At 72.8% G+C, this 57,671-nt stretch carries 46 protein-coding genes, 1 pseudogene and 1 riboswitch (1 of these 48 running past the window's edge); of the genes and pseudogenes, 29 read left to right on the top strand and 18 right to left on the bottom strand.

Annotation, left to right across the window (positions count from 1 at the left end; genetic code table 11):
- Nucleotides 1-266, top strand: the final stretch of a protein-coding gene (locus AC07D6_RS12250; RefSeq protein ID WP_479043631.1) for an SAM-dependent methyltransferase. The gene continues 499 nt to the left of window position 1, outside the view; the window shows 266 of its 765 coding nt (coding positions 500-765); its start codon lies off the left edge, out of view; the stop codon is at nt 264-266.
- 69 nt (nt 267-335) lie between these two features.
- Here the strand turns inward: AC07D6_RS12250 and AC07D6_RS12245 are convergent, their stop codons facing one another.
- On the bottom strand, nt 336-1,889 hold the full coding sequence (locus tag AC07D6_RS12245; protein WP_479043629.1) for a M1 family metallopeptidase: 1,554 nt from the start codon (nt 1,887-1,889) through the stop codon (nt 336-338).
- Between the two features lie 201 nt (nt 1,890-2,090).
- Here AC07D6_RS12245 and AC07D6_RS12240 point away from each other — a divergent pair, with 201 nt between their 5' ends.
- The 3 genes from AC07D6_RS12240 to AC07D6_RS12230 all read left to right on the top strand — a co-directional run bounded on the left by AC07D6_RS12240 (nt 2,091) and on the right by AC07D6_RS12230 (nt 7,466).
- Nucleotides 2,091-4,115 (top strand): Xaa-Pro dipeptidyl-peptidase, encoded by a 2,025-nt coding sequence (locus AC07D6_RS12240; RefSeq protein ID WP_479043627.1) that lies wholly within the window; start codon nt 2,091-2,093, stop codon nt 4,113-4,115.
- Nucleotides 4,112-5,404 (top strand): M14 family metallopeptidase, encoded by a 1,293-nt coding sequence (locus AC07D6_RS12235; protein ID WP_479043625.1) that lies wholly within the window; start codon nt 4,112-4,114, stop codon nt 5,402-5,404. Before AC07D6_RS12240 ends, AC07D6_RS12235 begins: the two co-directional genes overlap by 4 nt.
- 424 nt (nt 5,405-5,828) lie before the next feature.
- Nucleotides 5,829-7,466, top strand: coding sequence for an ABC-F family ATP-binding cassette domain-containing protein (locus AC07D6_RS12230; protein ID WP_479043622.1), 1,638 nt, complete (start codon nt 5,829-5,831; stop codon nt 7,464-7,466).
- Nucleotides 7,467-7,502: 36 nt separating this feature from the next.
- Here AC07D6_RS12230 and AC07D6_RS12225 read toward each other — a convergent pair whose 3' ends face one another.
- The 7 genes and pseudogenes from AC07D6_RS12225 to AC07D6_RS12195 all read right to left on the bottom strand — a co-directional run bounded on the left by AC07D6_RS12225 (nt 7,503) and on the right by AC07D6_RS12195 (nt 14,633).
- Nucleotides 7,503-7,703 (bottom strand): hypothetical protein, encoded by a 201-nt coding sequence (locus AC07D6_RS12225; RefSeq protein ID WP_479043620.1) that lies wholly within the window; start codon nt 7,701-7,703, stop codon nt 7,503-7,505.
- 155 nt (nt 7,704-7,858) lie between these two features.
- Nucleotides 7,859-10,237, bottom strand: a complete 2,379-nt coding sequence (locus tag AC07D6_RS12220; RefSeq protein WP_479043618.1) for a Tex family protein — start codon at nt 10,235-10,237, stop codon at nt 7,859-7,861.
- Nucleotides 10,238-10,374: 137 nt separating this feature from the next.
- Complete coding sequence (locus AC07D6_RS12215; RefSeq protein ID WP_315881159.1) at nt 10,375-11,244, bottom strand: SCO6745 family protein; 870 nt, start codon at nt 11,242-11,244, stop codon at nt 10,375-10,377.
- A gap of 44 nt (nt 11,245-11,288) precedes the next feature.
- Nucleotides 11,289-12,032 (bottom strand): enoyl-CoA hydratase/isomerase family protein, encoded by a 744-nt coding sequence (locus AC07D6_RS12210; RefSeq protein WP_479043615.1) that lies wholly within the window; start codon nt 12,030-12,032, stop codon nt 11,289-11,291.
- A 201-nt stretch (nt 12,033-12,233) separates the two neighbouring features.
- A complete protein-coding gene (idi, locus tag AC07D6_RS12205; protein WP_315881157.1) occupies nt 12,234-12,827 on the bottom strand; it encodes an isopentenyl-diphosphate Delta-isomerase in 594 nt (197 codons plus the stop codon).
- Between the two features lie 114 nt (nt 12,828-12,941).
- A pseudogene (locus tag AC07D6_RS12200) lies at nt 12,942-13,448 on the bottom strand (GNAT family N-acetyltransferase); the annotation flags it as partial.
- 243 nt (nt 13,449-13,691) lie between these two features.
- Nucleotides 13,692-14,633, bottom strand: a complete 942-nt coding sequence (locus AC07D6_RS12195; RefSeq protein WP_479043612.1) for a cation diffusion facilitator family transporter — start codon at nt 14,631-14,633, stop codon at nt 13,692-13,694.
- A 379-nt stretch (nt 14,634-15,012) separates the two neighbouring features.
- Between AC07D6_RS12195 and AC07D6_RS12190 the strand changes: the two genes are divergently transcribed.
- The 17 genes from AC07D6_RS12190 to AC07D6_RS12110 all read left to right on the top strand — a co-directional run bounded on the left by AC07D6_RS12190 (nt 15,013) and on the right by AC07D6_RS12110 (nt 32,878).
- Nucleotides 15,013-16,812 (top strand): DUF5941 domain-containing protein, encoded by a 1,800-nt coding sequence (locus AC07D6_RS12190; RefSeq protein WP_315881167.1) that lies wholly within the window; start codon nt 15,013-15,015, stop codon nt 16,810-16,812.
- Nucleotides 16,809-17,546: a phosphocholine cytidylyltransferase family protein gene (locus AC07D6_RS12185; protein WP_315881155.1), complete on the top strand. Its 738-nt coding sequence runs from the start codon at nt 16,809-16,811 to the stop codon at nt 17,544-17,546. Before AC07D6_RS12190 ends, AC07D6_RS12185 begins: the two co-directional genes overlap by 4 nt.
- A complete protein-coding gene (locus tag AC07D6_RS12180) occupies nt 17,534-18,595 on the top strand; it encodes an iron-containing alcohol dehydrogenase family protein (protein WP_315881154.1) in 1,062 nt (353 codons plus the stop codon). The genes AC07D6_RS12185 and AC07D6_RS12180 overlap by 13 nt, the downstream gene beginning before the upstream one ends.
- The gene (locus AC07D6_RS12175; protein ID WP_479043609.1) at nt 18,573-19,352 is read left to right on the top strand and encodes a CDP-alcohol phosphatidyltransferase family protein; all 780 of its coding nucleotides are present in this window, start codon (nt 18,573-18,575) and stop codon (nt 19,350-19,352) included. Before AC07D6_RS12180 ends, AC07D6_RS12175 begins: the two co-directional genes overlap by 23 nt.
- A 4-nt stretch (nt 19,353-19,356) precedes the next feature.
- Complete coding sequence (locus AC07D6_RS12170) at nt 19,357-20,229, top strand: glycosyltransferase family 2 protein (protein ID WP_479043607.1); 873 nt, start codon at nt 19,357-19,359, stop codon at nt 20,227-20,229.
- A gap of 108 nt (nt 20,230-20,337) precedes the next feature.
- On the top strand, nt 20,338-21,267 hold the full coding sequence (locus AC07D6_RS12165) for an ABC transporter permease (protein ID WP_479043604.1): 930 nt from the start codon (nt 20,338-20,340) through the stop codon (nt 21,265-21,267).
- A complete protein-coding gene (locus AC07D6_RS12160; RefSeq protein ID WP_315881150.1) occupies nt 21,260-22,060 on the top strand; it encodes an ABC transporter ATP-binding protein in 801 nt (266 codons plus the stop codon). The genes AC07D6_RS12165 and AC07D6_RS12160 overlap by 8 nt, the downstream gene beginning before the upstream one ends.
- A gap of 308 nt (nt 22,061-22,368) precedes the next feature.
- Nucleotides 22,369-23,289: a squalene synthase HpnC gene (gene hpnC, locus AC07D6_RS12155; RefSeq protein WP_315881149.1), complete on the top strand. Its 921-nt coding sequence runs from the start codon at nt 22,369-22,371 to the stop codon at nt 23,287-23,289.
- Nucleotides 23,286-24,236 (top strand): presqualene diphosphate synthase HpnD, encoded by a 951-nt coding sequence (gene hpnD, locus AC07D6_RS12150; protein ID WP_479043601.1) that lies wholly within the window; start codon nt 23,286-23,288, stop codon nt 24,234-24,236. Before hpnC ends, hpnD begins: the two co-directional genes overlap by 4 nt.
- Nucleotides 24,237-24,291: 55 nt before the next feature.
- A complete protein-coding gene (hpnE, locus tag AC07D6_RS12145) occupies nt 24,292-25,665 on the top strand; it encodes a hydroxysqualene dehydroxylase HpnE (protein WP_315881147.1) in 1,374 nt (457 codons plus the stop codon).
- Entirely contained in the window at nt 25,662-26,762 is a 1,101-nt protein-coding gene (locus tag AC07D6_RS12140) for a polyprenyl synthetase family protein (protein ID WP_315881146.1), read from the top strand. Before hpnE ends, AC07D6_RS12140 begins: the two co-directional genes overlap by 4 nt.
- A gap of 164 nt (nt 26,763-26,926) precedes the next feature.
- Nucleotides 26,927-28,921, top strand: coding sequence for a squalene--hopene cyclase (gene shc / locus AC07D6_RS12135; protein WP_315881145.1), 1,995 nt, complete (start codon nt 26,927-26,929; stop codon nt 28,919-28,921).
- Nucleotides 28,922-29,608, top strand: coding sequence for a phosphorylase family protein (locus AC07D6_RS12130; RefSeq protein WP_315881144.1), 687 nt, complete (start codon nt 28,922-28,924; stop codon nt 29,606-29,608). It begins immediately after the preceding gene.
- 7 nt (nt 29,609-29,615) lie between these two features.
- A complete protein-coding gene (gene hpnH / locus AC07D6_RS12125; protein ID WP_315881143.1) occupies nt 29,616-30,638 on the top strand; it encodes an adenosyl-hopene transferase HpnH in 1,023 nt (340 codons plus the stop codon).
- Between the two features lie 10 nt (nt 30,639-30,648).
- Nucleotides 30,649-32,034, top strand: coding sequence for an aspartate aminotransferase family protein (locus AC07D6_RS12120; RefSeq protein WP_315881142.1), 1,386 nt, complete (start codon nt 30,649-30,651; stop codon nt 32,032-32,034).
- A gap of 58 nt (nt 32,035-32,092) precedes the next feature.
- The gene (locus AC07D6_RS12115) at nt 32,093-32,704 is read left to right on the top strand and encodes an XRE family transcriptional regulator (RefSeq protein WP_315881141.1); all 612 of its coding nucleotides are present in this window, start codon (nt 32,093-32,095) and stop codon (nt 32,702-32,704) included.
- Nucleotides 32,705-32,722: 18 nt separating this feature from the next.
- Nucleotides 32,723-32,878 (top strand): DUF6126 family protein, encoded by a 156-nt coding sequence (locus tag AC07D6_RS12110; RefSeq protein ID WP_391654380.1) that lies wholly within the window; start codon nt 32,723-32,725, stop codon nt 32,876-32,878.
- A gap of 20 nt (nt 32,879-32,898) precedes the next feature.
- Here AC07D6_RS12110 and AC07D6_RS12105 read toward each other — a convergent pair whose 3' ends face one another.
- Entirely contained in the window at nt 32,899-33,711 is an 813-nt protein-coding gene (locus tag AC07D6_RS12105) for a tyrosine-protein phosphatase (RefSeq protein WP_315881140.1), read from the bottom strand.
- A gap of 584 nt (nt 33,712-34,295) precedes the next feature.
- A riboswitch (cyclic di-AMP (ydaO/yuaA leader) is annotated at nt 34,296-34,451 on the top strand.
- A 4-nt stretch (nt 34,452-34,455) separates the two neighbouring features.
- Here AC07D6_RS12105 and AC07D6_RS12100 point away from each other — a divergent pair.
- Both AC07D6_RS12100 and AC07D6_RS12095 read left to right on the top strand, forming a co-directional pair.
- Complete coding sequence (locus tag AC07D6_RS12100; RefSeq protein WP_479043593.1) at nt 34,456-35,439, top strand: M23 family metallopeptidase; 984 nt, start codon at nt 34,456-34,458, stop codon at nt 35,437-35,439.
- A 161-nt stretch (nt 35,440-35,600) separates the two neighbouring features.
- A complete protein-coding gene (locus AC07D6_RS12095; protein ID WP_315881165.1) occupies nt 35,601-36,377 on the top strand; it encodes an SGNH/GDSL hydrolase family protein in 777 nt (258 codons plus the stop codon).
- Nucleotides 36,378-36,628: 251 nt separating this feature from the next.
- Here AC07D6_RS12095 and AC07D6_RS12090 read toward each other — a convergent pair whose 3' ends face one another.
- The gene (locus AC07D6_RS12090; RefSeq protein ID WP_479043590.1) at nt 36,629-37,237 is read right to left on the bottom strand and encodes a TetR/AcrR family transcriptional regulator; all 609 of its coding nucleotides are present in this window, start codon (nt 37,235-37,237) and stop codon (nt 36,629-36,631) included.
- Nucleotides 37,238-37,356: 119 nt separating this feature from the next.
- Between AC07D6_RS12090 and AC07D6_RS12085 the strand changes: the two genes are divergently transcribed.
- On the top strand, nt 37,357-38,547 hold the full coding sequence (locus AC07D6_RS12085; RefSeq protein ID WP_479043587.1) for an MBL fold metallo-hydrolase: 1,191 nt from the start codon (nt 37,357-37,359) through the stop codon (nt 38,545-38,547).
- A gap of 341 nt (nt 38,548-38,888) precedes the next feature.
- Here AC07D6_RS12085 and AC07D6_RS12080 read toward each other — a convergent pair whose 3' ends face one another.
- From AC07D6_RS12080 to AC07D6_RS12050, 7 genes are all read right to left on the bottom strand, one after another.
- The gene (locus tag AC07D6_RS12080) at nt 38,889-39,299 is read right to left on the bottom strand and encodes a M48 family metalloprotease (RefSeq protein WP_479043584.1); all 411 of its coding nucleotides are present in this window, start codon (nt 39,297-39,299) and stop codon (nt 38,889-38,891) included.
- Nucleotides 39,278-39,688, bottom strand: a complete 411-nt coding sequence (locus tag AC07D6_RS12075; protein WP_479043582.1) for a hypothetical protein — start codon at nt 39,686-39,688, stop codon at nt 39,278-39,280. The genes AC07D6_RS12080 and AC07D6_RS12075 overlap by 22 nt, the downstream gene beginning before the upstream one ends.
- A gap of 666 nt (nt 39,689-40,354) precedes the next feature.
- On the bottom strand, nt 40,355-40,711 hold the full coding sequence (locus AC07D6_RS12070) for a hypothetical protein (protein ID WP_479044052.1): 357 nt from the start codon (nt 40,709-40,711) through the stop codon (nt 40,355-40,357).
- The gene (locus AC07D6_RS12065; protein ID WP_479043579.1) at nt 40,629-41,048 is read right to left on the bottom strand and encodes a polymorphic toxin type 30 domain-containing protein; all 420 of its coding nucleotides are present in this window, start codon (nt 41,046-41,048) and stop codon (nt 40,629-40,631) included. Before AC07D6_RS12065 ends, AC07D6_RS12070 begins: the two co-directional genes overlap by 83 nt.
- A gap of 178 nt (nt 41,049-41,226) precedes the next feature.
- On the bottom strand, nt 41,227-41,604 hold the full coding sequence (locus tag AC07D6_RS12060; protein ID WP_479043576.1) for a hypothetical protein: 378 nt from the start codon (nt 41,602-41,604) through the stop codon (nt 41,227-41,229).
- A 34-nt stretch (nt 41,605-41,638) separates the two neighbouring features.
- Nucleotides 41,639-48,082 carry an RHS repeat-associated core domain-containing protein gene (locus AC07D6_RS12055; RefSeq protein WP_479043575.1) on the bottom strand — a complete coding sequence of 2,148 codons (6,444 nt, stop codon included), beginning with the start codon at nt 48,080-48,082 and terminating at the stop codon, nt 41,639-41,641.
- A gap of 592 nt (nt 48,083-48,674) precedes the next feature.
- Nucleotides 48,675-52,283 (bottom strand): LamG-like jellyroll fold domain-containing protein, encoded by a 3,609-nt coding sequence (locus AC07D6_RS12050; protein WP_479043574.1) that lies wholly within the window; start codon nt 52,281-52,283, stop codon nt 48,675-48,677.
- Nucleotides 52,284-53,287: 1,004 nt separating this feature from the next.
- On the opposite strand from AC07D6_RS12050, the gene AC07D6_RS12045 reads away from it, so the two are divergent.
- From AC07D6_RS12045 to AC07D6_RS12025, 5 genes are read left to right on the top strand one after another with little or no spacing between them, the layout of a single operon-like run.
- Nucleotides 53,288-55,210: a sensor histidine kinase gene (locus AC07D6_RS12045; RefSeq protein WP_479043572.1), complete on the top strand. Its 1,923-nt coding sequence runs from the start codon at nt 53,288-53,290 to the stop codon at nt 55,208-55,210.
- 7 nt (nt 55,211-55,217) lie between these two features.
- Nucleotides 55,218-55,652 (top strand): roadblock/LC7 domain-containing protein, encoded by a 435-nt coding sequence (locus AC07D6_RS12040; protein WP_315879654.1) that lies wholly within the window; start codon nt 55,218-55,220, stop codon nt 55,650-55,652.
- A 3-nt stretch (nt 55,653-55,655) separates the two neighbouring features.
- Nucleotides 55,656-56,027, top strand: coding sequence for a DUF742 domain-containing protein (locus tag AC07D6_RS12035; protein ID WP_315879655.1), 372 nt, complete (start codon nt 55,656-55,658; stop codon nt 56,025-56,027).
- Nucleotides 56,005-56,631 carry a GTP-binding protein gene (locus AC07D6_RS12030; RefSeq protein WP_315879656.1) on the top strand — a complete coding sequence of 209 codons (627 nt, stop codon included), beginning with the start codon at nt 56,005-56,007 and terminating at the stop codon, nt 56,629-56,631. The genes AC07D6_RS12035 and AC07D6_RS12030 overlap by 23 nt, the downstream gene beginning before the upstream one ends.
- On the top strand, nt 56,628-57,203 hold the full coding sequence (locus AC07D6_RS12025; protein WP_315879657.1) for a GAF domain-containing protein: 576 nt from the start codon (nt 56,628-56,630) through the stop codon (nt 57,201-57,203). Before AC07D6_RS12030 ends, AC07D6_RS12025 begins: the two co-directional genes overlap by 4 nt.
- Nucleotides 57,204-57,290: 87 nt before the next feature.
- Here the strand turns inward: AC07D6_RS12025 and AC07D6_RS12020 are convergent.
- The coding region (locus AC07D6_RS12020) for an acyl-CoA dehydrogenase family protein (protein WP_479043570.1) at nt 57,291-57,671 on the bottom strand (381 nt) is incomplete at its 5' end.

Below are 57,671 nucleotides of genomic sequence, written 5' to 3'. Positions count from 1 at the left end.
CCCACATCAAGGAAGTGGTCGGCTGGGAAGCGATCGCCTGGCACACGGCGGAGTGGTGGCGCTTCCAGTGGGAAATCACCGAGTTGGTGAAGGTCACGTCCGCGCGACTGCAGCAAGATGCTTGGCAGGACTGGCTGCTCTGGGCCCGGGCAGGCGCTGAACACCGCCCCGACGGCCAGAGCGCGAACCAACCCGTCATCGACATGCTCACCACAGACCACGGAGAGTTCCTCTCCTTCGCTCTGGTAACCGCACATAAGAACTGAGCAGACGCCGTGCCAGTAGACGTTCTGTCTCTCCGATCGTGATCGGAGAGACAGAACCCAACGAGCTCGTTAGTCGTGCGCGTGGCCGTGGTGCTCGCCGTGGCCGGCGCGGTCTGCGTGGTCGTGGCCGCCGTGGTCGTGGACCGTGTTCGTCGCGGCGATCTTGGACCAGGACTTCGGCGGGGCCGCCGGGGCCGCCGCCGTACGGGCCGCCGTGGCCGCGGGGGCCGCCGGGACCTCCGGCTTCGACGGCTGGTACAGCCAGGTGTCGAACAGTCCGCCCAGCCGCTTGCCGGAGATCCGCTCCGCGTACGCGACGAAGTCCGCCACCTCCGCGTTGCCGTGCGCCCGCTCCGTCGGCCAGCCCTTCAGGACGCGGAAGAAGTCCTCGTCGCCCAGTTCGTTGCGCAGGGCCTGGAGCGCCAGCGCGCCCCGGTCGTAGACGGCGATGTGGAACTGGTTCTCCGGGCCGGGGTCACCCGGCTTGACCGTCCAGAACGGGTCGTCGTCCGGGTGCGAGGCGTACACCCAGTCCGCCAGCTCCTGCGCCGTGCCCTCGCCCTCGCGCTCGGACCACAGCCACTGGCTGTACCGGGCGAAGCCCTCGTTGATCCAGATGTCCTTCCAGCCCTTCACGGACACGCTGTCGCCGTACCACTGGTGGGCCAGCTCGTGGACGACGACCGACACGTTGGAGCCGTTCGCGAACTGGCGCGGGCTGTAGAACGGCCGCGTCTGCGTCTCCAGCGCGTACCCGCTGCGCACGTTCGGCACGTACCCGCCGAGCGCGTTGAACGGGTAGGGCCCGAAGACCTCCTCCAGCCACTCCGCGACCTCGACGGTCCGCTCGATGCTCGCGCGCGCCGCGCCGGCGTTCGCCCCGAGGTCCTTGCTGTAGGCGTTGAGGACGGGCAGTCCGCTCGCGGTCGTGTCGGTGGTGAGGTCGAACTTCCCGACCGCCAGCGTCGCCAGGTACGTCGCCTGCGGCTTGTCGGACCGCCAGTTGTAGCGGGTCCAGCCCAGCCGGGAGCTCTGCGACTGCAGCACGCCGTTGCTGATGGCCTGCGTGCCGTCCGGGACGGCGACGGAGACGTCGAAGGTCGCCTTGTCGAGCGGGTGGTCGTTGGACGGGAACCACCACGCGGCGGACTCCGGCTGCTGCGCGGCGACCCCGCCGTCCGGGGTGCGGTGCCACGCCGTCCACCCGCCGATCTCCACCTCGGACGGCTTGCCCGCGTACCGCACGACGACCGAAACCGGTCGGCCCTTCGGCAGCGGCACCGCCGGCGTGATCTCCAGTTCCTGGGCGCCCGACGCCCTGGAAGCGGCCTTCCGACCGTTCACCCGCACCTCCAGCGCCTTCAGGCCGAGGTCCAGGTTGAAGCGGGACAGGTTCTGCGTGGGGGTGGCGAGGATCGTCGCCGTCCCCTCCAGCAGGTCCGTCGACGGCTGGTACTTCAGCCGCAGGTCGTAGTGGGCGACGTCGTATCCGCCGTTGCCGCTGACCGGGTAGTAGGGGTCGCCGATGCCCGGTGCGCCCGGCACGAAGTCGGCGGCCGATGCCGGGATCGCCAGCAGCAGGGAGGCCGCGATCGCGCCCGGGACGATCAGTCTGCGGTGCACGTGTCTCTCTCCAAGTCGTCGGGAAGTGCGATGGTCTGAACGCTATTCAGCGCGGGCGCCGCTGTCGTGTCCACGGCACACACCGTCACACGATCGCCATCCGGCCGACATGGACCCCCCGGGCCCGTCCCGTCCCCTCTGCCGCTCTTGTCCCGCAAACGCCCTCTTCTGCGCGGCAGTCGACGGCAGTACCGTCCGCCCATGCCGATACGCACGCGGAGAACCCCCTCCCACGCTCCCGGCTCCGCCCGGGCGGGCGTGGCCCCCCTGCCGAGCAGGACCCTGGTGGTGGCGGCCGCGGCCGCCCTGATGTCCGTCCTCGTCCCGGCGGGCGGCGCCCAGGGCGCCCAGGGCCCCCGCCCCGACACGTCCCGGCCGGTCTACGCGTACGAGAACGCGATCCGCGAGTCCGTCTGGGTGGACACCGGCCTCGACGGCGACGGCGACGGCCGGACCGACCGGGTGGCCGCCGACGTCATCCGGCCCCGCGAGGCCGAGCGGCACGGCCGCAAGGTCCCCGTCATCATGGACGCCAGCCCGTACTACTCCTGTTGCGGACGCGGCAACGAGAGCCAGAAGAAGACCTACGACGCGAACGGCGACCCCGTCGGGTTCCCCCTCTTCTACGACAACTACTTCGTGCCCCGCGGCTACGCCTTCGTCGCCGTCGACCTGGCCGGAACCAACCGCTCCGACGGCTGCGTCGACGTCGGCGGCCCCTCCGACGTCCTGTCCGCGAAGGCCGTCGTCGACTGGCTGAACGGCCGCGCCCCCGCCTACACCACCCGCACCGGCACCACCCGCGCCCGCGCGCACTGGTCGACCGGCGCCACCGGCATGATCGGCAAGAGCTGGGACGGCACGGTCGCCAACGGCGTCGCAGCGACCGGCGTGGAGGGCCTGAAGACGATCGTGCCGATCGGCGCGATCTCCTCCTGGTACGACTACTACTTCAGCCAGGGCGCCCCCCTCTACGGCACCGGCCCCGACCGGCTGTCCCACCACGTCGGCAGCCCGGACGCCCGCGCCCGCTGCCAGGCCGTGCAGCGCCGCCTCGTCGAGGGCGCCCCGCGCTCCGGCGACCTGACCCCGCTGTGGGACGCGCGCGACTACGTGCCCGACGCCTCCCGCGTACGGGCCAGCGTCCTCGCCGTCCACGGCCTGCAGGACCTCAACGTGCGCACCGGCCACCTCGGCCGCTGGTGGCGGGCGCTCGCCGCGCACGGCGTCGAACGGAAGATCTGGCTCTCCCGGACGGGTCACGTCGACCCGTTCGACTTCCGCCGCGCCGCGTGGGTCCGCACCCTGCACCGCTGGTTCGACCACTATCTCCTCGGATACGACAACGGCGTCGAACGGGAACCCATGGCCGACATCGAACGCGCTCCCGACCGGTGGACCACCGACCGCACCTGGCCCCCGGCCGGCACCGCGACGACCACCCTGCGCCCCGCCCCCGGCCCCGCCCCCGGCGTCGGCGCGCTCGGGCTGCTGCCGGCCCCCGCGGGCGCCACCGAGACGTTCACCGACGACCCGTCACTCGGCGAACTCGACTGGGCCGCGCGGATCGACGCCCCGACAGGGGCCAAGGCCGGGTTCGCCACCCGTCCGCTCAGCCGCGACCTGCGGCTGGCCGGCTCCGCCACCGTGACCGTCACCGCCACCCCGACCACCGACAGCGCCCATCTGACGGCGGTCCTCGTCGACCTGGGCCCCGCCGTCATCCGCGACTACGCGGCACCCGGCGAAGGCATCACCACCCTCGACGAACGCACCTGCTGGGGCGCGAGCACCCCCGGTGACAGCGCCTGCTTCAAGGAGACCGGGGCCAAGACGGCGGACGTCGGCTTCGCCGTCGTCAGCCGGGGCTGGGCCGACCTCGGCACCTGGGCCGACCCGCGCCGGGGCCGCCCGCTCACCCCCGGCGAGCCGCACACGATCACCCTCGACCTGCACGCCACCGACCACGTCGTCCCGGCCGGGCACCGGCTCGCCCTGATCGTCGCGGGCACCGACGAGGACCTCGTCGAGGCCCCGCCCTCCACCCCGACGCTCACCCTCGACCTGGCCCGCACCCACGCCCGCGTCCCGGTCGTCGGCGGCCCCCTGGCGTACGCCCTGGCCACCTTCCCGCGCCCGCGGGCCGACGCGCGTGCCCCCCTCGCCGCAGGAGACGCCCCGCGTCCGCCGCGCGCCCAGCCGCCGACCCCCGGAGCCGCCCGATGAGCCTTCGCCTCCGAGCCCTGGCCGCCCTCGCCGCCTGCGCCACCGCCCTGACCCTGCCCGTCGCCCCGGCGCAGGCCGCCCCGGCCGGCCCGCAGCCGCCCCGGACCGGCTTCGAGACCAGTGGCGGCGCCCGCTGGACCGGCCTCGACGAGGAGCGGCGCTTCCTCGCCGCCGTCGACCGGGGCAGCGACCGGACGGCCACGACCACCCTCGGCTCCACCCGCCAGGGCCGCCCCCTCCACCTCGTCCGCGTCGGCGAGGGCTCCGCCGGGTCCACCACCACCGTCCTCCTCGTGTGCGGCCAGCACGGTGACGAGCCGTCGGGCCGCGAGGCGTGCCTCACCACCCTCCGCGACCTGGCCTACGCACGGGACGCGCGGACCCTCCGGTTCCTCGCGCGCACCACCGTCCTCGTCATCCCCACCGCCAACCCGGACGGCCGGGCCGCGCACACCCGCCACAACGCCGACGACGTCGACGTCAACCGCGACCACATCGCCCTGCGCACGGCGGAGGCCCGCGCCGTGGCCCGCGTCCTGCGCGACCACCGCCCCCACGTCGTCCTCGACCTGCACGAGTACAGCGGCACACCGCCGTACTACGTGAAGGACCTCCTCGCGCTGTGGCCCCGCAACCTCAACACCCACCCCGGCGTCCACCGCGAGGCGCGCACCCTCTCCGAGGCGTACGTCCGCCCCGCCGCCGAACGCGCGGGCTTCACCAGCGGCCTCTACGGCATCTGGACCGACCCCGTCACCGGCGAACCGGTCCGCCAGGTCGCCGGGGACGGGCAGGAGCGCATCCTGCGCAACACCACCGGCGTCAAGCACGCGGTCGGCCTCCTCGTCGAGACCCGCGAGGAACCGCTCACCGCCGCGGACCGCGACGACCCCGCCCGGAACAACCGGCGCCGCGTGGACACCCAACTCGCGGCTCTCGACGGGGCGTTCGCCCACGTCACCGAAGGGCGCGCGCGGATCGCGGCGGCCACCGCGGCGGCCCGGACCGCCGGATACGCCGACCGGGGCCCCGTCCTGCTGGGCGGCGCCGACAACGACCCCGCCGAACCCGCCGAAATCCTCCACGACCCGCCCTGCGGCTACCGCCTGGACCCCGCCCAGTACGCCGAGTGGGGCGACGAGCTGGCCCTGCACGGCGTCCGCGCCGTCCGGGACGGCTCCGGCGCCTTCGTCCCGCTGCGCCAGTCCCTGCGCGCCCTGGTCCCCCTCCTCCTCGACGCCCGCGCCGCCCACCCCCTCACCGCCGGGGAGCCCGTACGGCGCTGCTGAACGCCCCGCGCCCCCGGCGCGCACGACCCGTCCCGGGGTCCCGCGGGGAGGTCCACCGGCACGCCCGGCCGCCCCGGAACCCTCCGGCCGGCGCGCCCCCACCGCCCGGCCGGAGCGCCGCCGCCCCGGTCGGAGCCGGTCCCGCCGCCCGCGCCCGTCCGCCCGCCGCGCCGCGCCGCCGATGCGAAGACAGCCCGCAGACGCGAAGGCGACCCGCGCCTCCCCGCCCCGCCCCCGCCCGGCACGGCGAACGCCCCACGGGCGGGGCCCGGGCCGGTCCCCGGACGCGTCGAGGAGCGGATCCGACCGCGGTCCGCCGCGGCGGGCGGCGCCGTACCCGCGAACCACCGGGCCCCACCGGCGCCGGCGCGACCGGCGGGCGGAGGCGGGGGCGCCGCCGGGCTGCCCTAGGATCGGTCCCCTGATGACCGCAACCCTCGTCGCCAAGAACCTCGCCGCCGGACACGCCGAGCGCTCCCTCTTCTCCGGCCTCGACCTCGTCGTCGCCCCCGGCGACGTCGTCGGCCTCGTCGGAGTCAACGGCGCCGGCAAGTCGACCCTGCTCCGCGTCCTCGCCGGCCTGGACGCCGCCGAGGAGGGCGAGGTCCACCTGTCGCCGCGCACCGCCGCCGTCGGCCACCTCCCGCAGGAGCCCGAGCGGCGGCCCGGCGAGACCGTACGGGACTTCCTCGCCCGCCGCACGGGCGTCGCCGGGGCGCAGGCGGCGATGGACGCGGCGACGCAGGGGCTCGTCGACGGGACGCCCGGCGCCGACGACGCGTACGCCACCGCCCTGGAGCGCTGGCTCGCCCTGGGCGGCGCCGACCTCGACGACCGGGCCGGGGAGACCACCGCGTCGCTCGGGCTCACCGTCGGCCTCGACCAGCCGATGACCGCCCTCTCCGGCGGTCAGGCGGCCCGCGCCGGACTCGCCTCGCTGCTCCTCTCCCGCTACGACGTGTTCCTCCTCGACGAGCCGACCAACGACCTCGACCTGGACGGACTGGAGCGGCTGGAGACCTTCGTGCGGGGCCTGCGCGCCGGGACCGTCGTCATCAGCCACGACCGCGAGTTCCTCGCCCGCACCGTCACCAAGGTCCTCGAACTCGACCTCGCCCAGCACCGGACGACCCTGTACGGCGGCGGCTACGACGCGTACCTGGAGGAGCGCGAGCGGGCCCGCCGGCACCTGCGCGAGGACTACGAGGAGTACGCCGACAAGAAGGCCGCCCTGGAGGGCCGCGCCCAGATGCAGCGCTCCTGGATGGACAAGGGCGTCAAGAACGCCCGCCGCAAGGCCGGCGACAACGACAAGATCGGCCGCAAGTTCCGCAGCGAGGCCAGCGAGAAGCAGGCCGCCAAGGCGCGCCAGACCCAGCGGATGATCGAGCGGCTGGAGAGCGTCGAGGAGCCCCGCAAGGAGTGGGAGCTGCGCATGGAGATCGCCGCCGCGCCCCGCTCGGGCGCCGTCGTGGCGTCGCTGCGCGACGCCGAGGTCCGGCGCGGCGGCTTCGCCTTCGGCCCCGTGACCCTCCAGGTCGACTGGGCCGACCGGATCGCCGTCACCGGCGCCAACGGCGCGGGGAAGTCCACCCTCCTCGCCGCGCTCCTCGGCCGCCTCCCGCTGGACGCCGGCCACGCGGCGCTGGGCTCCGGCGTCGTCGTCGGCGAGGTCGACCAGGCGCGGCGGCTGTTCCACGGCGAGGAGACGCTGCTGGACGCCTTCTGCGCGGCCGTCCCCGACACCGAGCCGGCGGACGTGCGCACCCTGCTCGCCAAGTTCGGCCTCAAGGCCGCCCACGTCCTGCGTCCCGCGACGACGCTCTCACCGGGCGAGCGGACCCGCGCCGCCCTCGCCCTCCTCCAGGGCCGCGGAGTGAACCTCCTCGTCCTGGACGAGCCGACCAACCACCTGGACCTGCCGGCGATCGAGCAGTTGGAGTCCGCCCTCGACGCGTACACCGGGACGCTGCTCCTCGTCACCCACGACCGGCGCATGCTCGACACGGTCCGCGTGACCCGTCGCATCGAGGTCGCGGACGGCGCGGTCACGGAGGTCTGACCGGGACCGCCCCCGCGCGGGCGGTCCCCGCCGGGGCTAGGGGCGGTCCTCCGGCTCCTCGTACGCGTCGAACGTGCTGTACGCCTCGTCGTCGGGCGCGGCACCGCGGACGTGCTCCTCCTCCGGGGCGTTCCCGGCCCGCTCGGCCCGGTCGTCGCGCTCCTGTCCGCCGGCCGCGCGCCGTGCCTCCTCGTGGCGCCTGCGGACCTCTTCGGGCTTGTCTCCGATCTGGTTCACGGCCCTCTCCGTCTCCGTCGTCGGCTCCGTCGTCGGACGGTCTGGTGACCCGGCCAGCCTCACACGGCCCGCCCGCGCCCGCACGTCGGCGCCGGAACGCGCCCGGGGCGGGCGGGGAGACCCCCCGCCCGCCCCGGCGCGGCTCCGGGCCGGACTCAGCGGCGGCCCCGGCCCCCGCCGGAGCCGCCGTCCAGCAGCCCCGCCTTGCGCAGGGCGTCCGCCATCGCGCCGTTGGCGGCCGGCGGCGCCTGCCGGTCGCCGCCGCGGCCGCCGCGCCGGTCCTGGCCGCCCCCGCCCTGGCGCTGCTGCGGCGGACGGGCACCGCGCTCGCGGCGCTGCCGGCCCTCGGCGGGCCGGCCGGCCGCCGCCTCGTCGTCCAGGCGCAGCGTCAGCGAGATCCGCTTGCGCGGCACGTCGACGTCGAGCACCTTCACCTTCACCACGTCACCCGGCTTCACCACCTCGCGCGGGTCCTTCACGAAGTTCCGCGACATGGCGGACACGTGCACCAGGCCGTCCTGGTGGACGCCGACGTCCACGAACGCGCCGAACGCCGCCACGTTGGTGACGACGCCTTCCAGCACCATCCCGGCCGCCAGGTCGCCGATCTTCTCGACGCCCTCCTTGAAGGTGGCCGTGCGGAACGCCGGACGCGGGTCGCGGCCCGGCTTCTCCAGCTCCCGCAGGATGTCCGTGACGGTCGGCAGGCCGAACTTCTCGTCGACGAAGTCCTCCGGGCGCAGCGACCGCAGCACCCCCGTGTCGCCGATCAGCGCCGCGACCTCGCCGCCCGTCGCCTTCACCATCCGCCGCACCACCGGGTACGCCTCCGGGTGCACCGCCGACGCGTCGAGCGGGTCGTCGCCGCCGCGGATCCGCAGGAAGCCGGCGCACTGCTCGTACGCCTTCGGGCCGAGGCGCGGCACGTCCTTCAGCGCCTTCCGCGACCGGAAGGGCCCGTTGGCGTCCCGGTGGGCCACGATGTTCTCGGCCAGCCCGGCGCCGATGCCCGACACGCGCGAAAGGAGCGGCGCGGAGGCCGTGTTGACGTCGACGCCGACCCCGTTCACACAGTCCTCGACGACCGCGTCCAGCGACCGGGACAGCTTCACCTCGGACAGGTCGTGCTGGTATTGGCCGACCCCGATCGACTTCGGGTCGATCTTCACCAGCTCCGCGAGCGGGTCCTGGAGCCGCCGCGCGATCGACACCGCGCCGCGCAGCGACACGTCGAGCCCGGGCAGCTCCTGCGAGGCGAACGCCGACGCCGAGTACACCGAGGCGCCCGCCTCCGACACCATCACCTTCGTCAGCCCCAGCTCGGGATGGCGGGCGATGAGGTCCGCGGCGAGCTTGTCCGTCTCGCGCGACGCCGTGCCGTTGCCGACGGCGACGAGCTCCACGGCGTGCTCCTTCGCCAGCCGCGCCAGCGTCGCCAGCGACGCGTCCCACTTGTTCTGCGGCACGTGCGGGTGGATCGTGTCCGTCGCGACGACCTTGCCGGTCGCGTCGACGACGGCGACCTTGACGCCCGTACGGTAGCCGGGGTCGAGGCCCAGGGTCGCCCGCGTCCCGGCGGGCGCGGCCAGCAGCAGGTCCCGCAGGTTCGCGGCGAACACCCGGACGGCCTCGTCCTCGGCCGCCGTGCGCAGCCGCAGCCGCAGGTCGATGCCGAGGTGCACCAGGATGCGGGTGCGCCACGCCCAGCGGACCGTGTCCGCCAGCCACTTGTCGGCCGGCCGGCCCCGGTCGGCGATCCCGAACCGCCGGGCGATCGTCCCCTCGTACGTGGACGGGCCCTCGACCGGCTCCTCCGGCTCCAGGACCAGCTCCAGCACGTCCTCCTTCTCGCCGCGCAGCATCGCCAGCACGCGGTGCGAGGGCAACCGGGTGAACGGCTCCGCGAAGTCGAAGTAGTCGGCGAACTTGGCGCCGGCCTCCTCCTTGCCCTCGCGGACCTTCGCCACCAGCCGGCCGCGCGTCCACATCCGTTCGCGCAACTCGCCGATCAGGTCCGCGTCCTCCGAGAACCGCTCGGTGAGGATCGCCCGCGCGCCCTCCAGCGCGGCCGCCGGGTCGGCGACGCCCCTGTCCGCGTCGACGAACGGGGCCGCCGCCGCCAGCGGCTCCACCGACGGGTCCGCGAGCAGCCCGTCCGCCAGCGGTTCGAGCCCGGCCTCCCGGGCGATCTGCGCCTTGGTGCGCCGCTTCGGCTTGAACGGCAGGTAGATGTCCTCCAGGCGGGCCTTCGTGTCGGCCTCCCGGATGCGCGCCTCCAGCTCCTCGGTCAGCTTGCCCTGCTCGCGCACGGAGTCGAGGATCGCGGCGCGCCGGTCCTCCAGCTCCCGCAGGTAGCGCAGCCGCTCCTCCAGGGTGCGCAGCTGCGCGTCGTCGAGCATCCCGGTCGCTTCCTTGCGGTAGCGCGCGATGAACGGCACGGTCGAGCCGCCGTCCAGCAGCTCCACGGCCGCTTTGACCTGCCGCTCCCGTACGCCGAGCTCCTCGGCGATCCTGCCTTCGATGGACGTCGTCACGGTGTGTCCCGACCCGCCTTCTCGTGCTTCCAGGTTGCGCTCGCATTCTGCCTGTCCGGGGCCGGATGTGTCGCATGCGCGGCACGCCGGCCCGCGGGGCGCGCCCGGCCGGTGCCGGGCACGCCCCGCGGGCCCGGTCAGTTCCGCCCGGTGAGGTGGGGCGGGAACGCGCCGGCCGCGACCGCCGTCGCGAGGAAGCCCTTGGCCAGCTCGGTGAGCCGTTCGACACCGGCCGCGCCGAGGTGGGCGTACGGCGCCGCGTCCAGCCGGTCCGTGTGGTCCTCCACCTCCTCGCGCAGCGCGGCGCCCGCCTCGGTGAGCGCGCCCTCCCCGTCCATCAGCCCGCGCCCGCGCAGGCGCTCCACGGCGGCGTCCCAGTCGGACTGCTGCCAGCCGCGGGAGGCGAGCACCCAGCGCGGCGCGATGCCCGTGCCGGTCGCGGTGTGGCTGACGACGGCCTCCAACGGGTCGAGCCCGGCGCTCAGCAGGGCGGCCAGGTGGGCGTCCCCGCGGTGCTCGCGCAGCAGCGTCGCCGCGTGCCAGTACGCCAGGTGCGGGGCGTCCGGCACGGGCAGGTCGGCGTGGGCGGCGTACAGCGGCCGGGCGTGCCGGGTGCACGCCTCCGTGGCGCGCAGGGCCAGCTCGGCGGCCTCCGCCATCCCGGCCGAGTCGGCGGCGTCGCCGAGCAGCCGCCGTACGGTCCGGTCGGCCGCGCGCAGCCGCGCCGCGAGCACGTCCGCCGGGGACGCGGCGTCCCACACGGCGGGCAGGTACCGGGCGATGAGGGCGTGGTTGAAGTTGTAGAAGGTGCCGGCGACCACCCCGGGGCCCACCGCGCCCATCGCGGCGGCGCGCCCCGCGAAGTAGGCGGCGTGCGGGTCGGTGACGCCGACCCCGGCGAGCTCCTCGCCGAACTCGGGGGAGAAGTAGACGGTCGAGTGGAAGAGGTTGACCGGGTGGTGGCAGCGGCGCACGGCCCGCGGCGGGAGAGTCGTCGGTGTCGTCATGCCCCACACGTTACCGACTGGTCGGTACGGTTCGAAGGGGTCGGTCAGCCCCGGTACGCGAAACGCGGCCGCCGCCGCTCCAGGAACGCGGCGACGCCCTCGGCCCGGTCACCGCTCGCGCGCGCCTCCTCCTCCCAGTGCGCGTCCCGGTCGGTCAGCCCGGCGGCGAACTCCTTCGCGGCGGCCTGCGTCAGCGGCGACCGCGACAGCAGCACCCGGACGAACGCGTCGACCCGCGCGTCCAGCTCCCCGGCCGGCAGCACCTCGTCGACCAGGCCCGTGCGCAGCGCCCGCTCGTCGTCGATCAGCTCCGCGGAGAACAGCAGGTACTTCGCGGTGGCCGGCCCGACGAGGGAGACCAGCCGCCGGGTGGACGAGGAGGGGTAGACGATGCCCAGGCGCGCCGGCGTCACCCCGAACCGGGCACCCGCCTCCGCGAACCGCAGGTCGCAGGCGGCGGCGAGCTGGCAGCCGCCGCCCACGCAGTAGCCGCGCACGGCGGCGAGCGTCGGCCGGGGGAAGGCGGCCAGGGCCTCCTCGGCGCGGACGGCCAGCGACTGCTGGCGGTCGTCCGGCTCGTGCAGCGTCGAGATGTCGGCCCCGGCGCAGAACGTGTCGCCCTCGCCCGTCAGCACCAGCGCCCGTACGTCCCGGTCGGCGGCGAGCTCCTCCAGCAGCTCCGGCAGGGCCCGCCACATGGCGGCGGTCATGGCGTTGCGCTTGGCCGGATTGCTGATGACGACGGTCGCGACCCCGCCCGTGACGCGGTGCTCCAGCTGCGGCTCCATGCGCCGGATGCTATCCGGGGCCGCCGCGCGCGGCCGGGGGAGGGGGCGCCGCGGCCTCGGCCGGCCCGCGGGCGTCCGGCCGGCCCGCGGGCCTCCGGCGCGGTCCGAGCGGAGGAGCGGACGGCACCCCGGCGCCCGCGAGCGGACGCCCCCGGCCGCGTACGGCCGGGGGAGCGCCACCGGGGTCGTCCGGCGTCGGGGCTACCAGCCCCCGGCCGCCCCCGTCAGCTCCTTGATGGCCGGCCGGGCCGCGTCGAGGACGGTCGTGAACCAGGCGGAGAACGGCGCCGACGCGTGCCGCTCGGCCAGCTCCGCCGCCGTCACGAACGCGGTCTCCTCCACCTCTTCCGGGTCCGGCCGCGGCGGAGCCTGCACCATCCCCACGAAGAGGTGGTTGTACTCCTGCTCCACCAGGCCCGACGCCGGGTCCGGGTGGTTGTAGCGGACGGTCCCCGCCTCGGCCATCAGCGACGGCGACACCCCCAGTTCCTCGGAGACCCGCCGCGCGGCCGCCGCGAACGGCGCCTCGCCCGGGTACGGGTGCCCGCAGCAGGTGTTCGACCAGACGCCCGGCGAGTGGTACTTGCCGAGCGCCCGGCGCTGGAGCAGCAGCCGCCCCTCCTCGTCGAAGAGGAACACCGAGAACGCCCGGTGCAGCCGACCGGGCGCCTGGTGTGCCGAGAGCTTTTCGGCGGTGCCGATGGTGCTGCCGTTCTCGTCGACCAGCTCAAGCATGATCGACGGTGCGGCTCCGTCCGGCGAGCTGTGCGCCGCGGTGGCAGGTGTGGTCGGCATAACCATCCTTCGCATCGGTTCTCGGCCCTGTGGGGCAATCCTCAGTCTGCCGTACGGAAGCCGCTCGCCGGCGCACTGCTCCCGCGCCCGCCCGGCCGAACGCGGCCCCGCGGTTCAGACGCCGAACGCGGGCGGATAGGTGATCGTGCCCGCGGGCGCGTCGCCCCGGGCGTCCAGCCGGAGCGCCATCATCGCCTCGTCCGGCACGTCGAAGGACGCCCGGATCCCGTACCGCGAAGCCGGGACGAAACCGAAGCGCGGGTAGTACTCCGGATGGCCGAGCACCAGCACCAGCGGCTCCCCGGCCAGCCGCGCCGCGTCGAGGACCGCCCGTACGACGGCCCGGCCGGCGCCGCGCCGCTGGTGCTCCGGGGCGACCGCCACGGGGGCCAGCGCCGCGGCCGGGGCGTCCCCGACGCGGCAGCGGGTGATCAGCGCGTACGCCGCGACGGAGCCGTCCGGCGCCTCGGCGACGTACGACAGGCCCGGCAGCCAGGCGTCCGGGTCGGCGCGCAGCGCGTCGACGAGATCCGCCTCCGCGGAGGTGCCAAAGGCCGCCGCGTTCACCGCGTGCACGGAGGCGCGGTCGGCGTCCGTCTCGGGACGGGTCCGCCAGCGGGGCGGGGAAGCGGGGGAAGAGGAGAGGGAGGGAGAGGTGGTCTGAGCGAAGTCGTCGTGGGACAACGTGGAAACCCTTGGAGTGAGCGGGTCCCCGGACTGTCGTGTCAGCCGGACACCCGGGAGCCGAAGTGGACACGGAGCTCGTCGCCGCCGAGGGCGGCGCTGACCGCTGCGGTCATCGATCTCAGCTCCTCTCCCGGATCCGGTGGGGTGTCTCCCGGCCGCAGCCTAACAGCCGGGTGGTCAGTGGCACAGGCCCGCCTCGTGCGCCGCGTGCCCGCTCGGCTCCAGCTGGAACGTGCAGTGCTCCACGTCGAAGTGGCCGACCAGGCACTCCTGGAGGTCGTGCAGCATCTTCTCGTGGCCCGCCCCGTCCAGCACGCTCGGCTCCACGACCACGTGCGCCGACAGCACCGGCATCCCCGAGGTGATCGTCCAGGCGTGCAGGTCGTGGACGTCCTCCACCCCGGGCAGCGCCAGCAGGTGCGCCCGCACCTGCGTCATGTCCACGCCCTTCGGCGCCGCCTCCAGCAGCACGTCCAGCGTCTCCCGGAGCAGCTTCACCGTACGCGGGACGATCATCACGGCGATCGCCAGCGACGCGATCGGGTCCGCCGCCCACCACCCCGTGGCCAGGATCACCCCGGCGGCCACCAGCACCGTCACCGACCCCAGCGCGTCCGCCACCACCTCCAGGTAGGCGCCGCGCACGTTGAGGCTGTCCCTCTGCCCGCGCACCAGCAGCGACAGGGACACCATGTTCGCGACCAGGCCGACCAGGGCGAAGACGACCGTGAGCCCGCCCTTCGTCTCCACCGGCTCGACGAACCGCTGGACCGCCTCGAACAGGACGTACCCGCCGGCCCCCAGGAGCAGCAGGCAGTTCGCCAGCGCCGCCAGGATCTCGGCGCGGGCGTAGCCGTACGTGCGGTTCGCGGTGGCCGGGCGGTTCGCCACGTGGATGGCGAGGAGCGCCATGCCCAGGCCGACCGCGTCGGTCGCCATGTGCGTCGCGTCGGCGATCAGGGCGAGCGAGTCGGCGAGGACACCGCCGACGATCTCCACGGTCATCACGCAGAGTGTGATGGCGAGGGCCACGCGTAGCCGCCACCGGTGCGCGGCACCGGCCGTACCGGTCGGCGGCGGCCCTCCGTGCGTGTGCCCGTGGTTGTGCCCAGCCCCCATGAGGTCGCCTCCCGCTCGGCTCCGTGACTGCTTTCCGAGCGGTCAGTCAACTACGGGTGGGGGGTATGGGCAAGCTGAGGCTGAACACCGTTGTCATTGCCTCTGACCTGCACTTCCTCCTCCACGGCGCCTCCCGGCCGCGCCCGGTGCGGAACGGGCCGGTCCACTGCCGGCCGGGGCGGCCCGGAGCTGGGGTTTGTGGGCTGAGCGGATGATCGAGGATGATGACCCCACTGTCGGAGCGGGCGCCGCCGTCCGCGGAAACCTCGGTGAACTGCGCCTTCCGTCCATCCGATAGCCTCAGCCGACGTGCCGCCGCCCGTGACCGGGCCGAGCCGCCGCGCACCCAGCAGCTGCCAGCTCCAAGGAGTGAGTTCGTCTGTCGACCGCCATCCTCACCGGTCCTCCGGTACCCGGATCGCCGCTCGAGGGCGATCTGCGGTCGCTGGGCTTCGAGGTCCGCGCCGCCGCGGACCCGCGGGAGACCGCCGCGCTGCTCGCCGCCGTACCGGCCGGTGAGCGCGTCGCCGTCGTCGACCCGCGCTTCGTCGGCCACCAGCACGCGCTGCGGCTGGCCCTGACCGACCCCCGCTTCGCCGCGGGCGCGGCCCCGGGCGCCCTCACCGCGCAGCCGGAGGCCCGCCCGTCCCTGACCCGCGCCCTCGCGGCCCTCCCCGCCGACGGGCCCGCGCCCGCGACGCTGCCCGACGCGCTCGCCGCCGCGCTGGAGGCCGACGGCGTCGCCGTCCACCGGCCCGAGCTCGGGTCGCTGGTCGCCGCCGTACCGGTCGACCCGCAGGCCCGCAAGGAGACCCGCGACGCCGTCGCGGCCGTCGACGAGGAGGCCGTGCGCCTCCGCTCCGCGGTGAAGTCCCGCGACGGGTTCTTCACGACCTTCTTCATCAGCCCGTACTCGCGCCACCTCGCCCGCTGGTGCGCCCGCCGGGGCCTCACCCCGAACCAGGTCACCACCGCCTCGCTGGTCACCGCGCTGGTCGCGGCCGGCTGCGCGGCGACCGGCACCCGCGGCGGTTTCGTCGCGGCCGGGCTGCTGCTCCTCTTCTCCTTCGTCCTGGACTGCGCGGACGGGCAGCTCGCCCGCTACTCCCTGCAGTACTCGACGCTCGGCGCCTGGCTCGACGCCACCTTCGACCGGGCCAAGGAGTACGCCTACTACGCGGGCCTCGCCCTCGGCGCCGCCCGCGGCGGCGACGACGTGTGGGCGCTCGCCCTCGGCGCGATGGTCCTCCAGACCTGCCGCCACGTCGTCGACTTCTCCTTCAACGAGGCCAACCACGACGCCACCGGCAACACCAGCCCCACCGCCGCCCTCTCCGACCGGCTCGACGGCGTCGGCTGGACGGTCTGGGTGCGGCGCATGATCGTCCTCCCGATCGGCGAGCGCTGGGCCATGATCGCGGTCCTCACCGCCGTCACCACCCCGCGCGTCGTCTTCTACGCCCTGCTCGCCGGCTGCGCCTTCGCCGCCTGCTACACCACCGCCGGCCGCGTCCTGCGCTCCCTCACCCGCAGGGCGAGCCGGACCGACCGCGCCGCCCGGGCCCTCGCGGACCTCGCCGACAGCGGCCCCCTCGCCGAGGCCGCCGCCAGGGCGACCCGCCGCGCGGCCCGCCCCGTCGGCGGGCGCACCCCGTACGCCGTCGCCGGCGCGGCCGCGCTCCTGGCCGCCGCGTGCGCCGCCCCGCTGGGCGGCCCCCTCGTCGTGCTGGCGGCCCTCCTGTACGCCGTGACCTCCGGCGCCGCCGTGGCCCGGCCCCTCAAGGGCGCCCTCGACTGGCTCGTACCGCCCGTCCTGCGCGCCGCCGAGTACACCGCCGTCCTCGTCCTCGCCGCCCGCGCCGACGCCCCCGGGGCCCTCCCGGCGGCGTTCGGGCTGGTCGCGGCCGTCGCCTACCATCACTACGACACGGTGTACCGCATCCGCGGCGGCACCGGCGCGCCGCCCGCCTGGCTGGTGCGGGCGCTCGGCGGCCACGAGGGGCGCACGCTGTTGGTGGCCGTCCTCGCCGCCCTCCTGGCGACGGGCGGCGGCGCCGCCTTCACCCCGGCGCTCGCCGCCCTCGCCGGCGCCGTGGCGCTGGTGGGGCTCGCGGAGTCCATCCGCTTCTGGGTGTCCTCCGGAGCACCCGCCGTACACGACGAAGGAGAACCCGCATGATCGGCCTCGTACTGGCAGCCGGTGCCGGACGGCGTCTGCGCCCCTACACCGACACGCTTCCGAAGGCCCTCGTGCCGGTCGACGGCGACACGACCGTCCTCGACCTCACCCTCGCCAACTTCGCGGAGGTCGGCCTCACCGAGGCCGCGATCGTCGTCGGCTACCGCAAGGAGGCCGTGTACGAGCGGAAGGCCGCCCTGGAGGCCGCGTACGGGCTGAAGCTCACCCTGATCGACAACGACAAGGCCGAGGAGTGGAACAACGCCTACTCCCTGTGGTGCGCCCGTGACGTGCTGCGGGAAGGCGTCATCCTCGCCAACGGCGACACCGTCCACCCCGTCTCCGTCGAGCGCACGCTCCTCGCGGCCCGCGGCGGCGACCGGCGGATCGTCCTCGCCCTCGACACGGTGAAGTCCCTCGCGGACGAGGAGATGAAGGTCGTCGCGGAGGACGGCCTCGGCGTCCGCCGTATCACCAAGCTCATGGACCCGGCCACCGCCACCGGCGAGTACATCGGCGTCACCCTCATCGAGCCGGAGGCCGCCGACGACCTCGCCGACGCCCTGAGGACCACCTTCGAGCGCGACCCCGACCTGTACTACGAGGACGGCTACCAGGAGCTCGTCCACCGCGGCTTCCGGATCGACGTGGCCCCCATCGGAGACGTCCGCTGGGTGGAGATCGACAACCACGACGACCTCGCGAAGGGCCGTGAGATCGCGTGCCTGTACTGACCCGGCTCATCCCCTCGCCGGTCGTCGTCGACATCAGCGACGGCGCGATGGACAAGCTGGCCGGCCTCCTGGCCGACCAGCGGATCTCCTCGTCCGGCACGCTCGCGATGGCCGTCAGCGACGGCTCCGGCCGCGCCCTGCGCGAGAAGCTGGCGCCGCTGCTGCCCGACGCCCACTGGTACACGGTCGAGGACGGCACCCTCGACTCCGCCGTCCGCCTCGCCGACGCCATCCGCGGCAAGCGGTACGACGCGGTCGTCGGCGTCGGCGGCGGCAAGATCATCGACGTGGCGAAGTACGCCGCGGCGCGCGTCGGCCTGCCCATGGTCTCCGTCGCGACGAACCTCTCCCACGACGGCATCTGCTCGCCGGTCGCCACGCTCGACAACGACAACGGCCGCGGCTCGTACGGGGTGCCCTCGCCGATCGCGATGGTCATCGACCTCGACGTGATCCGCCGGGCCCCCGCGCGGTACGTCCGCTCCGGCATCGGCGAGGCGATCTCCAACATCTCCGCCATCGCGGACTGGCAGCTCTCCCACCGGGTCACCGGCGAGAGCGTCGACGGCCTCGCCGCCGCCATGGCCCGCACCGCCGGCGAGTCGGTGCTCCGCCACCCCGGCGGCCTCGGCGACGACGAGTTCCTCGTCGTCCTCTCCGAGGCGCTCGTGCTCGGCGGGATCGCCATGTCGATCAGCGGCGACAGCCGGCCCTCGTCCGGCGCCTGCCACGAGATCAGCCACGCCTTCGACCTGCTGTACCCGACCCGCCGCGCCCTCCACGGCGAGCAGTGCGGGCTCGGCGCCGCCTTCGCGATGCACCTGCGGGGCGCCCGCGACGACGCCGGCCTCTTCGCCGAGGTCCTCCGCCGGCACGGGCTGCCGGTGCTGCCCGAGGAGATCGGGTTCACCCCGGACGAGTTCGCCGCGACCGTGGCGTACGCGCCGCAGACCCGCCCCGGGCGCTTCACGATCCTGGAACACCTCGACCTGTCCACCGACCAGATCAGGGACGCGTACGCCGACTATGCAAAAACCATCGGTAGCTGAGCTCCGCCCCGTCGTCCACCCGCCGGGCGTCAAGGACCGGCGCAGCGGCGAGCACTGGGGCGGTCGCCTCTACATGCGCGAGGTCTCGCTGCGGGTGACCCGCCACCTGGTCACGACGCGGGTCACGCCGAACCAGCTGACGTACGTGATGACCGTCGCCGGCGTCCTCGCCGCCCCGGCCCTCCTCGTCCCCGGCATCCCCGGGGCGCTGCTCGGCGTGCTCATGGTCCAGTTGTACCTGCTGCTCGACTGCGTCGACGGCGAGGTCGCCCGCTGGAAGAAGCAGTTCTCCCTCGGCGGCGTCTACCTGGACCGCGTCGGCGCCTACCTGTGCGACGCGGCCGTGCTCGTCGGCTTCGGCCTGCGCGCCGCCGACCTGTGGGGCGGCGGGCGCGTCGACTGGCTGTGGGCGTTCCTCGGCACGCTCGCCGCGCTCGGAGCCGTACTGATCAAGGCCGAGACCGACCTGGTCGGCGTCGCCCGGCACCAGGGCGGGCTGCCGCCGGTCAAGGAGGCGGCGTCCGAGCCGCGCTCGTCCGGCCTCGCGCTGGCCCGCCGGGCCGCCGCGGCGATCAAGTTCCACCGGCTCGTCCTGGGCATCGAGGCCAGCCTGCTCATCCTGGTCCTCGCCGTCGCCGACGCGGTCCGCGGCGACCTGTTCCTCAGCCGCCTGGGCGTCGCCGTCCTCGCCGGCATCGCCCTGCTGCAGACCCTGCTGCACCTGGTGTCGATCCTCGCGTCGAGCAGGCTGAGGTGATCGCGTGAAGCTCGGTGCCGTCATCATCACCATGGGCGACCGTCCCGACGACCTGAACGCCCTCATCGAGTCCGTCGCCCGCCAGGACGGCGAGCCCGTCGAGGTCGTCGTCGTCGGCAACGGCGCCCCCGTCCGCGGGGTCCCCGGCTGGGTCCGCACCGTCGACCTGCCCGAGAACCTGGGCATCCCCGGCGGCCGCAACGTCGGCATCGAGGCGTTCGGGCCGAACGGCTCCGACGTCGACGTGCTGCTCTTCCTCGACGACGACGGGCTGCTGCCCCGCAAGGACACCGCGGAGCTGGTCCGGCGGGCCTTCGCCGACGACCCGGAACTGGGCATCCTCAGCTTCCGCATCGCCGACCCGGAAACCGGCGTCACGCAGCGGCGGCACGTGCCCCGGCTGCGCGCCTCCGACCCGATGCGGTCCTCCCGCGTCACGACGTTCCTCGGCGGCGCCAGCGCCGTCCGGACCAAGGTCATCGCGGAGGTCGGGCCGCTGCCCGGCGAGTTCTTCTACGCGCACGAGGAGACCGACCTGGCCTGGCGCGCCCTGGACGCCGGCTGGATGATCGACTACCGGTCGGACATGGTGCTCCACCACCCCACGACCGCCCCGTCCCGGCACGCCGTGTACCACCGGATGGTCGCGCGGAACCGGGTGTGGCTGGCCCGCCGCAACCTGCCCGCGCCGCTGGTCCCGGTGTACGTCGGGGTGTGGCTGCTGCTCACCCTCCTGAGGCGCCCGTCGGGGGCCGCGCTGAAGGCGTGGTTCGGGGGCTTCAAGGAGGGCTGGACGACGCCCTGCGGGCCCCGGCGGCCCATGAGGTGGCGCACGGTGTGGCGCCTCACGCGATTGGGCCGGCCGCCCGTCATCTGACAAGCTCGGACCCGGCGGCGCCGGTGCCCGGGAAGGGCCGCCGCCCTTCGCGGACACCGCCCGCCGCCCCCTTCCGCCCCCGCATCGTGAACACGAAAGTTTCGACCTGTGAGTGAGACAACCCACGACCGAGCGGTCGCCGTGAGTGTCCCGCCCTCGCCCGACGACGACCTGACGCCGGCGGAGCTGGCCGCCAAGTACGGCCTGTCGGTGAGCGGTGCCCGCCCGGGCCTGGCGGAGTACGTCCGGCAGCTGTGGGGACGGCGCCATTTCATCCTGACGTTCTCCCGGGCGAAGCTCACGGCCCAGTACAGCCAGGCCAGGCTCGGCCAGCTGTGGCAGGTGGCCACGCCGCTGCTGAACGCCGCGGTGTACTTCGTGATCTTCGGCCTGATCCTCGAAGCCGGCCGGGGCATGGACAAGAAGGTCTACGTCCCGTTCCTGGTGACGGGCGTCTTCGTGTTCATGTTCACGCAGACGTCCGTCATGTCCGGCGTGAAGTCGATCTCCGGCAACCTGGGCCTGGTGCGGGCGCTGCACTTCCCGCGCGCCTCGCTCCCCATCTCGCTGGCGCTGCAGCAGCTCCAGCAGCTGCTGTACTCGATGCTCGTGCTGTTCGTCATCGTGGCGCTGTTCGGCAGCTACCCGTCGCCCGCCTGGCTGCTGATCGTGCCCGCGCTGGCGCTGCAGTTCCTGTTCAACACCGGCCTCGCGCTGATCATGGCGAGGCTCGGCAGCAAGACCCCCGACCTCGCCCAGCTGATGCCGTTCGTCATGCGGACGTGGATGTACGCGTCGGGCGTGATGTTCTCCATCCCGATCATGCTCCAGGACAAGCCGGCGTGGATCGCCGAGATCCTGATGTACAACCCGGCGGCGGTCTACATGGACCTCATCCGCTTCGCGCTGATCGAGGGGTACACCTCCGACAACCTGCCCGACCACGTCTGGCTGGCCGCGCTCCTGTGGGCGGTCGTCGTCGGCGCCGCCGGGTTCGTGTTCTTCTGGAAGGCTGAGGAGCGGTACGGCCGTGGCTGACGACATCGAGGGCGCCCGCCCCGCAGGGCCCCGCATCCCCACCGTGATCGCCGACGACGTGCACATCGTGTACCGCGTCAACGGCGGCGTCGCGGGCAAGGGCAGCGCCACGGCGGCCCTCAGCCGCATCCTGCGCCGCGGCAAGGGCGAGAGCCGCGGCGTCCGCGAGGTGCACGCCGTGCGCGGCGTCTCCTTCACCGCCTACCGGGGTGAGGCCATCGGCCTCATCGGCACCAACGGCTCCGGCAAGTCCACCCTGCTCCGCGCCATCGCCGGCCTGCTGCCCACCGAGCGGGGCAAGGTCTACACCGACGGCCAGCCCTCCCTCCTCGGCGTCAACGCCGCGCTCATGGGCGACCTGACCGGCGAGCGCAACGTCATCCTCGGCGGCCTCGCCATGGGCATGTCCCGCGAGGAGATCAAGGAGCGCTACCAGGACATCGTCGACTTCTCCGGCATCAACGAGAAGGGCGACTTCATCACCCTGCCCATGCGGACCTACTCCTCCGGGATGGGCGCCCGGCTCCGCTTCGCCATCGCCGCCGCCAAGAACCACGACGTGCTCATGATCGACGAGGCGCTGGCCACCGGTGACCGCAAGTTCCAGATCCGCTCCGAGCAGCGCATCCGCGAGCTGCGCAAGGAGGCCGGCACGGTCTTCCTCGTCAGCCACAGCAACAAGTCGATCCGCGACACCTGCGACCGCGTCCTGTGGCTGGAAAAAGGCGAACTCCTGATGGACGGGCCGACCGACGAGGTCCTCCGGGCGTACGAGAGGGAGACCGGCCGCTAGCCGGAACCGCCGGGAGAACCGCACGTCACGCCGAGGGGTCCGGACCGGAGCAGCCGGCCGGGCCCCTCGCCGTGAGCGTGCGCCGCGAGCCGACCCGAGCCCCGCACGGCGAACGGCGTAAGCTGTACCGGTTCGTTTCACGCCATGTGCGGTGGCAGCTCCAGAGGACCGGCGGCGTGTCCGAAATGGGATGTATTGAGTCCGCAGTGTAGAACGGGAGACGTGACGGCAATGACGGAGAATCCCCAGCCGGCCCAGGGGCCCGCCGTCCCCGCACCGGGCCGCCGCCGGTGACGGGTGCCCGACAGGTGAGCCCCGACGCCTCCGTGCGGGTGAGCCCCGCCGCCTCCGCGCGGACGACCCTCGACAAGGCCGCGGACGAGAACTTCCCCGTGGCCCCGTTCTTCCTGCCCCGCGCCTGGCGCGCCGACCTGATGGCCGTCTACGGCTTCGCCCGCCTCGTCGACGACGTCGGCGACGGCGACCTCGCCCCCGGCGGCGCCGACGCCCGCCTCCTCGGCGCCCGCCCCGACGACGGCCCGGAGGCGCTGCTCGACGCCTTCGAAACCGACCTGCTGCGCGTCTTCGACGACACGGACGGCGGCCCCTCCCACCCGCTGCTCGCCTCCCTGCGGACCACCGTGCGCCGCCACGGACTCGGCCCCGGGCCGTTCCTCGCGCTCCTCGGGGCCAACCGCCAGGACCAGCGCGTCCGCCGCTACGCCACCTACGACGACCTCGCCGCGTACTGCGAACTGTCCGCCAACCCCGTCGGCCGGCTCGTCCTCGCGATCAGCGGCACCGCCACCCCGGAGCGGATCCGCCGCTCCGACGCGATCTGCACCGCCCTGCAGATCGTCGAGCACCTCCAGGACGTGGCCGAGGACCTCCGCCGCGACCGGATCTACCTGCCCGCCGACGACATGGCCCGCTTCCACGTCACCGAGGCGGACCTGGCCCGCCCCACGGCCGGCGCCTCGGTGCGGGCCCTCGTTGCGTACGAGGCGGAACGCGCCCGCGCCCTGCTGGACGAGGGCGCCCCGCTCGTCGGCAGCGTCCACGGCAGGCTCCGGCTCCTCCTCGCCGGTTTCGTCGCCGGGGGCCACGCCGCCCTCGACGCCATCAGGGCCGCCCGGTACGACGTGCTCCCCGGCCCGCCCAGGGCCCCCGGGCACCGCCTGCTCCGCCGCGCGGGAGCGGTGTGGCGAGCAGCGCGCGGAGAGGGGTGACCAGGACCGTGGACCCGACGACGGAGGCACCCCCGCCCGTCCAGGCCGCGTACAGCTACTGCGAGGCCGTCACCGCGCAGCAGGCCCGGAACTTCGCGTACGGCATCCGCCTCCTGCCGACCGGGAAGCGGCAGGCGATGTCGGCCCTGTACGCCTTCTCGCGGCGCGTCGACGACATCGGCGACGGCCCCCTCGACCCCGAGGCCAAACGGAGCCGCCTCGAAGCCACCCGCGACGTCCTCGACCGGATCCGGCGGGACGCCGTGGCCGAGGACGACACCGACCCGGTGGCCGTCGCCCTCGCCGACGCGGCCCGCCGCTTCCCCCTCCCCCTGGAGGGCCTCGACGAGCTGATCGACGGCGTCCTGATGGACGTGCGCGGCCGGACGTACGAGACGTGGGACGACCTGAAGGTCTACTGCCGCTGCGTCGCCGGCGCCGTCGGACGGCTCTCCCTCGGCGTGTTCGGCACGACGCCGGGCGCGCGCGACGCCGCGCACGCCCCGCGGTACGCCGACACGCTCGGGCTGGCCCTCCAGCTCACCAACATCCTCCGGGACCTGCGCGAGGACGCCGCCAACGGCCGCAGCTACCTGCCCGCGGAGGACCTCGCCAAGTTCGGCTGCTCCGACGGTTTCCACACCGCGACGCCGCCGCCGGGCGCCGACTTCACCGGCCTCGTCCACCACGAGGTGCGGCGCGCCCGCGCCCTGTTCGCGGAGGGGTACCGGCTGCTGCCCATGCTGGACCGGCGCAGCGGCGCCTGCGTCGCCGCCATGGCCGGGATCTACCGCCGCCTCCTCGACCGCATCGAGCGCGACCCCGGGGCCGTGCTGCGCGGGCGCGTCGCGCTGCCGGGCCGGGAGAAGGCGTACGTCGCCGTGCGCGGCCTCTCGGGCCTCGACGCCCGCACGGTCACCCGCCGCACCGGAAGGACCCGCCCGTGAACCTCCGGACACCGCGCCGCGGCCGGGTGTCGCCCCGGGCACGGGAGGTCCTCGCGTGAGCGGCCACCACGCCGTCGTCGTGGGCGGCGGCCTCGCCGGGACCACCGCCGCGCTGCGCCTCGCCGACGCCGGGCTGCGGGTCACCCTGCTGGAGGGCCGGCCCCGCCTCGGCGGCCTGGCGTTCTCGTTCCGCCGCGGCGACCTCACCGTCGACAACGGCCAGCACGTGTACATGCGCTGCTGCGCCGCGTACCGCTGGTTCCTCGACCGCGTCGGCGGCACGGCCCTCGCGCCCGTGCAGGACCGCCTCGACGTGCCCGTCCTGGACGTCGGCGGCCCGCGGGGCGCCCGCCTGGGCCGGCTGCGCCGCACCGCCCTGCCCGTGCCCCTGCACCTGGCGGCGAGCCTCGCCGCGTACCCGCACCTGTCGCCCGCCGAGCGGCTGGGCGTCGGCCGCGCCGCCCTCGCCCTGAAGGCCCTCGACCCCGCCGACCCCGCGCTCGACACGGCCGACTTCGCCGGCTGGCTCGCCCGCCACGGCCAGTCGCGCCGCGCGGTGGAGGCCCTGTGGGACCTCGTCGGCGTCGCCACCCTCAACGCCACCGCCGCGCACTCCTCCCTCGCCCTCGCCGCGATGGTGTTCAGGACCGGTCTCCTCTCCGCCCCGGGCGCCGCCGACATCGGCTGGGCCCGCGTCCCCCTCGGCCACCTCCACGACACGCTCGCCCGCAAGGCCCTCGAAGCCCGCGGCGTGCGGATCGCCGTCCGCACCAAGGTCACGGCCGTCACCCCCGCCGACGGCGGTCGCTGGGTCGTCGACGTGCCCGGCGACTGCCTGGAGGCGGACGCGGTCGTCCTCGCCGTCCCGCAGCGCGAGACCCACGGCCTCCTCCCGCCCGGCGCCCTCGACACCCCCGGCGACCTCCTGCGGATCGGCACCGCGCCGATCCTCAACGTCCACGTGCTGTACGACCGCCCCGTCCTGCGCCGCCCGTTCTTCGCCGCGATCGGCTCGCCCGTCCAGTGGGTCTTCGACCGGACGGAGGCGTCCGGCCTCCGCGGCGGCGGCCAGTACCTGGCCCTTTCCCAGTCGGCCGCCGGAGACGAGATCGACGCGCCCGTGGCCGAACTGCGCGCCCGCTACCTGCCGGAGCTGGAGCGGCTGCTGCCGCCCGCCCGGCACGCCCGCGTGGAGGACTTCTTCGTGACCCGGGAGCGGGCGGCGACGTTCGCCCCCGCGCCCGGTGTCGGACGGCTCCGCCCCGGTACCCGAACTCATGCGCCCGGCCTGTATCTTGCGGGCGCGTGGACCGCCACCGGCTGGCCCGCCACGATGGAAGGAGCGGTGCGCAGCGGTTTCACCGCCGCGGCGGCCGCCCTCTCGGCCCTCGGCCGCCCCCACGTACATCCGCTCGAGGAGGCGGCATGAGACCGAGTACAGGAACAAGAGGAGAGACCGTGCCGACAGTGCCCCCGGCGAACCCCGCCGTCGACGCAGCGGAGATCGCCGCGCTGCTGGACCGCGGGCGGAACCTGTCCACCCCCGTGCTGCGCGCGGCCGTGGACCGGCTCGCGAAGCCCATGGACACCGTCGCCGCCTACCACTTCGGCTGGATCGACGCCCTGGGGCAGCCCGCCGACGGGGACGGCGGCAAGGCCGTCCGACCGGCCCTCGCGCTGCTGTCCGCCGAGGCGGCCGGAGCCCCGCCGGAGACGGGGGTCCCCGGCGCCGTCGCCGTGGAGCTCGTCCACAACTTCTCGCTGCTGCACGACGACCTGATGGACGGCGACGAGCAGCGCCGCCACCGCGACACGGTGTGGAAGGTGCACGGCCCCGCCCAGGCGATCCTCGTCGGCGACGCGCTGTTCGCCCTCGCCAACGAGCTGCTGCTGGAGCTCGGCACCGCCGAGGCCGGCCGCGCCACCCGCCGCCTGACCGTCGCCACCCGCAAGCTGATCGACGGCCAGGCGCAGGACATCTCGTACGAGCACCGCGAGCGGGTCACCGTCGAGGAGTGCCTGGAGATGGAGGGCAACAAGACCGGCGCCCTGCTCGCCTGCTCCGCCTCCATCGGCGCCGTGCTCGGCGGCGCGGACGACCGCACCGCCGACGCCCTGGAGGCGTACGGCCACCACCTCGGCCTGGCGTTCCAGGCCGTCGACGACCTGCTCGGCATCTGGGGCGACCCGGAGTCCACCGGCAAGCAGACCTGGAGCGACCTGCGCCAGCGCAAGAAGTCGCTGCCCGTCGTGGCCGCGCTCGCCGCCGGCGGGCCGGCCTCCGAGCGGCTCGGCGAGCTGCTCACCGCCGACGCCAAGAGCCAGGACTTCGACTCGTTCTCCGAGGAGGAGTTCGCCACCCGCGCCGCCCTCATCGAGGAGGCCGGCGGCCGCGACTGGACCGCCGAGGAGGCCCGCCGGCAGCACGCCGTCGCCGTCGGGGCCCTGGACCGCGTCGACATGCCGGACCGGGTCCGGGCCCGGCTCGCCGCGCTCGCCGACTTCGTCGTCGTACGGACGCGATGACCGCGGCCGGGAGCACGCCCGGGGCCGCCCCCGCCCCCGGGCCGAGGAGTCCGATCCGGCACATATGACGTCGCGGTCGCCGGCCGGTGCCGTGCGCGTCGCGCACGGCACCGGCCGACGGCAGACCCGTAGCAGCAGCACGTCCACTGCACGAAGGGGAAGCCATGACAGCGACGACCGACGGGGGCGCCGGGGCCGCGGGCCCCGCGACGGCCACGACCGCCGGGATCCACCGCACCGCCACCACCGCCCCCGTCGAGACGGACCTCCGCACCGCGGCGGAGGGCGCGATGCGGCGCTCCGTCGAGCACCTCCTGGCCCGGCAGGACGCCGAGGGGTGGTGGAAGGGCGACCTGGAGACCAACGTCACCATGGACGCCGAGGACCTGCTCCTGCGCCAGTTCCTCGGCATCCGCGACACCCCGACCACCGAGGCCGCCGCCCTCTTCATCCGCGGCGAGCAGCGGGACGACGGCACGTGGGCCACCTTCCACGGCGGGCCCGGCGACCTCGCGGCCACCATCGAGGCGTACGTCGCCCTGCGCCTGGCCGGGGACGCGCCCGGAGAGGCGCACATGGCCCGCGCCGCCGCCTGGGTCCGCGAGAACGGCGGCATCGCGGCGAGCCGCGTCTTCACCCGGATCTGGCTGGCCCTGTTCGGCTGGTGGAAGTGGGAGGACCTGCCGGAACTCCCACCCGAGATGATCTACCTGCCCCCCTGGTTCCCGCTGAACATCTACTCCTTCGGGCAGTGGGCGCGGCAGACGATCGTGCCGCTCACCATCGTCTCCGCCAAACGGCCCGTCCGCCCCGCGCCCTTCGCGCTGGACGAGCTGCACGCCGACCCCCGCCGCCCCGGCCCGCCGCGCCGCCCCGCCCCGGTGAACACCTGGGACGGGCTGTTCCAGCGGCTCGACAGGGCCCTGCACGGCTACCGCCGGGTCGCGCCGCGAGCCCTGCGCCGCGCCGCGATGAACGCCGCCGCCCGCTGGATCGTCGAGCGGCAGGAGAACGACGGCTGCTGGGGAGGCATCCAGCCCCCCGCCGTCTACTCGCTGATCGCCCTCCACCTCCTCGGCTACGACCTCGGGCACCCCGTGATGCGCGCCGGACTCGACTCCCTGGACCGGTTCGCGGTCCGGCGCGACGACGGGGCCCGCATGATCGAGGCGTGCCAGTCGCCCGTCTGGGACACCTGCCTCGCCACCATCGCCCTCGCCGACGCCGGCCTCCCGCGCGACCACCCCGCCCTCGTCAGGGCCGCCGACTGGCTCCTGGCCGAGCAGGTCGTACGGCCCGGCGACTGGGCCGTGCGCCGGCCCCACCTCCCGCCGGGCGGCTGGGCGTTCGAGTTCCACAACGACACGTACCCCGACATCGACGACACCGCCGAGGTCATCCTCGCCCTGCGCCGGGTGCGCCACCCCGACCCCGCCCGGGTCGACGCGGCGGTCGAGCGCGGCACCCGCTGGACCCTCGGCATGCAGTGCCGCGACGGTGCCTGGGGCGCGTTCGACGCCGACAACACCAGCCGTTTCCCCAACCGGCTGCCGTTCTGCGACTTCGGCGAGGTGATCGACCCGCCCTCCGCCGACGTCACCGCCCACGTGGTGGAGATGCTCGCCCACGAGGGCCGCGCCCACGACCCGCGCACCCGGCGGGGCGTCGCCTGGCTCCTCGCCGAACAGGACCCGCGCGGCTCCTGGTTCGGCCGCTGGGGCGTCAACCACGTCTACGGCACGGGCTCCGTCGTGCCCGCGCTCACCGCCGCCGGGCTGCCCACCGGGCACCCGGCGATCCGGCGGGCCGTCGCCTGGCTGGAGTCGGTGCAGAACGACGACGGCGGCTGGGGCGAGGACCTCCGCTCGTACCGCGACGAGGGATGGGTCGGCCGCGGCGCCTCCACGGCCTCCCAGACCGCCTGGGCGCTGCTGGCGCTGCTCGCGGCGGGGGAGCGGGACTCCGCGGCCGTGGCGCGCGGCGTGGCCTGGCTGGCCGGCACCCAGCGGGAGGACGGCTCCTGGGACGAGCCGTACTTCACCGGCACCGGCTTCCCCTGGGACTTCTCCATCAACTACCACCTCTACCGGCAGGTCTTCCCGCTCACCGCGCTCGGCCGGTACGTCCACGGGGAACCGTCCGTCGGCAAGGGGCGCTGAATGCCCGCCGGACCGGGGCCGTCCGGTTCCGCGGACCGCTCCCCGGCCCCGCCGCCCGCCCCGGCGCCGCTGCTGGTCGCCTGCGCGCTCGGCATCGAGCACCTGGCCCTGCGCAGCGGCCGTACGGGGGGCGCCGGGGCGCGCAGGGCGACCCTGCTGCGCACCGGCATGGGCCCCGAGCACGCTCGCCGCGCGGTGGCCGGCGCCCTGCGGGACGGGCCGCTGCGCACCGCCGCCGTCGTCGCCTCCGGCTTCTGCGCCGGGCTCGCCCCCGGGATGCACCCGGGCGACCTGGTCGTCGCCGACGAGACGCGCGGCCCGCACGGCGCCACCCCCTGCACGGCCCCGGAGGCGCTCGTCGCGGCCCTGGCGCGGGAGCTGCCGGGGCGGACGGTCCACACGGGGCCGCTGACCGGCTCCGACCACGTCGTACGGGGTCAGGAGCGGGCGGCCCTGCGCGCCACGGGGGCGCTGGCGGTGGACATGGAGTCCGCCGCCACCCTGCACGCCGCGCTCGCGGCCGGGCCCCGGCCGGTTGCCGCCGTCCGGGTGGTCGTGGACGCCCCGGAGCACGAACTGGTCCGGATCGGAACGGTACGCGGTGGAATATCAGCCTTCCGTGTTCTTCGTGCGGTCCTTCCCGCGTTCCACGAATGGCACCGTTCCTTGCCGCTCCCCAGGAGGTGAGCCAGAGATGGCCATGCCGCTCCGCCAGACCGTCCGGGTCGGGACCTATCTGCTCGGACAGAGGCTCCGCAGGCGCGAGAAGTTCCCCCTCATCGTCGAACTCGAACCGCTCTACGCCTGCAACCTGAAGTGTGAGGGCTGCGGGAAGATCCAGCACCCGGCCGGGGTCCTGAAGCAGCGCATGCCCGTCGCCCAGGCGGTCGGAGCGGTCCTGGAGTCCGGGGCGCCCATGGTCTCCATCGCCGGCGGCGAGCCGCTGATGCACCCGCAGATCGACGAGATCGTGCGCCAGCTCGTCGCCCGCCGCAAGTACGTGTTCCTCTGCACCAACGCGCTGTTGCTCCGCAAGAGGATGGACGACTTCGCCCCGTCGCGCTATTTCGCCTTCGCCGTCCACATCGACGGGCTGCGGGACCGCCACGACGAATCCGTCGCCAAGGAAGGCGTGTTCGACGAGGCCGTCGCCGCCATCAAGGAGGCGAAGCGCCGGGGGTTCCGCGTCACCACCAACTCCACGTTCTTCAACACCGACACCCCGCAGACCGTCATCGAGGTCCTCGACTTCCTCAACGACGACCTCCGCGTCGACGAAATGATGATCTCGCCCGCGTACGCCTACGAGAAGGCGCCCGACCAGGAGCACTTCCTCGGCGTCGAGCAGACCCGCGAACTCTTCAGGAAGGCCTTCGCCGGCGGCAACCGCCGCCGCTGGCGCCTCAACCACTCGCCGCTGTTCCTCGACTTCCTGGAGGGCCGGGCCGACTTCCCCTGCACGGCCTGGGCCATCCCGAACTACTCCCTCTTCGGCTGGCAGCGCCCCTGTTACCTGATGAGCGACGGGTACGTCCCGACCTACCGCGAGCTGGTCGAGGAGACCGACTGGGACGCGTACGGCCGGGGCAAGGACCCGCGCTGCGCCAACTGCATGGCGCACTGCGGCTACGAGCCGACCGCCGTCCTCGCCACCGTGGGCTCCCTGCGCGAATCCCTGCGCGCCGCCCGGGAGGCGCTCCCCGGCCGCGGCGCCTGAGGAGCGACGCATGAGCACCGGCTTCGACCTCGGCAAGCTGCTCGCGGACCGCGCCTCCGAGCGGTACGAACTGCACGCCCGGCACCTCAACCACCAGCTTCCGCGCATGCTGCACACCATCGGCTTCGACAAGGTGTACGAACGCGCCGAAGGCGCCCACTTCTGGGACGCCGAGGGCAACGACTACCTCGACATGCTGGCCGGCTTCGGCGTCATGGGCCTGGGCCGCCACCACCCCGTGGTGCGCCGGGCCCTGCACGACGTCCTCGACCTCTCCCTGCCCGACCTCACCCGGTTCGACTGCGCGCCGCTGCCCGGCCTCCTCGCCGAGCGGCTGCTCGCCCACTCGCCCCACCTGGACCGGGTCCACTTCGGCAACAGCGGCGCGGAGGCGGTGGAGACCGCCCTCAAGTTCGCCCGGCGCGCCACCGGCCGGCCGCGCGTCGTGTACTGCGCCCACGCCTTCCACGGGCTCACCGCCGGGGCGCTCTCCGTCAACGGCGAGGACTGCTTCCGCGACGGCTTCGGCCCGCTGCTCCCCGACACCGCGATCGAGCTGGGCGACCTCGACGCCCTGGGGCGGGAGCTGAGGCGCGGCGACGTGGCCGCGATGATCGTGGAGCCCATCCAGGGCAAGGGCGTCCACGAGGCCCCGCCCGGCTTCCTGCGCGCCGCCGCGGAACTGCTGCACGAGCGGGGCGCCCTGCTCATCGCGGACGAGGTGCAGACCGGCCTCGGCCGCACCGGCGACTTCTACGCCTACCAGCACGAGGAGGGCGTCGAACCCGACCTCGTGTGCGTCGCCAAGGCCCTGTCCGGCGGGTACGTGCCGGTCAGCGCCACCCTCGGCAAGGATTGGATCTTCAAGAAGGTCTACTCGTCGATGGACCGCGTCGTCGTCCACTCGGCGAGCTTCGGCGCCAACGCCCAGGCCATGGCCGCCGGCCTGGCCGTCCTCGCCGTGTTGGAGGACGAGGGCCTCGTGGAGAACGCCCGGCGCACCGGCGCCCTGCTGAAGTCCCGGCTCGCGGAGCTCGTCGACCGGTACGAGATGCTCCGCGAGGTGCGCGGGCGCGGCCTGATGATCGGCATCGAGTTCGGCAGGCCCTCGTCGCTGGCCCTGCGCGGCCGCTGGACGATGCTCCAGACGGCCCGCAGGGGGCTCTTCGCGCAGATGGTCGTCGTCCCGCTGCTCCAGCGGCACCGGATCCTCACCCAGGTCTCCGGCGACCGCCTGGAGGTCATCAAACTGATCCCGCCGCTGGTGGTCGGGGAGGAGGACGTCGACCGGTTCGTCACCGCGTTCACCGCGGTGATGGACGAGGCGCACAGCGGCGGTGGACTGATCTGGGACTTCGGGCGCACCCTGGTCAAGCAGGCCGTCGCCAACCGGTGATTTTTGCCCAGGAGGCAAGAAAATTGCCCCCCGGGAAATTTCCTGGCGCAATGGACGCATGACGACCGTCGAAGGCGAGCCGGCCGACGCGCTGCCGGACGTCGCGCCCCAACTGCGCGCCCTGCGCCGCCGCAGGGGCCTGACCCTGGAGGCGGCCGCCCGGCGCGCCGGGCTCTCCCCGGCCCACCTGTCCCGCCTGGAGACCGGCCGCCGCCAGCCGTCGCTGCCGATGCTGCTCGGGCTCGCCCGTACCTACGGTACGACCGTGTCGGAGCTGCTCGGCGAGGCGGCCCACGCCGCGGACCCGGTGGTCCGCGCCGGCCGCGCCGAGCCGGTCGAGGCCGGCGGCTGGACCTACCACCAGGCGGGCGCGGCGAACAGGGCCATGCAGGCGCTGCGCGTGGAGGTCCCGTACACGGGGCTGCGCGACGCGGTCCGCGTCCACCCGGGCGAGGAGTGGCTGTACGTGCTCGCCGGGCGCGTACGGCTGGCGCTCGGCGACGCCGTGCACGTCCTCGACCCGGGCGACAGCGCCCACTTCGACTCGCTCACCCCGCACCGGATCGCCGCGGCCACCCGCGACGGGGCGGAGCTGCTGTTCGTCCACACCCTCCTGCAGAGCTCCGCCGCCGACCTGTGCCTCGGCGGCGGCCCCGCCCAGCGCCACTGAGACGACCGAGAGGTACGCGTGTCCGAGCCGGAGAACCCGAACCCCATCCCCAGCACCCAGGAGCGGTGGATCAACCGCAACCTCGTCATACGGCTGTTCGCCTACCTGGTCGCGGGCCACCTCTTCGCGGCCTTCCTCTACCTGCTCTTCCTGCTCGGCGGCCAGAACCAGTAGCCGCCCGGCCCGCGCGGTCCTCAGACGTCGAGCAGGCGCTCGCGCAGCCGGTCGCGGGTCTCGCCGCTCAGACCGAGCCCCTCGCCGAGGTACCGCTCGGTGGAGCCCCAGGTCTCCTCGATCGTCGCGTACGCCGTGTGCAGGTACTCGGCGCGCGCGTCGAACAGCGGGCCGAGCAGCTCCATCACCTCCGGGGACATCCCGGCGGGCGACGAGTCGCTGCGGCGGACCTTGTACCGGCGGTGCGGGTCGTTCGACTTCAGGTAGTCCGCCTCGATCGCCTCGCGCTCCACGCCGACCGCCAGCAGCACCACCGCCACGGACAGACCCGCGCGGTCCTTGCCCGCCGCGCAGTGCATCAGCGCGGGCACGCTGTCCGCGGCGAGGGCGTGCAGGACCCGGCTGTGCTCCGCGGTGCGCTCGACGACGATGCCGCGGTAGGCGGCCCGCATCCGCGCCGCCGCCTTGCCGTCCCCGAGCAGGTCCCGCAACTGGTCCAGGTCGCCGTTGCGGACCATCCCCCAGAACTCGGCGCCGTCGGCCGGGTCCGTCAGCGGGATGTTGACGTTACGCACCCCGGGCAGCTCCACGTCCGGGCCCTCCAGCGCCTGATCGGCGGCGTTGCGGAAGTCGAAGACGGTGTGCAGCCCGAGCGACGTCAGGAACGCCGCGTCCTCCTCGGTGGCGTGCGCGAGGTGCCCGCTGCGGAACAGCACCCCGGGCCGCACCCGGCGCCCGTCCACGGTCGGCAGCCCGCCCACGTCACGGAAGTTGCGGACGCCGGTCAGCTCCGGCTCGGCGGTCGACGGGAAGGACGGCAGCTGCTGCGTCACGGGAGCTCCTCCGTGTCTGGCGTCGGCGACGGCCGCCGACGAGGTAGCGGTCCGACGATACGACATCGCTTCCCCGGGCAAGGATCCGCCGCGTGCCGGCCCTTCGCGTCGCCGCGGGGTGGGTGCGGCGCACCGTCCCGCCGGTGGCGCGCGGGTGGCGGGACGCCCTGCTCCCCACCGTGGCCGCGTCCTGTTCCGGCGTGGTTCGCCCAGGGGAGCCAGGCGGCTTCGGCGCGATGATCGTCCGCTTGTGTCGCTGTTGATCCGATGATCACGTAAGAGAGATTCTGTCGCTTCTGTCCGTATTGATGGAGTACGTCATAACGCGCCCTGGAAACAAGGGGGATGGGCTCCACCGCGTGAGCAGCGTCATAAAGGTGACGGATCGTATCCGGTGGCGCCGCCTGGAATCCCCGCGCCGCACGGGAATTCATGATCCGTAATCCACGGAGGGTGACCGGAATTCCCCGAAGAATTCCCCGGCGTGAATGAGCGGGGGCAACCATCCGCTTGTTCCCGTCGTCCCCACTCGTTTACGGTCCCGTTCCAGCCGGGCGGATCGCCGAATCCTGCCGCCGCCCCGGAATTCGCACCCACCCACGTGTGGCAGGAGCGGGGGAACCAGGTAGGCCGCCGTACGGGAATTCCCGTACGGCTCGGGGTGAAGTCGCGCCACCCGCGCGGCCGGGCAGCTCCAGCCCGAACCCGACAGCTCACCTCGCAGGCGCCGGAGAGGAATTCGCCATGCCCGCCAAGGGTAAGCACCGCCGTATCAAGTCCAGCCCGCTCACGCGCGGTTTCGTCGCCGCCGGAACGGGTGGTGCCGCCATCGCCCTCCCGCTCCTCGGTGCGACCGGCGCGCACGCCGCCGCCCCCGCCGCGGCCCCGGCCGCCGCCCCCGCGCAGACGGCCGCCGTCGCGTCCGCCGCCGGGACCGCCAAGCCCGCGCCGCGCGTCTACACCGTCGTCGCCGGCGACTACCTGGCGAAGATCGCCCACAACAAGAACGTCGAGGGCGGCTGGAAGAAGCTGTACGCCGACAACCGCGAGGCCATCGGCGACGACCCGGCGCTCATCCACCCGGGCCTGAAGCTCACCCTCGGCGCCAAGGCCGACGACTCCCGCGGCGAGCGCGCCTCCCGGTCCGCCGCCAAGACCCAGGCCCCCGCCGAGGTCCAGGCCCCCGCCGAGGCGAAGCCCGCGGCCGACACCCCGGCCGAGGCCGAGACCCAGGCCCCGGCCGAGACCCAGGCCCCGGCCGAGACCCAGGCCCCGGCCGAGACCCAGGCCCCGGCCGAGACCCAGACGCCCGCGCAGAGCGGCTCCGGCTTCACCGCCCCGGTCTCCGCCGGCATCACCACCCCGTACCGCGCCTCCGGCTCCATGTGGTCCTCCGGCTACCACACGGGCGTCGACTTCGCCGCCTCCTCCGGCAGCACCGTCAAGGCCGTCGGCCCGGGCACCGTCGTCTCCGCCGGCTGGAGCGGCGCGTACGGCAACGAGGTCGTCATCAAGCACGAGGACGGCAACTACTCGCAGTACGCCCACCTGTCCTCCCTCTCCGTCTCCGCCGGCCAGACCGTCGGCGGCGGGCAGCAGATCGGCCTGTCCGGTTCCACCGGCAACTCGACCGGCCCGCACCTGCACTTCGAGATCCGCACCAGCCCCAGCTACGGCTCGGACGTCGACCCGCTGGCCTACCTCCGGAGCCACGGCGTCAGCATCTGAACCTGACGCGCGCGTCACCGCGAACCGCCGCCGCCCGGCACCCCGCGAGGGTGCCGGGCAGCGGCGCGGTGGCGGAGATCACGCCCCGTCAACCCCTCCTTACGGTCGCGTAGGTCACATCCCACGGTGGATGATGTGCTGCCGTGGCAGACGATTCGACGATGGGGGAGAACGACGTGATCGGGTCGTACACGGCGATCGGCGACAGCTTCACCGAGGGTGTGGGGGACCCGGGCCCGGACGGGCGGTTCCTCGGCTGGGCCGACCGCCTCGCGGTCCTGCTCGCCGACCGGCTCCCGGAGGGCCGGGAGTTCCGGTACGCCAACCTCGCCGTGCGCGGCAGGCTCCTCGACCAGATCGTGGAGGAGCAGGTGCCCCGAGCCAAGGAGCTCCTCCCCGACCTGGTGACCTTCTGCGCCGGCGGCAACGACATCATCCGGCCCGGCAGCGACCCCGACGACGTGGCCGCGCGCTTCGAACGCGCGGTCGCGGACCTGACCTCCGTCATCGGCACGGTCGTGGTGACCACCGGATTCGACACGCGCGGCGTCCCGGTCCTGCGCCGCCTGCGCGGCAGGATCGCCACGTACAACAGCCACGTCCGGGCCATCGCCGACCGGTACGGCTGCCCGGTCCTGGACCTGTGGTCGCTCAGGACCGTCCAGGACCGCCGCGCCTGGGACGCGGACCGGCTCCACCTGTCGCCCGAGGGGCACACGCGGGTCGCGCTGCGAGCCGCCCAGCTCCTCGGCCTCGACGTGCCGGCCGACCCCGACCAGCCGTGGCCGCCGCTCCCGCCGCGCGGCACCCTGGAGGAGCGGCGCGACGACATCCAGTGGGCCCGCGAGTACCTCGTCCCCTGGATCGGCCGCCGTCTGCGCGGCGAGAGCTCCGGCGACCGGATCTCGGCCAAGCGCCCGGACCTGCTGCCGCTGTAGCGGACGCTCCGGTACGGCGAGCGGGGCGCGGGCGCCGGCCACGCGCGCGTACGGGGCGGTCCGCTCAGGGGGGAGGCCGGTGCCGGCCCCGATCGGCCGGCCACGCGCGCGTACGGGGCGGTCCGGCCCCGGCCCCACCGCCGGCCACGCGCGCAGGGGGGCGGCTCCGCCTCCGCGCGCGCCGCGGTCGCCGTACGGGCCGACCCGGCCGGTTCGCCGGGAACCCGCCTCCACGCGTGCGCCCCGGCCGCTCAGGCCCCGCCCTCCCCGGTCCCGCCCAGCTCCCGCTCCAGGGCCTCGTCCGCCCAGCGCAGCACCGTCGTACGACTCAACGACCCCCGGTACGCCGTCATCCGGACGCCCAGCCCGTCGAGGAGCGCCGTCAGCCGCCCGGCCGCGCCCTCCGGGTCGGGGCACCGGAACTCGCCCGCCGCCGCTCCCTGCGCGAACACCTCCGCCAGCGCGGCCCTCCACTGCCGGTCGAGCCGCGCCGCGACCTCCCGCAGCGCGCGTTCCCGCGGAGCCGCCGCCCAGCACTCGATCCACAGCCGCCATCCCCGGGTCCGCCGGCCCGGCACGTACCAGCGCACGGCCGCCCGCAGCCGCCGGGCCGCCGGGGCCCGCCGGTCCAGGACGCGGCGCAGCTCCGCCAAGTCCCCCTCCGCCGCGTGGGCGAACGCCGCCGCGACCAGCTTCTCCTTCGTCGAGAAGTGGTACAGGACCAGCGCCCCGCTCACCCCGAGCGCCGCCGCCACGTCCGCGACCCGCACCGCCGCCATGCCGCGCGCCTCGATCTGGGCGACGGTCGCCCGCAGCAGCTCCTCGCGCCGCTCGGCCGCCGACAGCCGCACCCTCGTCACGTCATCCGCCCGTCCTCCGCCCTTCGCACGCGACAGTATCCCGGACGCCCGCCCACCGCCCCGCAGCCCTGTCGTACCGTCCGCTCATAATGGAAGGACCCGAGCCCCCTGGAGGTGCTGTGTCCGGCGACGACGCTCTCGGACGGCTGCGCGCCCGGTTCCTCTCCCTGCGGCCGGCCGCCTTCGGCGCGGACGCCACCGGGGACCGGCTGGAACGGATCCGCCGCTCGCCGAACTTCGCGGACGGCGCCTTCCGCAACCCCGGCGCCACCCGGCACAGGCCCTCCGGCTCGGCCGCCGAGTTCGCGAAGACGTACTTCCGCAAGGAGGAACGCGTCCGCCGCGCCCCCGCCCGCCCCGTGCCCCTCCACCCGACCACGGCCGCCGACCTGGCCCGGCCCCCGGCCTCCGGGCTGCGCCTGACCTGGATGGGGCACTCCAGCGTGTTCGCCGAGATCGACGGCCTGCGCGTCCTGTTCGACCCGGTCTGGGGCGACCGCTGCTCGCCCTTCTCCTTCGCCGGGCCCAAGCGGCTGCACCCGGTGCCGCTGCCGCTCGCCGCGCTGGGACCGGTCGACGTCGTCGTGATCTCCCACGACCACTACGACCACCTCGACCTGCCCACGATCCGCGCCCTGGCCGGGACGGACACGCTCTTCGCCGTCCCGCTCGGCGTCGGCGCCCACCTGGAGCGCTGGGGCGTGGCCCCCTCCCGGCTGCGCGAGCTGGACTGGGACGAGTCGACGCGGATCCGCGACGTGCGGCTCACGGCCACCCCGGCCCGCCACTTCTGCGGCCGCGGCCTGCGCAACCGGCAGCACACGCTCTGGGCGTCCTGGGTCGTCGCCGGCCCGGAGCACCGCGTCTACCACAGCGGCGACACGGGCTACTTCCCCGGCTTCCACGACATCGGCGCGACGCACGGCCCGTTCGACGCCACCATGATCCAGATCGGCGCGTACTCGGACTTCTGGCCCGACATCCACATGACGCCGGCCGAGGGCCTGCGCGCCCACCTCGACCTCCAGGGCGGCCGGCCCTCCGGCGTGATGCTGCCCATCCACTGGGCCACGTTCAACCTCGCCCCGCACCCCTGGGCCGAACCGGGGGAGTGGACGGTCGCGGCAGCAGCCGCCGTGGGGCAGGCGGTCGCCCTGCCCGTCCCCGGTCAGCCCTTCGAGCCTGCCGGCGACCTCCCCGCGCACCTCTGGTGGCGGGACGCGTCCCCGTCACCGCCCCGCAGGTGGCCCGTCCCGGAGACCGCTCCGGTGGCACCCCGCGACGGACTCGACCTCGTGGACGAGGGCTGACCGCGGGCGGACCCGAGCGCGCGACGGAACCCCCGGCGACCATGTGGAAGCCGGGCGGGCGCGGGCCCTGCGAGTCGTCGACGGGCCATCGCGTCGAAGGGGTCGGGAACGGACCTCGGACACCTCCGGCGTGCGGTCGCCCTCGGCGTCGTCGGACTCGTCGTGCTCGAAGCGGGCGATCAGCGGGAGCACGAGCAGCGCGGGCAGGAACGGGTGCGCCCGGGTGTACGCGGCCGGCGCCCGGTGCAGAGGGGTGCTGGGGTCCGCGAGCTGGGCGGCCATCGAGCCGTTGAACAGTTCCGGCCGGTCGGCCGTACGCCGGAACCGTCGCACCCCCTCCGTCAGGGCGGGGCCGGGGCGGTGGCGTCCCTGCCGGCGATCCGGGCGGCCGCCGCGTCGGCGGCGTACTCCTGGTCGCGGGCGCCGGCCAGCGTGGCGCGGAAGTACGGCTTGGCGTACGCGGTGTGGATCCGGGCCATCGCGCGGTACGTGACGTCCACGTGCCGGGTGTCGACCTCGCCCGCCCTCCTGCCCTTGGCCGCGGCCTCGGCGCTCTTCTTCTCCTGCCGGGCCTGTTCACGGGCCGCGGTCTTCCCGGCGCGCTCCTCGACGTGCCTGATGGTGTTCAGGGTCTGGGTGCGGCCGCGCACGGTGAGGGCGGCGAGGCGGGTGTCGGCGTTGGAGTAGTGGCCCAGTTCGTGCGCGATGACCGATCGGAGCTGGGCCTCCGTCAGGTCCTGGGGAAGGGGCACGCCGAGGTGGAGGCGGCGCTGGCCGGGCAGCAGGCCGAGCAGGCGGGCGTCCTCGACGACGGCCGCGTTGGCGTCCGGTACCAGCGGGATGCGGGACGGCGCGCGGGTGCCGATCCGGTCGGCCGGCTCCCGTACGGTCCGCCACGGCTCGGGTTCGTCGGCCTTCGTGACGGGCAGGCCGGGGGTTCGTCGGCCTTGGGCGTGCGCAGCATGAACAGGCCGCGGACCAGCGGAACCGCCAGGAACACGGAGACGAGGTACGGCTTCACTGCGACGCTCGACGGGGCGTACGGGTGCAGCAGGTGGTCGATGCCGGTGAGTACCGCCAGCAGTAGGACGCCGAGCAGGTGGAAACCGGCGAACAGCAGGAGAGCGCGCAGCGCGCGCAAGGCCAAGCCTCTCGGGCAGGGGCCCCACGGGATATCGGGTGACGGCATCGGGTGCGGTGACGGGGGTGCTGCGGCTGATCGCGGCCGGCGGGAGGCGGGCTCACAAGTGGTCGTGTTCAACAGTTGTGGGGGAAGCGGGAGATGACCCACCGGGAGGCTGACGTGCAAGACGTGTACACGGCGGGCCGGTGGGTGCCGGCACGGGAACCCCGTACGGTGCGGCCTCCCGCTGCCCCTGGTCGGCGGCTTCCCCCAGATCACTCAGTGAGCCGTTTTCATCCTGTGGTTCGCGGACGGTGACGGCTGGTGGCCGGGGGCCGTGACGCGGCAGGGCTCCTCGTGGTCCCGGACGGTGATCTCACTCGCCGGTGTCTCGACGCAGAAGCCTTGCCGGTCTCGTACAGGGATCGGCGCCACTGTCCGCACTCCCTGCTGCCGCCACGAATTTCCCCAGCACCACCAGCAGTACAACCGGGACCACGTCCGGCTGCGAGCACCGGGCGAACGCGCTTCCGCCCGCCTCGAGCAAACCCGGAGCGGTTCAGGGTGGCCCTCGGGCCCGGCCCTTTCCGGACACGGAGCGGCCCTCCAGCCCCGTACGGGGCGGGAGGGCCTTTTCCTCAGTGGGCCGTCCGTGAACGACGGGCGGGCCGACCTCGGGCTGGGTCAACCCGTTGCGTCACCGCTGTCCGCTTCCAAGTACGGGACCAGGTCATCCATGTAATCCCTGTGCTCCACGTGAAGCCTTTCGGCAGGGATCGACTTGAGCGGCGACAGATCCGCATCACCGATCTTTTCCGCGGTGTCGAGCTCGGAAAGCGCGTGCAACTGTGCTTCCAAGCACTCCCTGTCCGGCTCACAGGAAGCAGCCATGGCCAGGATCTCGGACAGCAATCTGCCGTCGCCGGAGGAGAAGGTGTCCATCCAGTCCTGAATCCGGTCACTGGCCGAAGACCGTACCCGGGGGTCGGGGCTCGTGAGCTCGTTGATGAGCGTCACGAGGTGCTTGCGCTCGATGCGCATGGTCACAGTTGTACGAAGGGCGCGGGTGCTGGCTTGGCCAAGGAATGTGGGTCGCATTGGCACCCGCGGAGTTGTAGTGCGGGCTGTTCTCGTTGTGGACGTTCTTGTGCCACAGATGGCCCGATACATCCTGATACTGGTTGCCGATCTGGATTCGGTAGATGTCCCCCTTGGCCGCGTTGCTCCCAGCCGGTGCCTTGGGGTCAGCGGCGTGTACGCGCATGCGGACCGTCTTCCCTGTGACATCATCCTTCCACTTCCACTTCACACCCTGAGCCACGCCTCCGGCTTGCTCCGTCCAGGCCTCCTTCACGGCATTCTTTGGAATTATGCTCATGGGGTTGGCGCTGTTGCTGAATCGGCCGGATCCAGGACGGGGAGACCAAGGGGTGGCCGCAGTCCTGCGGCCACCCCTTGGTCGTGCGCACCTGGAAGAGAGGGGACTGCTGCCCGATCTCATCGAATCTTGAGCAGGCGCTTTCGAGGGGAGAGGGTCTCCTGCGGCTGCCGGAGTGTCAGACGTCGGCCCCCCGCTTCCAGGAGAACCCTTCCGCGTCCGCATGGACTGAGAAGTCCCCGAAGCTCTCGATGCTCAGGTACAAGCCGATGACGTCTCCCATCTCGTCCACGTGCTCCCGGACCGAGGTGACGACCGCTCCATCTCGGCTTTCGAAGACAGTGTTCAAAGAATGCTCTTCGGGCGGCCAGAAGTAGTCGGGCAGCTCGTCGTCGCCGCGGGTGTCTACCCGGAGGGTCCAGTCGGTCCAGTCGGTGAGAACGAAGCGTTCGCCGGAAGCCGTGGTCACCTGCAGGCCGACGATTTCGTCGTCCTCGTTGACCACTTCGGCCACACGGGTCACCCGCTTTTCGGCGAAGATATCACTGACACCCAAGTTGCGTCTCCTGTCCCATGTGACGTCGGGGAATTCAGTACTTATTATCGGCGTTTTCGTACCACTTGTTCGGACCGCTCAGCGGGAACATGGAGACGAATTCCCCATCATTCTTCGTGATGAGCAAGTCGTTGTCCTTCTTGTAGAACCAGTAGTCGTCGGCGCCGCCCTGGCCGGGCCGGTACGCGCCCTGCCTCACTTCGTCAGGAGCCCCACGCACTTCCTTGATGCGCTCGCCGTACCACTGGCGGGCAGCAGTGTCACCGGGATGCTTGCCGTAGTCGGTGGCATGCTTACCCCACTTCTTACCGAGCTGTTTGCCTTCCGCACCGTACAGTGCCGGACCCGGGACGGGGGGCGCTGCCTTGGGTGCGTCCGGGGCCTTTGTTCCGCCCTTGAGGGCCTTCTTGATGAGGGCTCTCAGGGCACCGAATCCGCCGGCCAGCCACGAAACCGTCTCGGCGGCCTCGGCCGTGTCCTTGTACTCCTTGGAGCCGACTTCGACTCCGGCGTCCTTGGCCTTCTCGCGGTACGTCTCCTGGACGCCGCAGTCCGCGCCGAACCAGCACCACGGTTCGGTGGCGTACTCGATGGCGTCGGCGCTGCCGGCGAAGAAGTCGCCGATGCCTCCTGCCATGTCCTTGAGCGTCTGGCCCAGCGACTTCGGGTTCTCGGGTTCCTTGTTGTTGCAGATCCCGTAGTTCCGCTGGATCGCGGGGCAGCTGTCGGTGCTGCCGGAGGCGAAGCTCGCGCTGCCGGTGGCCGAGAGCCCGGCACGTGACCCGCTCCTGGACGCACGGTGGCTGGAGTTCTGCCGGTACGTCGTGTGGACGGCCGCGGCCACGTACCGGATGACCGCCCTGATCAGCCGGATGACCGCGAAGATGAACGACAGGAAGAACTTGCCGTCCGGGTCCGCGAAGGCGACCGGGTTGTTGTTGCTGTAGGCGTAACCGTTGATCTGCTGCGGGTCCTTCAGATCCGCGACCGGGTCGGCGCTGATGAAGCGACCGGTCGTCGGGTCGTACTCGCGGGCGCCGAGGTGGGTCAGACCCGTCGGGTCCTGCGTGCCGCCGACGAAGCCCTTGTCGCCGGCCCACTTGGCGGGCTGGGTGCCTCTCGTCTCACCGAACGGCTGTGAGTGCCGGCGCGTGACCACCTGGGTCGTCGCGTCGATCTGCACGTTGGCCGTGCCGTTGTGGTCGGCGCTCGTCCAGGTCAGCGACTGCGGGGTGCGCACCGCGACGACCTGGCCGCCGTGCGAGTAGTACCGGGTCGCCTCGACCTTGCCGGTCGCCTTGTCGTGGCGCAGCTCGGTCTCGCCGAGGTACAGGGTGGTGCCCGTGGCGTCGCGCCGGATGAGCCGGTTGCCGTTGGCGTCGTTGAGGAACGAGGTCTCGGTGCTGTTCGCCTCGGTCACCTTGACGAGGTTGTTCTCCGGCCCCCATTCGAGGTTCTGGGTCTTGCCTCCGATCGTGCGGGTCTTGGTGTTGCCCGACGCGTCATACGTGTAGCTCGTGGCCGGCTTCGACGGGTCCGCCGGGCTGGTCGTGGTGGAGGCCAGCAGGTGCGGACGGGCCGTGCCGTCGGTGGCGGTGTGGTCGTAGGCGTAGGTCGTGGTGGCGGCGCCGCCCGTGGCCAGGTGGTCGGTCACGGTCTTGCGGTTGCCGGCGCTGTCGTACGTGTACGACTTCCAGTACGGCGCGAGCCCTCCGACGCCCGCCGCGGTGGGTGCTGTCGCGCAGTCCGTCTTGGCGGTCCACGCGCTCTTCAGGCGCCGGTGCCCGTCGTAGGTGAAGCACTGCTTGTCGCCCGTGGTGGTGGAGCGGTCGTCGATCTCGACCGGGTTGCCGGCCGGGTCGTAGCGGTAGTACGTGTCCGAGTCCGTGCCGCTGTTGGATTCCGACACGACGGTCTGCCGGGCGAGACGCTTGGTGCCGTCCTCGTAGGAAGTGTTGATCTCCGTCCACTTGGCGGTGGAGGAGACGCCCAGGGTGACGCGGATGCGCTCTCCGGCCGGCAGGTAGTCCGTCCCGCGGACGATGCCGGTCAGGCCCTGCAGGGTGGTGGGCAGGCGCTGGTCGTTGTAGCCGTAGGTGAGCACTTCCTGGGCGAGTCCGCCCATGGCCGGGATGGTCCGCTTCTGTGGCGTTCCATCCAGATTGTAGGCGTTGGTGATGGTGTACGTGCCGGTGCCGGCTACCGCACCCTCACTGGTGCTGATGGTGTACTGCTCTTTCAGCACCCGGTAGAGCGGGTCGTAGGCGGCATTGGTCGTCGCGTACACCTTGCCGCCCTTGCCGCCCTCGTACCGGATCGAGGACGTCGGCTGCCCGAGGGCGATCGTGTCGTACGACCAGCGGGCCAGGTACTTGGAGTCGTCGATCGTCGGCACGCCGTTGACGACCGGGATGCGCCCCGAAAGCCGGCCGGTCGGCCGCCCGAGCAGGTCGTAGGTGTGGCTGAGGATGTTGTTCCGGGAGTCGACGGTGACGCTCACCTGGTCGAGGTGGTTGTACTCGGTGCGGCTGGTGCCCGCGTCCGGGTCGCTCGTCGCGACGGTCCGGCCGAGGAAGTCGTACTCGTACCCCCAGGTGTTGCCGTCGCTGTCCTTCACCGTGGCCAGTCGGTCGGCGCGACCGTAGGTGTAGGTGAGCCGGGTGTAGGCACCCGTCGCCTTGTTGCCCTCGTACTCCCTCTTCTCGGCGAGGCGGCCACGGCTGTCGACCTCCTCGCGCACGGCGGACGCGCCGGCCGGCGGTTCGACCGTCGTCGCGTTGCCCTCGTACGTCGTGGTGGTCCGGGAGTGCTCCTTCTCGTGGACGAGGGTGATCTCGGCCGTGGGCCGGCCGGCGCCGTCGTAGACCTTCCGGGTGCCGGCGGGGGAGGCGGTCAACAGGGTGGCGAGCTCACCGGACGGAGCGGTGGTGTCGATGTAGTCCACCGAGGACTCGACCTCGAGGCCACGGGTGTCGTACTTGGTCTCCGCGATGACGCGACCACCGCCCACCGCAGCGGGCGACTGCGTCTGGCGGGGTCGGAGCAGGGCGTCGTAGATGGCGTACGCGGTCTGGTACGTGGTGCCGTCGTTGTTGAGCGACTTGGTGGCCACCCAGGAGGCGTCACCCTTCTGGATCTTGTACTCGAACTTCCGGTTCGGGGCTTGCCCCCCGGCACGGTCACGGTCGGCGAGCCAGACGTCGGTCAGGCGGCCGAGGGCGTCGTAGGCGCTCTCGGTGCGCTTGCCGTTCGGGTCGATGCTGACCGTGTTCGAACCCCAGTCGGGCGCGATCTCCGTCGTCACCGTGTGCCCGAGGGCGTTGGTCTCCTTCTTGCCGGTCAGCGGCCCACCGGCGGCCGGCGTGTAGTCGATGTGGTTGGTGCGGGTGCCGTCGGCATCCCACTGGTCGGTCAGTCGCCCCAGGGCGTCGTACTTCGCGGTGAGGACGGTCTGCACCTGCGGCGTGCTGCCGCTGTAGCCCGTGACGCGCTGCTGCGCGGTGACGTCGCCCTTGGTCGGGGCCACGCCGTACGCCTGCCCGTCGTAGGAGGTGCGCACGTCGGAGACGACGTGGGTCGTCTTCGGGTCTCCCGTCCGGTTCGGCGTGACGCCGCAGCCGACGGAGACCTTCTCGACCCGCTTCACGGCGGTGAGGATCCAGTCCGTCGCGTTCTTGGCATACTCGGTCCGCGTGCAGTCCTTGACCCCGCCGCCCTCGGTCTCCACGGTGAGCGGCAGGCCGTTCTGCGTGTCGTACGTCGTCGTGCTGGTGGAGGTGATCGGCGTACCGCCCGTGACGGGCGTGCGCTTGACCTCCTTGCCCGTACGGGTCATGTACGCGTGCACCGTGCCGTAGGAGTGGGTGGCGGCGGCGGTGTTCTGCGACCACGGTGTGGTGATCGTGCCGGAGACCTCGCCGCCGGTGGTGCCGTTGTACGTGATGGCCTCGCGCACCTGGCCGGCGTACTGCTCCTCGTCGTTCACCGACGTGCCCGTGGAGTCGGTGACCGTCTCCGTGCGGGTGGTGCCGTCGAGCTGCTTGTCGCCGTGCATGCCCCGGTAGAACAGGGAAGTGGTCTTGGAGCGGACGCCCGCGGCCTCGCCGGTGGTGGTGGTGACCTTCTGGAAGCCGCGCCAGATGCCCCACGTGCGGTACTTGGCCGGGGTGATGGGCGACTGGTCGTCGTACGCCCAGGCACCGCCGCCGTGGTACGTGTAGTCCGTCTGCTTCAGCGGCGCGCCGCCGGTCGGGTCGGACTCGGTGACCTGTGTGACGACGTACTTGTGGAACCAGTCGGTGCGCGGCTGCGGGTTGGTGCCCCCCGTGGGGTTGGACGGCGGGATCCACTTCACCGGGTAGCAGCGCTTGGTGTTCTTGTCGAGCGCGGTGGGGACATTGGTGTCCGCGATGCACTCGGGATCCGAGTAGTTGACCGTGAGGACGGAACCGGTCTCCGAGGTGACCGTGCGGACGCGCCACTTGATGAACGGCGGGATGTCGTCGCCGGTCTTGTCGACGCGGTTGTGGAGCTGGATGCCGGAGAAGGTGATGGCCGGCAGGGCGATGGGGGTGCCCACCTTGCCGGTGTGCTGGATGGACTTCAGCCACAGGCCGGCGTTCGAGCCGTCACCGGGGTCGGGGAAGGACTGGTCCAGGGTCCAGTGGTTGACGTCCCGGTAGTCGGTGTCGGCACCGGTGCCCGTGCCCTTGTAGACCTGGGTGGTGACACCGGTGAGGCGCTTGCGGGAGAAGAAGGACGGGGCCGGCTGGTCGGTGCAGACGGTGTCCTTCTTGCAGATCTGGTCGTACGGGACGTCCGGCCAGGCGTTGCGGTTGGCCTCGGTCAGCGTGGTGCAGGTCTCCCCGCCGCTCACCGGGACGCAGCGCTCGGCGACGGTGAACTCCACCCGGGCCGCGGCCGGCTGCGTGGTGGAGAAGACCGTGTCGGTGCGCTGGCCGTAGTCGATGCGCTTCAGGTAACCGCCGCGGACGTACTCCGTGCCGTTGCCCGTGGTGCCGTTCTTGGCGTAGTGGTTCAGCTCCTTGTCGTACCAGTACGTCATGACGTTGCCGTGCGGGTCGACGACGTAGTCGAGGTTCCAGCGCCACGCCTGGGTCTTGGCGCGGGCGGAGAAGCTGCTGCCGGCGTCGTAGCCGGGTTCGCCGGAGTCGTCACCGAAGACCGGGACGGTCCACACCGAGTTGGTCTCGGGCTTGCCGCTGGTCCAGCCGGGCAGCCGGTTCTTGCCGAAGACGTACTGGGTGCCGTCGGTGGTGGTGACGGTCCAGTGCTCGCCGTCGTCATCGCCGTTGACCGCGTCGGTGGTGCGCACGACGCGCTCGCCGTCGTCCCCCTGGAGGCGCCAGGTGCCCTTGGCCTTGTCGAGCAGGATCAGGCTGCTGGACTTGCCGTTCAGGACGATGGAGGCGTTGTCCTCCTTCCAGCACTGGTCGTACTTCTTGTCCTGGCCGTCGTCGTCGCACGAGCCGTAGGAGCGCTCGATGTAGGAGGTCGGCAGGTCGAAGCCCTCACCGACCCACGACGGCTGGGCGCTGGTGGAGGAGGTGCGGCCGTCGACGCTCTGCGCCGAGTAGCCGATCGCCACCGAAGGTGTGGGGCCGGCCGGGGCCGGTACGACGTCCATGGGGTACGACCAGGTGAAGTCGCCGTTGGACCCGCCCCCCGCCCAGGTCGCCGACGGCGACAGCGGGGTCGCCTCGTACGTGCCCTGGTCCGAGGACGTGCCGGCCGAGGCCGCGAGAACCGTGAATGCGCTGGCGCTACCGGCTCGAGAGGTGGCGGTCTTCGGTGTGGTCACCTGAGCGGTGACGGTCTGACCTGCCGTGTCGTTCGAGGACGGGACGGGCGTGGTGGTGCGGCACGCCCGTTCCTCGGGGGTGGTGAGGGCACAGGCCGGAAGCTGGACCAGCCGCAGGCGCGAGGCCCAGTTGCCGCTGTAGGCGTGGGCGAAGCCGCTGTAGTCGAGAGCGACGGACAGCCCGGACGGGTCGGCCTTGCCGTCCGCACGGCGCACGGCGAGTACGACGCCGTCGATACCGAGCTTCGCCGTCCTGGCACGATCGAGGAACCGCACCTCGACCTTGGCGGGTGCCGGCCCGGTTGCGGGGGAGGACGAACCCGCCTTGGCCGTCGCGGCCTTGCGCGCCTTCCCGGGAAGCGGCTGCCCGACGCTGACCGGCAGGTCGCCCACCCTGGCATCGGTGTGCGGTGTGGCCGGAACGCTGGCGCTCGCGGCACCGGAGCCAGGCCACACGACCTTCTGGGTGGCTCGCGCACGCGTCCTGGCCACGGCCTCACGCGTGGGATCGGAGATCTGCTTGTGCCCGGCCCGGAAGGGTTCCGCCTTGCCGAAGTCGGGCTTTGACAAGGCGCTGGGGTCACGCTCGAATTTCTGGGCTGGGGCCGCGCCCAGCAACGTGGTGACGATGGCCGTGGTCAAGGGAAAGACGACCACCGCTATTCGGCGGCGGCTGGCCTTTCTCCAGGACCATGATCGCAGCACTGGTCTTGTGCCGGTCAAAGGTTTCTCCGCATTCTTGGTGACGGCGATTTTTCGAGGCTGTTGCCCGGATGGTCGCCGGTCTGGGCTTATGCTGATGGAGCAGGGTTGAACTTGACGCCGGTCAGTGCGACTGGCGAGTCGCCGACGGTCGCCGGGCGGATCTTCTTTCCTTTTGCATACGCGGCATGGAAGTGCCCTGGATAAATTTCAGAGCGTGTGTGCCTCGTACGGTTCTGGTCGGCCGCTGTCGCGACTCGGCTTTGGTGTCCTGGAAAGGGGATCAGCTGCGACAGCCTTCCCGGAATTCGCTCCCGGAATATCAATGAGGTCGCACTCGAAGTGCGGGGGTGGAAGTCACGTCCAACGGCATGGTGACCACGCCGGCGCCGCTGGGAGCGGCGGCCTCCGTGCGGCGTCGGTGTGCCCGATGCCGCACGGAAGCCGCGGTCTTTGCGTTCGCGCTACCCGTGTTCTCGTCCAGCGGTGCGCCGAGCCGAGCCCGGCGCACCGCTGCCCTGTCGCAAGGGGAAGGGACGGGCAGGGGTCACTCGATGGGCACCGGAGGCTCGTCCACGGTGGACAGCCTGGTGATTTCGGCTTCTGACAGCACTCCGGCGTAGACGCGCAGGTCATCGAGGCGGCCCGGCAGGAGGTTGCCCCACTGGCCGTTGTCGTGGCGGCGCCCTCGCCCGATCATCTGCGGTCCGGTCGGCTGGAAGACGCCCTTGTACAAAGCGCCGTCCTCGTCGCCTTGCCGCTCACCGGTGACATAGAGCTTGATCGACTGCGCGGCCGAGTCGAAGACGCCGACCACATGTACCCAGCCGCTGGGCGAGTTGACCTCGTCGGAGGTCGTCATGGCGCCCGACCCTCCGAGGACGTCATTGGTGAACAGGCCGAAGTTCCAGTCCCCGACTGCTTCGCCTGCTTCTTGCCGGTACCACAGGCGGAACGCGTCCCGCTGGGTGCCCGGGTGGGAGAAGACGGTGGGCGAGTGGGCGCTGGTGAGGTCCTCCAGTTTCGAGTCCGCTGAGAGGTTGACCCATCCGGCTACGGAGAAGCTGCCACTGTTGTCCAGTACCGCTGAGGCGGTGGCGTGCCCTTCGGAATCCGCGTTGAGAGCCATGACGGTTTCGTGACCGAATTCATCGCTGGCTGCGAAGGACGCGCCTGACTGAAGGGAAAGGGAGTTGCCTCGCCCGGTGCTGTCGGCTGCAGTGGTGCCGGAGACCTCGTTCATCTCCCAGTGAGCCAGGAGTTCGGGCTGGGGGTGTCCCGTCCCGGGGTCCTCGACGTTGACCAGCGCGTTCAGCTCGGACGGGTAGACCACGCGCTTCCATGCCTGGACATGGTCGACATCCGCGTACATCTGCGTGCTGGTACGCCAGCGTCCGATCTCCATGGGGCCGTTTGAGGCCCATGGTGTGGTGAAGGGCGTTTCCGCCTCCAGTTGCCCGTTCACATAGAGCTGGATCTTGCCGGTTCCCTTGTTGTAGACGCCCAGCAGGTGGGTCCAGGCGCCGAGGACGGGCGGCCGTGCGGACACAGCCCGAACGATGGTCGTGGCGTCGCTGGTCTGGTCCGTGGCGTACCGGTTGAAGATCCAACGGTCGTAACTGGTGGAGTAGTACAACTGGAAGGCGCCGACATTGACACCCCGCTGCTGGAGCACAGTGGTCTGCTGCTTTTCCTTGAGGCGGACCCATGCGGCGACGGCGAAGCTGTTCGCAGTGTCTACCACAGGAGCCTGGGTGCCCGCCCAGAACGCGGTGCCGGCACCTGCCAGTCCTGCGCCGTTCCTCGCTTCGGGGACCCAGGAGGACTGGTTCAAGGTCAGGGGGTGGGTGCTGCTGTGCGCGTTGGCCGCAGCAGTCCCGGTGCCTTCGTCGAGTTTCCAGGTGGCGGCGGGATCGGCGGGGCGGCCTACTTTGAACAGGTAGTCCTTGTGGGCACTGGGATAGCCGGCGTTGTCAAAGGTCTGTACCCGCAAGGTATTGGTCAGCCGCTTGTCCGGAGTCACCGATATCTCGTATGAGGGCGTGTTCGCGGAGAATTGCTTGCTGTCCAGCTTGACGCCGTTGAGCCACCAGTCATAGCGGCGCACGTCAGAGGCGTTGGCCGTGATCACGAACTTTCCGGGGGTACCGACTCCGCCGTGTTCGCTGCCGACTGAGCAATCGGTCCCGGCGCACTCGGGGTATGCGGTCGACGTGACGCTGGGCTGGGGAGGACCTCCGGGGTCCACTTCGAAGTAGCAGTAGGCGGACCAGGGGCCGTACAGGTAATTAGTCGCACCCCCGTAGGTGTACTTGTATTCCGTCCGCGCGCGGAACTTGTACGTCGTGTCCTTGGACAGCGTTGCCGTGACCGAGGTGCCCGCTGTTCCACTGGCGGTCCACGTACTCGGCTTGAGGACGGTGGGTGTGGTGCTGCTGCCCTTGTACAGTTCGAAGTTCGGACGCAGACTGGCGTTCGATCCGTCAGTCGAGATCGGCGTGGCCGTCAGCCGCGGCGTGTCGTCCCGAATGAACGCGGGGCTGGTGGAGGCCGAGCAGGAAATGTTGGGATCGGACATCTTCACCGTGGAGGGCTTGCTGGTCGGTGGTGTCACGTAAGTGATGGACAGGCGCGGCTTGCGATCCGTGGTGGCCCGGTCGTCCAGGGGCGACATGAACTGCTTCCAGGCGATCGGGTCCGACTCGCTCGCTCGCAGTCCCAGAGTGGTCGTCGTCGATTTCGCCTTCGCCGTGTAGGCGACGGCGGCCGTGGCGTCGAACTCGATGTCGCCGTCCGGACAGCTGGACGAGTGACCCTTGGCCGCTGAGACGGTGTCGACCTGGGCGGACCAGGACGGCTGATTACTCCAGGTCGTTGAACTGGAGATGGTTCCAGTCCGGTATAGGCCGACGTCGCGCTTCTCGCAGTTCGCGGACCAAATGGCGTAGGACGTGAAGGTTGCCCCGAGAATCTTCTTGCCGGCGACGGACCTGGTGTCGAACTGGAAGAGGGAGCGCACCTTCTTGTTGTCCACGTAGGCGTCGTAGCCCACGCCAAGAGCATGCTTGGTCTTCCAGAAACTGGTACTTGCGGAGTCGGACCAGACCGTGGTCCATCCGGTCAGTGAGGCCTTCAAGGACGGCGGGTCAAGGACCACCGGGTAGACCGTCGAAGGGTCTTGGAGGAATTCATGGTCCGGGGCGATGGACAATGTCTCGTCGGTGACGGTGACGTCCATGACCGCTGTCCGAGAGCCGGCGCCGGGGTTGAGCGGGGCACTGCCGGCACTGGTCCGCTCAACGGTACTGCTCTGTCGGCTGGTCACGGCCGTCGATGCGGGTGCCGGAGCCGAATCCCACATGAGGGCGGAGCTGCTCGACACAACGGCTTGGCCGGAAGCGTCCACGAACGTGGCAGCGCCCGAAGGGGACGACTGCGCGGTCAACCCCTTGGTGGTGATCGGGAAACGCAGCGACTTCAACGCGGGGTTGGCCGCCGCAGCTCGAGTGCGCAGCACCAAGTGATAGCTGAAGCCGTCAGCGTGCGTCTGCACCACCACGTCGGTATCCGGTAGTACCGACTTGTAGATCGCGGACGATCCGTCGAGCACCGGCTCAGGGAGCCCCCAGGGAGCGGTGATCGCGTACTCGGTTCCTCCCAGTCGCAGCCGCGCCAGCGGGTCGTCACCACCACCTGACAGCACGATGTCCTCAGCCGACTTCGGCCTGACCGAGCCGTCCGGCGCCACACTCAACGTGGTGTCGACGGCCGTCCACTCGCCGTCCTTGCGCACGCGCTCGGGAACGGGAGAGGAGACGGCGGTGAAGGTGCCGTCACTGTTGGCGAACACTTGCCCGGTGGACGTGGTGAGCCCTGTGACCTCGACGCGCTGTCCCGACTCGACGGCTCTACGGGAAGCTTTCTGCTCCTCCGACTCGATCGGTGGGCCGTCATCCTGCCAGAACGCCTTGCCTCGCCCCGGTTCGTCCGCGGGTTCGGAAGACACCGGTGGGGGCACTTCCGATGCGGGTGTCGGCGTTTCGGTCGCTTCGGCCCCCACCGCGCTCTCGGCACCGGCACCACCCAGGAGGATCACCAGCGCCGCGGCAGCGGCTCTCCCACGCATCGCTCCCCCGCGATGCCTGCGTCGCATCATGCGCAGTCACTTTCTGGAGATTTCATGAAGATCATTAGCCGTGGGAACCTACCCGCTCGGTGTCACTCTGCCTAGGGATCTGGATCAGGACATATGTGCTGAGGGGAGGAAAGTTCCTCAAGATGGCCACGTGGCCTAGGCCACACGTGAGGATCGGAACTGTGCAGAGGGGGAGGATGCACGGCTGGTCGGCTCCGCTTCCGGTCGGCGGTCCGCTCGATCGCGGGGTGATCGCGGCCCTCCCGAAAGCCGGTCGCCGACGCACTGCGGGTGGTGGTCCCGGTTCGGGACGGCCCGGGGAGCGTTGTGCCCCACCCTGACCCGGGGCCCGGCACGGTCAACGCGGTCGCCTTTGAGCTGCGGAGGTCATTGCTCCACGCGTGGCGGGGGTGAGGCACGGGCCGGTGCCGGGCGGAGGGGAAGCCGGGCGGGTCCCGGGCGGTCGCGCGGCGCGGCAGTTCGCCGTCTGTCGGTTCCGGGGTCGTCCCATCCGATGGCGCGGGGCCACGTGGTCGTCGGCGAACGCGTACGGCGCCGCGGGAAGGGCGTCCGGATCGGAAGTCGCGCGCGAGCCGACGGGCGCCCTCCGCCAGGGCTGCGGCCGGCACGGGCGTCGGACTCGTCCGACTGGGGGAGAGGGTTCTCCCGGCAGCCCGGCGCACACGCGGACGTCCCCACCGCCGCGTCCCCGCCGGGGGGCTCCCGGCAGCCCGGCGCACACCCGTACCGGGCTGTCCGGTGTGCCGCGCGGCAAGTGGCCGGGGCGTCCGGAACGCGCTTCCCGGGCATCGGGCATCCGTGCGACCCCTCATACCAGAGCGGGACGAGCTGCGGGCGAGTTTGACAACAGCCCACCGTCCGTGAACGGTTGGCGACTACCGTGTGTGTCCGGTGATGAACGGTGAGCTCATCGGGCGAGTGGCTGGTCCTCTTCACGCGATGTCAAATATCCGTTCGGTACCGAAATGCACCGATTCCCTGGGACCCACGTACCAAGGACACTGATGTCTCCACTTCGCGCACCCGCCGCGCGGCCCGACCGCCGTGAGGGCGGCGGGCGGCACGGCCGGTCAGGCGCCCGCATCCTGCCGCACCCCGGCGGCCCGCACCCGGTCACGCCCCCTCCGGACGCGCGCATACGTCCGCGTCTGCTGCGCGTCTCCGTGCTGCCGGCCGCCGTGGCCGCGCTCGGCGGCACCGTCGCGGTCCTGTTCACCCTGCACTCCACCGGAGCCCGGCCCACCGCCACGCTCTGGGCGGTCCTGGTCGGCGCCGCCGCCCTCGCCGTGGCGGCCGTGGCCACCGCGGCGCTCGGCGCCGACCGCGCCGCCCGCTCCGTACTGGACCGCTGCAACGCCCTGCGCCGCACCGCCGTGCGCCACCAGAACGAACTGCGCGGCATCGTCGAACAGTTGCGCCGCGGCGAACGGCCACCGGCCCGGCAGACCCCTCCGCCCGCCCCCGGCGGCGACGACCTCGACCTGCTCGGCCACGAGATCGGCCGCGCCCACGACGCCGCCGTCACGGCCGTCGTCCAGGCGTCCCGCCTCTCCAGCAGCGTCGGCGACGAACAGAAGGTCGAGGTCTTCGTCAACCTCGCCCGGCGCCTCCAGTCCCTCGTCCACCGCGAGATCCAGCTCCTCGACGAGCTGGAGAACGCGGTCGAGGACCCCGAGCTGCTCAAGGGCCTCTTCCACGTCGACCACCTCGCGACCCGCGTCCGCCGCCACGCCGAGAACCTCGCCGTCCTCGGCGGCGCCATCTCGCGCCGCCAGTGGTCGAACCCGGTCACCATGACCGAGGTCCTGCGCTCCTCCATCGCCGAGGTCGAGCAGTACCCCCGCGTCAAGCTGGTCCCGCCGATCGACGGCACCCTGCGCGGCCACGCCGTCGCCGACGTCATCCACCTCCTCGCCGAACTCGTCGAGAACGCCACGCTGTTCTCCGCCCCGCACACCACGGTCCTGCTCCGCGCCCAGTACGTCACGGCCGGGCTCGCCGTGGAGGTCGAGGACCGGGGCCTGGGCATGCCGCACGCCGAGCAGGAGAAGATGAACGCCCTGCTCTGCGACCCCGACCAGGTCAACGTGGCGCACCTGCTCCAGGACGGCCGGATCGGTCTGTACGTCGTCTCCGCCCTGGCCCGCAGGCACGGCATCGCCGTACGCCTCCAGTCCAACATCTACGGCGGCGTACAGGCCGTCCTGGTCATCCCGCAGGGCCTCCTCGGCGCCGATCCGGCCAACCCGCACCAACCCGGCCGGCCGCGGCCCGGCACGCCCGGCGACGCGACGGCCACGCCGGTGGGCGCCGTACCGACCGGGGCCCCACCGGCGGCGATCCCCGTCCCGTACGCGGCCCCCGGCCCCGTACGGGCGCCCGTCACCGCCGGCGACCGCCTGCCGCGCCAACCGCGCCACGCGGCCCCCGCGCCCCGGGCGGGACAGGGGCCGGCGCCCCTCCCCGTACGCGGCGAACGCCCCGACCCGCACAACCCCGTGGCCCCGACCCACCCCGGACCGGCCCGTCCCGAACCGACCCACCCCGGGCCGGCCCGTCCCGAACCGGCGCGGTACCAGCCGGTCCCCGCGGACCACGCGCCATCCCCGCCGGCCCGCCCCGACCCGATCCGCCCCGAGCCGGTACGGCCCGCCGCGGAACCGCCCCCGCCCCCCGCCGACGACCCCGGCCACGGCCAGGACGGACGCCCCCGGCTGCCCAAGCGGCGCGCCCAGGAGCACCTCGTACCGCAACTGCGCGACGAGCCCGTCCGGCGCCACCACGACGACCACGCCCTGCACGACCCGGGACTGATGGCGGCGTTCCAGCGCGGCATCGGCCTCGCCGAGGCCATGCCGCCGCCCTTCCCCGCCCCGTCCGCCAGCCCCGTCGAACCGCAGCGACAAGACGAAGCCCACAAGGAGTAGATGCACCATGGCGAGCGATGTGCCGAACGGCCACGCCCCCGATCTCGACTGGCTGCTCGGCGGCCTGGTCCAGCGGGTCCCCCACACCCGCAGCGCGGTTCTGCTCTCCTCGGACGGCCTGGTGAAATCGGTGCACGGCCTCGACCCCGACAGCGCCGACCACATGGCGGCCCTGGCCTCCGGCCTCTATTCGCTCGGCCGCAGCGCCGGAGCCCGCTTCGGCGACGGCGACGAGGTCCGCCAGGTCGTCGTCGAACTCGACAACACCCTGCTGTTCGTGTCCACCGCCGGCTCCGGCACCTGCCTCGCCGTCGTCGCGGGCCGGGGCACGGACGCCGCGGTCCTCGGGTACGAGATGGCGATGCTGGTCAAGAGCGTCCGGCCGTACCTCGTCACACCGGCCCGGCGGACGGCCGCCGTGCCCGCCGCCCCGGGGCGCTGAGCCATGCCGTTCCGACAGGACGGGCCGTGGCTCGACGACGCGGCCGGCCGCCTCATCCGCCCGTACACGGTGAGCGGCGGCCGCACCCGGCCCACGGCCGCGCTCGACCTGCTGTCGCTCGTCATGGCCACCGGGGCGGCGCCGCCGGCGCCCCTCGGCCCCGAGCACACCACGGCCCTCGGCCTGTGCGAGGGGCCGACGTCCGTCGCGGAGATCGCCGCGCACCTGCGTCTGCCCGCGGTCGTCACCAAGGTGCTCCTCTCGGACCTGGTGGACTGCGGAGCGCTGACCGCGCGGCAACCCCGACCCCACGACCACACCACCGACCGTTCCCTGCTGGAGGCAGTGCTCGATGGCCTACGACGACGGCTCTGAACCCCGGGCCGTGACCGAGGACGTCTTCCCGACCGCCCTGAAGATCCTCGTCGCGGGCGGCTTCGGGGTGGGCAAGACGACCTTCGTCGGCGCGGTGAGCGAGATCGAACCGCTCAGCACGGAGGAACTGCTCACCCAGGTGAGCGCCGCCACCGACCGCCTGGACGGCATCGAGTCGAAGACCACCACGACCGTCGCGATGGACTTCGGCCGCATCAGCCTCGACCCGCGGCACGTGCTGTACCTGTTCGGCACCCCCGGCCAGGAACGCTTCTGGTTCATGTGGGACGAGCTGTCCGAGGGGGCCCTCGGCGCGGTCGTCCTCGCCGACACGCGCCGCCTGCAGGAGTCGTTCTCGGCCGTGGACTTCTTCGAGCGGCGCGGCATCCGCTTCGTCGTCGCCGTCAACGAGTTCGACGGCGCCTACCGCTACGACCCCGAAGAGGTGCGCGCCGCCATCGACCTCAGGCCGGAGGTGCCGGTCGTGCTGTGCGACGCCCGGGTCGCCGCCTCGGGGACCCAGACCCTCGTCACCCTGGTCCAGCACCTGCTGACCACCGATCCGGCCCCGGCACCGGCGCCGAGCTACGGAGCACCCGCATGACCTACGACCCGACCGGGCACCTCCTCCTCACCCCCGTCGACCAGGAGGCGCCCGCCCGCGTGCGGCGGCTCCGCCAACTGGGCCTGGGGGAACGCCCCGAGCCCGCGTTCGACGCGTTCGCCGACCGGCTCGCCGAGGTGACCGGCGCGCCCTATTCGATGGTCAACTTCATCGACGAGAACCGGCAGTTCTTCGCCGGCCTGCACACTCCGACGGGCACGCACTCGGGCACCCACTCCGGTCCGGACCTCGCCGCGGCCGGCGGCGCGGTCGGCCGCTACATGGCCCGCGACCACGGCTACTGCCCGCACGTGGTGGTCCGCCGCAAGGCGTTGGTCCTGGAGGACGTCTGCGACTACCCGCGGTTCGCCGGGAACCCGGTCGTCGACGAGATCGGCATCCGCTCGTACCTGGGCGCGCCGCTCATCGACCGCACGGGCACGACCCTGGGCACGATCTGCGTCGTGGACACCGAGCCCCGGCCGTGGGGGCGGGCCGGCCTGGAGACCATCAAGTCGCTCGCGGCGGAGTTGGTGGAGCAGATCCACCGCCGCGAGGACAGCCGCGTCTGACGCGTTCCGCGCGGCGTCCCCGAGGGTGCACGGGACCCTCGGGGACGCCGCGTGTCCGGATCCGGGCCGCGCCCCGGTCCGGTCCGGCTACGGGACCGGCTCCATCCGTACGACGTCCGCGAGTCGTTTTGACCACTGGCCCTTCGTCGTGCCGAGTGCCACTTCCGCGAGTCGCAGCAGTTGGACGTCGGAGGTGCCGGCCGGGGCGAAGAGGTGGTGGGCGTCGCGCAGGTAGCGTTCGATGGGTCGGTCGGTGAACAGTCCGGCCGCCGCGTGGATCTCCATCGCGTTGCGTGCCGAGTCCAGGGCCCATTCGACGTTGACGAGTTTCGCGTTCATCAGCTCCGCGTCGCAGGGCAGCCCCTGGTCCAGTAGGTGCACGGCGTGGTAGGCGGTGAGCCGGGCGGTCATCAGCCGTGACTGCAACTGGCCCAGTTTCAGCTTCACCGAGGGCAGCGCGTGCAGCGG

This window comes from Streptomyces sp. NPDC045287 (genome assembly GCF_056432325.1).
This window is presented reverse-complemented; position numbering and strand designations above follow the sequence as displayed.

Coding starts and splice junctions, on each gene's coding strand:
- AC07D6_RS12240 (WP_479043627.1), top strand. CDS start 2,091: ATGCCGATACGCACGCGGAGAACCCCCTCCCACGCTCCCGGCTCCGCC.
- AC07D6_RS12115 (WP_315881141.1), top strand. CDS start 32,093: ATGACGACCGTCGAAGGCGAGCCGGCCGACGCGCTGCCGGACGTCGCG.
- AC07D6_RS12050 (WP_479043574.1), bottom strand. CDS start 52,283: ATGATGCGACGCAGGCATCGCGGGGGAGCGATGCGTGGGAGAGCCGCT.
- AC07D6_RS12230 (WP_479043622.1), top strand. CDS start 5,829: ATGACCGCAACCCTCGTCGCCAAGAACCTCGCCGCCGGACACGCCGAG.
- AC07D6_RS12030 (WP_315879656.1), top strand. CDS start 56,005: ATGGCCTACGACGACGGCTCTGAACCCCGGGCCGTGACCGAGGACGTC.
- AC07D6_RS12065 (WP_479043579.1), bottom strand. CDS start 41,048: ATGAGCATAATTCCAAAGAATGCCGTGAAGGAGGCCTGGACGGAGCAA.
- AC07D6_RS12035 (WP_315879655.1), top strand. CDS start 55,656: ATGCCGTTCCGACAGGACGGGCCGTGGCTCGACGACGCGGCCGGCCGC.
- AC07D6_RS12025 (WP_315879657.1), top strand. CDS start 56,628: ATGACCTACGACCCGACCGGGCACCTCCTCCTCACCCCCGTCGACCAG.
- AC07D6_RS12045 (WP_479043572.1), top strand. CDS start 53,288: ATGTCTCCACTTCGCGCACCCGCCGCGCGGCCCGACCGCCGTGAGGGC.
- AC07D6_RS12120 (WP_315881142.1), top strand. CDS start 30,649: ATGAGCACCGGCTTCGACCTCGGCAAGCTGCTCGCGGACCGCGCCTCC.
- AC07D6_RS12130 (WP_315881144.1), top strand. CDS start 28,922: ATGCCCGCCGGACCGGGGCCGTCCGGTTCCGCGGACCGCTCCCCGGCC.
- AC07D6_RS12215 (WP_315881159.1), bottom strand. CDS start 11,244: ATGACGACACCGACGACTCTCCCGCCGCGGGCCGTGCGCCGCTGCCAC.
- idi (WP_315881157.1), bottom strand. CDS start 12,827: ATGCCGACCACACCTGCCACCGCGGCGCACAGCTCGCCGGACGGAGCC.
- AC07D6_RS12235 (WP_479043625.1), top strand. CDS start 4,112: ATGAGCCTTCGCCTCCGAGCCCTGGCCGCCCTCGCCGCCTGCGCCACC.
- AC07D6_RS12095 (WP_315881165.1), top strand. CDS start 35,601: ATGGGGGAGAACGACGTGATCGGGTCGTACACGGCGATCGGCGACAGC.
- AC07D6_RS12140 (WP_315881146.1), top strand. CDS start 25,662: ATGAGACCGAGTACAGGAACAAGAGGAGAGACCGTGCCGACAGTGCCC.
- AC07D6_RS12040 (WP_315879654.1), top strand. CDS start 55,218: ATGGCGAGCGATGTGCCGAACGGCCACGCCCCCGATCTCGACTGGCTG.
- AC07D6_RS12210 (WP_479043615.1), bottom strand. CDS start 12,032: ATGGAGCCGCAGCTGGAGCACCGCGTCACGGGCGGGGTCGCGACCGTC.
- hpnH (WP_315881143.1), top strand. CDS start 29,616: ATGGCCATGCCGCTCCGCCAGACCGTCCGGGTCGGGACCTATCTGCTC.
- AC07D6_RS12195 (WP_479043612.1), bottom strand. CDS start 14,633: ATGGGGGCTGGGCACAACCACGGGCACACGCACGGAGGGCCGCCGCCG.
- shc (WP_315881145.1), top strand. CDS start 26,927: ATGACAGCGACGACCGACGGGGGCGCCGGGGCCGCGGGCCCCGCGACG.
- AC07D6_RS12100 (WP_479043593.1), top strand. CDS start 34,456: ATGCCCGCCAAGGGTAAGCACCGCCGTATCAAGTCCAGCCCGCTCACG.
- AC07D6_RS12175 (WP_479043609.1), top strand. CDS start 18,573: ATGCAAAAACCATCGGTAGCTGAGCTCCGCCCCGTCGTCCACCCGCCG.
- AC07D6_RS12185 (WP_315881155.1), top strand. CDS start 16,809: ATGATCGGCCTCGTACTGGCAGCCGGTGCCGGACGGCGTCTGCGCCCC.
- AC07D6_RS12070 (WP_479044052.1), bottom strand. CDS start 40,711: ATGCGCATCGAGCGCAAGCACCTCGTGACGCTCATCAACGAGCTCACG.